This window comes from Amycolatopsis benzoatilytica AK 16/65 (assembly GCF_000383915.1).
GTDB lineage: Bacteria > Actinomycetota > Actinomycetes > Mycobacteriales > Pseudonocardiaceae > Amycolatopsis > Amycolatopsis benzoatilytica.
The window spans coordinates 5400219-5456619 of the sequence record NZ_KB912942.1; the positions used below are offsets into that span (position 1 = coordinate 5400219).

Sequence of the window (56401 nt, forward strand, 5' to 3'; positions counted from 1 at the left end):
TCGGACTCCTTGACCAAGGACGTCAGCGCGTTCAACGTGTTGTCGTCCAGGTGCCCGAGCACCTCGTCGACCTGGATCGGCCGCTGCGAGTGGCTCGCCGGGAGCGTCCCGTCCTGCGGGATTTCCTTCCCCGGCGGCCCGCCGGGGTCGATTTCGACGTACATCTCGTTGAGCGGGCTCTTCGGACGCAGCACCGTGCGCGCGTTGTCGTACACCTTGTACCGCGGGTCGATCGAGAGGGTGAGCAGCGCCTTGCCGTCGTCCGAGACGGACGCCGAGTCGATCTGGCCGACCTTCACGCCGGCGATCCGGACCTCCTGGCCGTTGCCCGGGCTGACCGCGGGAGCGTTGTCGAACTCCGCCTTCATGACGAACCTGTCCTGCCACGGCCAGGTCGTGGTCCCCGCGCCCTGCTGACTGACGATGTAGCCCCCGACCGCCAGTCCGAGCGCCACCAGCGCCACCAGCGTGAGCACGTTCCGGCCGAGCTTCGGCTCGCTGCGGACGCGTTCCCAGGTCTTCTTGATCCGGCCTCGCTCGCGGGTCATCGCCCCTCCTGCTGCTGTCCGAGCCTCATGAGGTTGCCGAAGAGCTGTTCGAGGCTGATCGGAAGCCCGCCGACGCTGCCGGGGCCGACGCCGGGTTCGAACGCGATCGACGCGCCGTTGCCGTCGGTCATCGACGACGCCCTGTCCACATTGGACAGCATGTATCCGAGTTCCTGGTAGAGCGGCCGGTCACCGGAAGTGCCGGCGTACGGTCCCGTTCCGAGGTAAGGCGAGAGGATCGTGGACTTGATCGGGCCGTTCACCCGGTCGAGCACCGGTCCGCGCACGTCGTCGAGCACCGTGGTCAGGCCCTGCGCGGCCGGCACGAGGTCACGGACGACGGGTCTGGCGTCGGCCAGCAGGTTCTTCAGGTCGTTCACCAGCGGACGTGCCTTCGCCAGCACCGGATCGGCGTGCCGCAGGGCCGTGTCGAGCTCGCGGGCCACCGGACGGGCCGGATCGGCGACGTCCTTGATCTTGGCCAGCGTGCCGTCCAGCCGGGACAACCCGGCATTCGTCGAGTCCAGCGCAGCCGGAAGGCCGGCGACCGTATCGGACAAGTCCGCTGCGCGTTCCCCCAGCACGGTGCTGACCTTGCCGAGGTTCTGGACGATCGAGTCGAGCTGCCCCGGCTCCTTCGTCAGCACCGAGGAAGCCGACTCGAGTCCGCTCACCACGTCGGCGAGGTCTTGCCGGGGCCGGGTGCCCTGGGCGGCGCGGAGGACGTCGCCGGCCGGGTCCAGCGTGCCCGGCGCGTCGGCGAGCAACTGATCGATCGCCGCGCGGCCTTCGTCGTCCAGCGTGGCGTCCAGCCGCCCGACCGTCTTCTGCAGTGAGGCCAAGGTGTTCGGCGACAGTGCGCCGACGACCTTGCCGAGCTCGACCGGTACCTGGGTGCGCTCCTTCGGGATTTCGCCCGCCGGAGTGCCCTTCTCCCCGCCGGGAACGAGATCGACGTAGTACCTGCCGCCCAGCACGGTGGCCGCCCGGATCACCGCCGAGGGCGCCGTGCGCAGCTTGGCGGGCACGTCGTCGTCGACCTTCACCGTGACGTCGGCGGAGCCGTCCCGCGCCTCCTGGACGTCCACCACCTTGCCGATCGGGACGCCGGCGACCTTGACCTCCGTGGCGAAGGGCTGGAGCCGGTAGTCGCGCGCGAAGTTGATGGTCAGCTCCGTGCCCGGCCGCAACGTGGTGAGGATCCGGTCCTTGTTGAACAGGGCGACGCCCGCGACGAGCGCCACGACGACGAACGCCGCGCCCAGTTTGAACAGCGAGCCCTTGCCCTTCGGCCGCCGCCAATTCTTGATACCCAAAGCCATCATCCTCACCTCGGCCCCAGCAGAGAGCTCTTCTTGTCCCGCGGTGCCTGTCCCGGTTCGGGATAGGCGTTGCGCGCGGCGACCGGGTCCTTGATCGCGCTCAAGGCACCGGACAGGGACTCGGTGTTGAACAGCGGGTAGATGCGCAGCCAGTGACCCGCCGCGTCACCCTGGCTGAGCGCGTTGGCCGCGTAGGAGAACCACGACGCGATCTCCGGCGAGTACGGCGCGAGGATCTCGAGCGGCACGTGCGCCGAGCCCACGGCCGAGCGCACGGCCGGCGCGAGCGGCCGCGCGTCGGAGAAAGTCTGTGCCAGCGCTCCGACCGCCGAATCGGCCGGCCCGGCGACGCCCGGCACCTTGTCGAGCGGCGCGACGCCCTCGCGCAACACGCCGCGGACGTCCGGGGTCGCCTTGCCCAGCGCGTCCGCGCCCGGCTTCAGCGACGACATCGCCGCCTGGGCATCCGCGAGCGGTGCCTGCAACGACTGCAGTGCCCCACGCACCTTTCCCAGCGTGTCCGGCGCCCTCTCCACGACATCCGCCAGCGGCTTTCCGCCATCGACGCCGACCGAGTCCAGCGTGGTCTTGAGCTGCCCGACCAACGCCGAGATCTCCTGCTGGTGCTGGGTGAAGCGGCCGCTGAGACTGTCCAGCGCACGCAGCGTCCCGGTCAGGTCCTGCCCGTTGTTCGTGGCCAATGCGCTGGCCACCGTGCCGAGATCCGGCAGTTCCGCGGGCAAGGAGCCCAGCGCGTCGCGGAGATCCTGCTGGTGCCCGACGACGCCGCCGCCGGTCTCGCGCAGTGTTTCCTGCAGCGCCTTCCGCGTCGGCTCGTCGAAGACGGCCAGCACATCGGAAAGCTCCTGCGCTCCCTCGGTCTTCGCCGACGGGATGACCTCGTCCTCGCCGAGCACGCCCGCGTCGGGGGTTCCCGGCGTGAAGTCGACATACTTCTGGCCTAGCGCCGATCGCGCGCCGACCGATGCGGTCACGGCTTTGGAATTGCGGTAAATCGGCTTGTCGCCGTCGAACTTCAGCTCGACGACGGCCTGGTTGCCGACCAGGTTGATGTCGCCCACCTGCCCGACCCGCACCCCGCCGATGCGGATGTCGTCGCCGCTGCGCAGGGCGCCGACATCGCCGAACGCGGCCTTCACGACCGTCGTCGGCTTGCCCGGCAGGCCGTCGCTCGCGGTGATCGCGATACCGACCGAGGCCACGAAGAGGGCCAGGACGACGAGCCCGAGGAACCGGGACCTCCTCCTCCGGCCGGCTGTGCTCGCCATCACTGACCTCCACCGATGAGGAACTGCAGAGCGCCGCTTTCCTGCTGCTGGCTGAGCCCGGTCACGCCGCCGTCGGACTGCGGTCCGGGGGCCAGCAGACCACCGAGCACCCCGCCCGAGCCGGTGAGCCCGGGCAGGCTCGGCAGCGGCAGGGGCGGCGCTCCCTGAGCCGGCGTGCCCGTGCCCGGAGCAGGCCCCTGCCGCGGAGGGGTGGGCGCTCCGTTCGGCGCGCCGAATCCGGGCACCAAGCCGGTCAGCAGGTCCGGGTTGACCACGAGCATCGCCCGGAAGTAGTGGGAAACCCCGTCGCCGCCGTTGGTGGTCAGAGCCCAGTTGCGGACGAAATTCAGCACGTTCCCGAAGTTGTTCGTCAGGTCGGTGACGACCGGGCGGGCGGAGCCGACAGTGGTCCGCAGGTCCGGGCCGGCGGCCTTGAGCTGGTCGACCACCGGGCGAGCCGCGTCGAGCAGGCCTTGCGCCTTGTCCAGGACCGGCTTCGCGCTCGCCAGCGCCGGGTCGAGCGACTCGGAGAATTTCTTGAGCTCGTCGCTGATGGCGCTCAGGTTGTCCGTGGTCGGCCTGATCGACTGCAGGACGGGCGTCGTGGCCTGCGCGGTACCAGCCAGCTGCCCGAGCGTTTTCCGGGCCGCGGAAAGGGTGTCTGGCAGCTGGCTGAGGGTCGACTCGAGCGCGGCACGGTTCTTGGCGGTGGCTTCGGTCGCGGTCTGCGCGGACGAAAGGAGACCGTCGAGGGTCGCCCCGTTGTCCACGGCCAGCGCCTGCGCCACCGGTTCGACCTTCTCGACCACGCTGGTGAGCAGGCCGTTCTGTTCCTTGAGAACCTTCGCCAGCCCGTCGGTGTCGTTCATGGACGACTCGAGCGCCCGGATGGTCGCGTCGGCATTCCGGCCGTTCCCCCGCATGCCTTCGCCGAGCACGGTCACCAAGGCCGCCAGCGACCGCCCGGTGGGGTCGTCGATGGTGTTGAGAACCTGGTCGAGATCGGTGTAGACGCTGGTCTGCCGCACCGGCAGGACGTCGCCGTCCTGGAGCACGGGCGCTGAGGGCGTCCCGCGGTCCAGGTCGAGGTACCGCTCGCCGAGGATGCTGAGCGGTTTCAGTGTGACCTTGGCGTCGGTGTGCACCGGCAGCGCCGCACGGTCCAGGCTGAGCGCCACCGCGGCGTGCTTGTCGCTGTCCACCGTCATGGCGGCGACCTGGCCGACGTCGACGCCGTCGACCTTCACCTCGTTGCCCGGGATCAGCGGGCTGGCGTCGGTGAACTTGGCGACGATAGTGATCTCGCCGGGTTGTCCTTTGTCGTTCGCGCCCGCGGCACCGGCGGTCACGCCGACGCACGCGACGACGACCACGGCCAGACCGCGAAGCCGGTAAGACGCCGGACGGGACGGCCGGCGCGGCCGGGAGCTGTGATTGCTCATCGGATCCCACTCCCGAATGCGTCGGTCCAGGGCTGGCCGACTGGCGATCCTGGCAACGGGGTCTGGTCTCTGCTGAAGCCCGGCGGCACGATGCCCGGATTGACGTTCACGCTCGACGCCCCGGCCTGTATGTAGACGCGGCCGTAGTGGCCGTTGGCGTCGTAGTTGCCGGTCGCCGAACCCCAGTTGGACAGCAGGCCCACCGCTTCCGGCGTGAACGGGCGCAGGAAGCTCAATGCGGGCATCAGGCCGCTCACGGCCGAGTTCAGGCCGGGGGCCGTCGCGTGCGCGGCGTCCAGCAGTCCCGGCGTGTAGTTCAGCAGGATCTGCGCGTCGGCCAGGGCCGGCCGCAACTCGGCGACCAGCGGCCGCAGGTCGGTCAGCACCGGCCGGAGGTTCCGGCTCACGTCCGGCAGCTTCGCCGTCGCCGGTTCGAGATCCTTGAGCAGCGGCACCGCCTGCCCGACCGCGTCGGGCACGTCGCCCAAGGTCTTGCCCGCGGTTCGCAGGGTGCCGGGCAGCTTCTTGAGCGCCGAGGCGAGCGCCTCGTGCTGCTGCGCGGTGAGCGACGTCGCCTTCGACAGCTGGTCGACCACCGTGCGCAGGTCGGCCTCACGACCGGCGAGGGTTCCGACCATGGTGTCGAGCTGAGTGACCATCTGTTTGATGGCCGGCCCGTCGCTGCCGAGTCCTCGCAGCACTTCACCGAGCGCTTGGACGGCGGGGCCGGCCGAGCGCACCGTCTGGTTCACGTTGGTCTCGTTGCCGTTGACCGTGCTGTCGAGCCGGTTGATCAACGAGCTGAGCTTGGCCCGGGTCGGCGGATCCAGAGCGTTCAGCACCTGGTCGAACTCCATCGGCACCGGCATGTCGCCCTTGATCATCCCGTGGTCGGGGATCTCCGCGTTGCCGCTCGGTCCGTCGGTGATGTTCACCATCCGCTCGCCGAGCGCCGCCTTCCACTCGATCCGCACCTGCGCGCCGTCGTGGAGGGGAACGTGGTCGCCCTCGAGCGCGAGCACCAGCTTCGCCTTGCCGCCCTCGACCGAGATGTCGGACACCTTGCCGACTTCAAAACCGTTGACCTGCACGGTTCCCCCGGAGACCACGTTCGTCGCGGAGTCGAGGAGCACGCCGACCTCGTAGTCGCCGCTTCTCATCGCGGCGACGGCAGCGACCCCGACGCCCAGTGCCGCCACCGCGAGGACGCCGACTGTGAACACACGTTTCATGAGTCAGTCCATCCCCAGCGGGCCCGCGGATTCGCCGGCCAGGAATTGCCGTACGAACGGGTCCTCGGACGCGAACGCCTCCTCGGCTTCGCCGTAGTGCACGACCTGCCCTTGCCAAATGAGGCCGACGTAGTCGCTGACCTTGCGCGCGGTGCGGATGTCGTGCGTGACGAGCAGGTAGGTGCCCTTGTGCTCGCGGTGCATGTCCAGGATGAGGTCGTTCAGCAGGCTGGTGCGGACGGGATCCAGACCGGAGTCGGGCTCGTCGAACAACACGATGTCCGGGTTGAGCACGAGCGCCCGCGCGAACCCGGCGCGCTTGCGCATGCCTCCCGACACCTCGTTCGGGAGTTTCGTGATCGACCGCTCCAAGCCGACTTCCGTCAGCCGGGTCATCACGATGTGCTCGATCTCCGCCTCGCTCATGTCGGTGTGCTTGCGCAGCGGGAAAGCAGTGTTGTCGTAGATGTTCATGGAGCCGAACAAGGCGCCGTCCTGGAACAGGACACCGAAGCGCTTGCGGAGGTCGTAGCGCTCCTGCTCGGTGATCTTCCACAGGTCCTGGCCGAAGACGACGATCTCGCCCTCGTCGGGCTCCAGCAGCCCGACGAGGTGCTTCAGGAGCACGCTCTTGCCGGTGCCCGACGGCCCGAGCACCGTCGTGATGGCGTCGTCGACGAAGTTGATGTTCATGCCGCGCATGACGTGGAAGTTCCCGAATGCCTTCGAGACGTTGCGCACTTCCATCGAGTGCGTCCGGTCGGCAGGGCCGGCCATGAGGTGGCCGCTGCGGGTATGGATCCGCGTGGGTGTGTCGGCGGTGTTCGAAGTGGACACAGATTACTCCTGGCGGGGCGAAGGGGCAGCGGGCCGGTCAGTTGGCGATCGGTGCATTCGGCGCCAGACCCCAGAAGAGCTGGGTCCCCAATACACCGATGATATGTATCAGCACCATGTTCAGCATCATCGACTTCGCCGTACTTCGTCCCACGCCGACGGATCCACCACTGGCGTTGTAGCCGTAATAACATCCGACGAAAATGATCGCCGTTCCCATGGCCATCACCTTGCACAGGGAGAAGAACAGGTCCTGCGGATTCTGGTAGAGCCAGAAAATGAAATTGTAGCCACCGGGGGAAACCCCGCCGAGCATCTTCACCGTCGTGAGGAACTCCCCGATGTACATGATTCCGAGGCCCACCACGTAGAGGAACGGCATCGCGATCCAGGCCGCGACGATGCGACTGCCGACCAGGTAGCTCCTCGACTTGACGCCCATCACCTCCATCGCGTCGATCTCGTCGGAGATGCGCATCGAGCCGATCTCGGCGACCAGACCGCAGCCGACTTTCGCCGCGAAGATGTAGCCCCACATGTACGGTGCCATCTCGCGGATCGCGCACCAGGCGTTGAAGATCCCGGAATAGAGAGGGACGCCGATCTGCTTGAGCGTGTAGTTGCCTTCGAGGCCGCACTCGTACCCGATCACGAATTGCATGAGCCAGATGACGAGCCCGCTGGACAGCACGAGCACGCCGCACTGGTGGAAAACTTCGGTGGCATAGTGCCGAAGATCGGGCAACGCACGGATCGTCCGGCCGGAAAACCTTGCGATGTCGCCGCCGGTTTCGACCGCGGACTTGACCGAAGTCGCCATGCCTTTGAACGAAATCTCGATGTCCGCGGGCTTCGGCGCACCGGGCAGCTTCTTTTCGCCGACTCCGCCGTTCTGCGCAGCTCGGGTCACGGTGTCTTCTCCCCGCCTCGTCACTTGTAGATCTGCATCTCGGGGTTGAGACCGAGCATGATCGCGGTGAAGACCGCGTTGAAAATCCAGATCGCGGCGAACGCGATCACCACGGCCTGGTTGACGGCCCGGCCCACTCCGATCGGCCCGCCGCCGGTCTGCAAGCCCTTGTAGCAGCAGACGACGCCGATGATCAGCCCGAAGATCGACGTCTTGAGCACGCTCGCCCAGATGTCGGTCGTTGTCGCGTTGTCGAAGAAGCTGCCGAAGAACGCGCTGCTGTTCGCCTTGAGGATCGGCACGGCGGCGATGTATCCGCCCACCACACCGAAAGCCAGTGCCAGCAGGTCCATCAGCCCGGTGATCAACGTCATCGCGATCACCCGCGGCACGATGAGCGTCCGGATCGGATCGACGCCCAGGACCTCCATCGCGTCGATCTCTTCCCGGATCCGGCGGGCTCCGAGGTCCGCGGTGATCGCCGTGCCCATCACGCCGGCCACGACCATCGCGTTGATCCAGGGCGCGAACTCGCGGACGCTCGCCATGATGAAGAACGAGCCAAGCCGTTCGGGGATCCCGAAGAGGGAAAAGATGTTCCCGCCCTGCAGCCCGGGAGCCCCGAGGCCGAAGGCCGTGGTCGAGATGATCATCGGGAGCCAGCACAGCTTGAGCGTCTGGAACATCTGCTCGCGAACTTCGCCCCAGTAGCCAAAAGGGTGCCGGATGGCGGAGTACAGCACGTCGCCCATCAGCCGCACCATTTCGCCGGCCTGCTCCAGCGGACGCGCGACCGCGGAGCCCAGGCCGGACCGCCGGATCGCCTTGCGCCGCTCCCGGCCTTTCGGCCTCGGCGGTGCCGCTGCGTGCGTCGTCATCGGGTGCACTCCTTGGTGGTCTTCGAGTCAGTTCTGGGTGGCGGGGCTCATCTGAGGAACGAGGCTCACGCGATTCCGCCACGCCGCGATCGCCGTACGTCGTGCGAGAGGCACGGAAACCGTTGCTATCACTGCTAATTCCGGGCCTTCCGCGGGCCGCTCATGCGTCCGCGGAGGAAACCGACCGCGGTGCCGACCACCACCGCCGTAGCCGCAGTCAGGCCGATTTGGAGAGGATCGCGGCCGGCCGGTACGAGCAGGGACACCGGAAGGGCAAGCAGGTAACTGCACAGCGCGGCGACCGCACCGTGCGTCGCGGGCGAGCTGGCCGTGCCAATTCGCTTCGAGGCAACAAAAAACGCCGCCACCGCGACGAGCGGAAGCCACGCGTAACCCAGGAGCGGCACCCAAGCCATAGCCAGCGGCTGGGCGAGCCCGCCGATGAGGAGAACGCTGAACCCGGCCGAAGCACCCCGGACCGCGACGGGCGCGTCGATTCGGTCCGCCCAGGACAGCCGGGCCGGACCGGCGGCGTTGTCGCCAGGACGCGTCATGGGGATCCCACCTTTCACTGGTTGCCCCGATCAGCACGAGGTGCCGTCCGACGCGTTAGGTCGCGAAGGGGATTCGAGTTGCGAACCCGCGGAAGGCGATCCGGTCGCGGGGTGGTGACCGTGGACGCGGAGCATCCGACAGCGATGTGCAGTGAGCGTCCACGACGGGCGGAGGGCGACCGGGTTCCGATGGCTGAGCCCAGCATCAGAAGCTCGCCGGCGCTACGCCGGGCACGGGTTCCCGGCGTCGCCGGCTTCCGGGGTTCGACAATGAACACTGCGGAAGTATGTCCGGCCGACACTGGGCCATATGGGCCAATGCTGGCACCTGAGGGCCAACGTCGGACGGCCGCTGGGCGGCAGCCGCGGCAGCCGCGGCAGCCGCTTTGGACGGCTATTCCGCCTGGTACTCCAGTCGCGGTTCGCGTTGGTCCTGGTTCCTGGGTGGCTGCCACTGGCGGTGGCGGCGCTGGTCGCGGTGTTGACCACGTCTGCGCCACCTCGGGCAGCGGGCCGGGGTGCGACCTCGAGAACGAAGCGGCTGAGCAGACCGGCCCTCGCCGGCACCGGGCATCGCCGACGGCACCGCCTGGCAGGCCACCGCACGGCCGGGAACCGGACCGGCCACCGTCTACGCGGTCCCGCGACGGACACCTCTACCGCCCGCACGCGGCACCGTGACCCCGAGTCACCAGCCCGCTGCCACACCCCGCACCACAAAACCGTCCCCACTCAGCGGTGGCCTGCCTCTGTCGACCGCAGAAGCAGGCCAACGCCGAAATGCGACCGCTTGCCGGGTTTCCTTTTTGCCCGGCTGATTCCTGAGCCCGTCTGGTAACGATTCCCGGGTTCCGGCGATAGCGGGGTGAACGGATACCCGGTGGAGGTCTGCGGTGGGATGGATTCGTGGTGCGGCGAGCGCGGGAACGGTCTGTGTCTTGCTCACGTGCGTGCTGGCCGGGACACCGGCCGCCGCGTCAGGCAGCCCGGCGGCGGCGAGCGCGCCGAGGGCGAGCACCGCTAGCGCGCCGGCGCATCCGGGCGCTGACTACATGGGGTCCACGATCGGCGCGGATCCGGGCACCACGCAGAGAACCGCGCCGCGGGCAGCCACGGCCTCGGGCGTGACCACGCCGGGCATGGACGTCTCCCATTATCAGGGCGCAGTGGACTGGGGCGCGGCGGCCGGCAACGGCGCGAAGTTCGCGTATATGAAGGCCACCGAAAGCACGACCTACGTGGACCCGCAGTTCACCGCCAACTACGCCGGCTCCGCGAACGCCGGAATCCTGCGCGGTGCCTACCACTTCGGGCTGCCCGACACCTCCTCCGGCGCCGCGCAGGCACAGTTCTTCCTCAGCCACGGCGGCGGCTGGGTCGCCGACGGCAAAACCCTGCCGCCCGTGCTGGACATCGAGTACAACCCCTACAGCACCGCGGACTGGGCGGGCTGGTGCTACAACATGACCCCGGCCCAAATCTCGTCGTGGATCTCCGACTTCACCACCACGATCCACGATCGCACCAACCGGTGGCCGGTCGTCTACACCACCAACGGCTGGTGGAACCACTGCACCGGCAACAACCCCAACTTCGCCAACGATCCACTGTGGATCGCCGGCACCGTCACGATGCCGGCCAGCTGGACCGACTACACCTTCGACCAGACCTCGAACTCCGGCACGTTCCCGGGCGACCAGGACGTCTTCAACGGCAGCGGCACCGACCTGCAGACCTTGGCCACCGGCACCGAGCCGGACAAGATCGCCGAGCACTACAACGCACTCGGCGGCCCGGCGTCCTACCTCGGCAGCCCGACCGGCGACCGGTACCCGGCCGCGAGCGGATGGGCCCAGGACTACCAGTACGGCATCATCGGCTACTACCCGCCGAGCGGCGCCTACGCGGTGCACGGCGCGATCTGGCAGCACTACCAGCAGCTCGGCGGCCCCAGCGGCGTCCTCGGCCTGCCGATCACCGACGAGACCGGAACGCCCGACGGCGTCGGGCGGTACAACCACTTCTCCAACGGTGCGTCGATCTACTCCACCGCGTCGACCGGGGCGCAATCCATCCGCGGCGCCATCCGGCAGAAGTGGGCCGCGCTGGGCTGGGAACGCGGCTTGGGCTACCCCACCACCGACGAATCCGGCACCCCCGACGGCATCGGCCGCTACAACCACTTCAACGGAGCCCAAGGCGCCTCCATCTACTGGACCCCCGCCACCGGCGCCCAATCCATCCACGGCGCGATCCGCACGAAATGGGCGTCACTGGGCTGGGAACGCGGCCTGGGCTACCCCACCACCGACGAATCCGGCACCCCCGACGGCATCGGCCGCTACAACCACTTCAACGGAGCCCAAGGCGCCTCCATCTACTGGACCCCCGCCACCGGCGCCCAATCCATCCACGGCGCGATCCGCACGAAATGGGCGTCGCTCGGCTGGGAGCGAAGCGGCCTGGCCTACCCGACAAGCGATGAGTTCGCCGTCACCGGCGGCCGCCGCAACACCTTCCAGCACGGGACCATCACCTGGTTCAGCGCCGACTCCACCACCCAGGTCGCCTACAGCTGAACCGCCACGGCGGCGGACAACAGCGATCACTCCCCAGGCAGTCCGCCGAAGGGCAAGCCGGAACGTGGTCGGCACTAGGTACAGTGGCGCGCGTTGTCCCGTACCAGGAGGGTTTCGCATGGCTGCTGTCCAAACGGACGCGGCGTCGGCGGCACCGCGGCCGAGTCGGGGAGCACGCCGGCTCCCGGTCATGCTGGTGTCGGTTGTGCTGGTCGGCGCGTTCCTGGCCGGCGCGTGGGCGGCCTGGTTCTTCACCGTCGACGACGCGTTCATCAGCTTCCGGTACTCGGCGAACTTGGCCGCGGGGCACGGCCCGGTCTGGAACCTGCACAGTCCGCCGGTGGAAGGGTTCACGAACTTCGCGTGGGTCGTGTGGGGCGCGCTCGGCTCGGTACTCGGGATCGCGCTGCCGCTGTTCACTAAGGTGACGTCGCTCGTGCTGGGCTTGGCGACGCTGGCGATGCTCATCCGCGAGGGGCACCGGCGGGGCGGGATGCCGGGCCTGCTGGTCGCGGCCGGTGCGTACGTGGTGTTCCTGCCGACTTACTTCCACCTCACCAGCGGCCTCGAAACCGCGGCGTTCGCGGCGGTGCTGCTCCGGGTTGTCGTGCTCGGCCTGCGGACAGTCGAGGGGACGCGGGTAAGGGCGTGGGAGCCGCCGGCGCTGCTGGTCCTGCTGGGCATGATCCGGCCGGAAGGCGCGCTTGCCGCGCTGCCGGTCGTGCTGTGGTGGCTGGTGCGGCAGCACGGGAAGGCCCAGTGGGCCTGGACCGGTGCCGCGGCCGTCCTCGGCACCGGATACTTCGTCTGGCGCTGGCAGTTCTACGGCCAGTTGCTGCCGAACACGTTCTACGTCAAATTCGGGAATCTGGCGCACGGCCTGATCTGGACCAAACACACCACTCTGCTGCTGCTTCCGTTGCTGCTGCTGACGCTGTCGCTGCTGCTGCGGCGAACCACGCGCGCGGCGGGCGCGCTGCTCGTCCTGACCGTCGCGGTCACTTATGTGACCTACGCGGTGTCCGGGCCGACGATGGACTATGTCGACCGGTTCGCCGATCACGCGGTGCCGGTGTTGTGCCTGGCCAGCGGAATCGCCGTCGGCACGCTCGGCAGTCGCGTCCTCGGCTCGATTCTCGGCGCGGTCGCTGTCGGCTGGTCCGCGTGGGCCGGTGCGACCGCACCGGACCTGCCGGCGATCGTGAACTACGGCCCGGATCTGCAACGTGCGCACGTCGCGATCGGCCAAGGGCTCGCCCAGTCGGATGTCCCGCCCGCCGCCCGCACGCTCGCGGTCACCGACGCCGGCGCGATCCCGTACTTCAGCGGCTGGGAAGCGATCGACTACCTCGGGCTCAACGACCGCGCCATCGCGCACGGCGCGAATCCCACCGACGTCGTCGTCCAGGCGCGTCCGACCGTCATCGTGGTGACCGCAGGCGAACCGACGCCGACCGCGGGCCGCTATGGATTCGACCTGGCACGCGGGACCGCGGGCTACGTCAAAGTCGATGCCGTGCTGATGCGCGAAGGCTACTGGCAGGTCGTGTACGCACTGCCCCAGTACGCGAACACCGTCAGCACCCACGTCCGCGCCGCCGTAGAACAAGCCGCGAGCGCCAACGACCCCGGCCAGCCGCAGGACACCATCAGCCGCTGGCTCGATCGGCTCCGCCGCCAACTCCCCCTCTGACCGCGGCCCGCGACGACCTCGGGCTCGGCCAAGCCCGAGACTTCCGGCAGGCCACCCGCGGGACCGTCATCGTCGGCGTCGCGGCGCTCCCCGATGCTCATGACGAGCGCCGTCACCGCACCCGCGGCCGGGCCTCGGGATCAGGATGACGTGGTCGTGACGAGTCCGTGGAGCAGGGCGTCGACGATGCGGGCGGGCAGGTCCGGTTCGAGCGGCTCGCGGGTGAGCACGATTCTGAAGTGCAGTGGCGCGACGAGCAGCTCGAGCACGAAGCGGGGGTCGGCGGTGTCCGGCAGCTCTCCCCGCTGGATCGCCCGCGCGGCGATCTGGCCGGAGTGGGCGTAGCGGGCGTTCCAGTACTGGTCGCGCAGTCGCCGGGTGGCCGGGTCATCGCCGGCCGAGGCCAGCGTTCGATCGAGGGCGTTGCCAGCGGGCGAGGTCAGGTATTTGGCGAGCGCGGTGGCGTAGGCGATCAGATCGCCCCGCAACGTCCCGCTGTCGGGCACCGGAAGCTGTTCGGCGGCATCGGTGAGGAGAGCGTCGATGATGAGGTTCTCGCGGGTGCCCCACCGTCGGAAGATCGACGTCTCATTCACCTGCGCCCGCCGGGCCACCTCGGACACCGTCAGGCCGGTCAGCCCCTGGTCTTGCAGGAGCTGGTTGGTGGCTTCGAGGACAGCGGCGCGCACGCGCGCCGCCCGTCCGCCAGGCCGACGCCGGACGTCCGCATCACTCACGGGACAGCACTCTAATACAAGTCTTCTTGCTTTAGTGCGGGCGAGTCGCCATACTCCTGAAGCAAGCAGACTGGCTTTAAGGGCGACCGACGGATGCTGGCGACCCGGACGACGTGGTCGCCGCGGCGGCCCCCGGACTCGGCCCGCCCGCCCCTCCGACAGGAGTACTGAGATGCGCATCGAACGGGACATCGAGGTCCCCACCCGCACCGGCTCGCCGATCCTGGCCGACGTGTTCCTGCCCGACGACGACGGCGTGTTTCCCGTGCTGGCGTCGATCAGCCCGTACGGCAAGGACGTGCACTGGCCGGACCGCTACCCGCTCTACGAACTCGTGCCGCACAACGAGCACATGGTGTGGGAGACCCCGGATCCCGAGTGGTGGACGGCCCGCGGCTACGCGGTGCTGCGCGCCGACACCCGGGGCACCGGCAAGTCGCCGGGCCGGATGGACCTGATGAGCTCGAGTGATTCCGAGGACTTCTACGACGTCGTCGAATGGGCAGCCGGACAGTCGTGGTCCAACGGCAAGGTGGCCTCCAGCGGCATCTCGTGGCTCGCGATCATGGGCTGGCGGGTGGCGGAGCTCCAGCCACCGCACCTCGCCGCGATCGTGGCCTGGGAAGGCGCGACCGACTTCTACCGCGACTTCATCTACCAAGGCGGCCTGTACGCCCACGGCTTCGTCGAGTTCTGGTGGAACCGTCAGATCACCCCCCAGCGCAACAACGACGACGGCGACGACTGGCGCGAGGTGCTTCCGCAGCATCCGGTGCTCGACGACTACCACCGAGCGCACATCGTCGATCTCGACCGCGTCAGGGTGCCCGTGCTGTCGGCCGGAAACTGGGGTGCCCTGCATGTGCACCTGCGCGGCAACATCGAAGGCTGGGCCCGCGCGGCGTCACGGGACAAGTGGCTCGTGGTGCACACCGGCACCCATATCGATCCCTACTACGCCGAGTGGGCGCTGGATCTGCAGCTGCGCTTCCTCGACCGTTTCCTCAAAGATCAGCCCGACCGCATGGACGGCGTGGCCCCGGTGCGACTGGCGATCCGGCACGGGCGCGAGATCGAATGGCGAGACGCCGCGGACTTCCCGCTCCCGCAGACCAAGTGGCGCGAGCTTCACCTCGGCGACCGCGTCCTCGACTGGGACCCGCCCGAGGACGCCACGACGGTGGCCTATCCCGCCAGCTTCGACACCGCCCCAGCGTCCGAACCGCTCGAGCTGACCGGTCCGGTCGCGCTGCGGCTGTGGCTGAGCGCCGACCAGGACGACCTCGACGTCTTCGCGCGAGTGCAGCACATCGGCACCGATGGCGAGCCGATCCCGGGTGTCGGCCCGCAAGGCGACGCGGTCCCGATGGCCATGGGCTGGCTCAAGGCTTCCCACCGCGAGACCGACCCCGAGCGGTCGCTGCCGCACCGGCCGTGGCACCCCCACGCCCGCGAGATCGCCCTCGTGCCCGGCGAGCCGACCCTGCTCGAGGTCGAGATCTGGCCCACCAGCATCACCCTCGCGCCGGGCGAGCGGCTGCGCCTGGAATTGGTCGTCGGGGACAGCGACCTCGGCTTCCTGACCCACGACCACCCCGATCTACGCCGCCCGGCGACCACCGCCGCCATCCACGTCGGCGGCGACCACGCCTCCCACCTGCTCGTCCCCGTCATCCCGCGATAGCGCCCCACTGCCGCCCCGTGCCGGCCTCTCCCGAAAAGGAATCGCCCATGCGACGACTCGTGGACATCTCGGTCCCGCTGCAGAGCGGAATCGCCTCCGACCCACCCGGCCACCGGCCCTCGATCACCTACATCGACCACCAGCAGTCAGTCCCGGACATGCTCCGCTTCTTCCCGGGCGCGACGGCCGCGGACCTGCCCGACGGCGAGGGCTGGGCGATCGAGCGGATCGAGGCCACCACCCACACCGGCACCCACCTCGACGCCCCCTATCACTACGCGTCCACTATGGACGGAGGCCGCCCGGCCATCACGATCGACGAGGTCCCCCTGCACTGGTGCTTCCAGAATGGGGTCAAGCTCGACTTCCGCCACCTCCCCGACGGCCACGTCGTCACCCCCGCCGACATCGACACCGAGCTCGACCGGATCGGCCACCAGCTGCGCCCGCTCGACATCGTGCTGGTCAACACCCGCGCCGGCACCCGCTACGGCCAGGACGACTACGTCGCCTCCGGCTGCGGAGTCGGCCGCGCCGCCACCCTGCACGTGCTCGAACAAGGAGTGCGGGTGACCGGCACCGACGCCTGGAGCTGGGACGCCCCGTTCTCGTTCACCGCCGAGCGCTACGCCCGCGACCACGACGCCTCCGTCATCTGGGAGGGCCACCGGGCAGGCCGCGAGATCGGCTACTGCCACCTCGAGAAGCTGCACAACCTGGAGAGCCTCCCGGCATACGGCTTTCAGGTTGCCTGCTTCCCGGTCAAGATCCACGCGGCGTCGGCAGGCTGGACCCGCGCGGTGGCGATCTTCGACGAGGAGACGGCATGAGAATCGGTTCCTTGCTCGTCGACGGTGTGCCGCGCTACGGCGTCATCGACGGCGATCGCATCGATCTGCTTCCCGAGACCGCAGACGTCTTCGAAGTGCTCGCCGCCGGGCAAGCCGTAGCGGCAGGCGAACGGTCGGCCTGGGACGAAACCGCCTCGATCGCCGTCCCGGTGCCGATCGCCAGCATCCGCGACTTCATCACCTTCGAACAGCACACGGCCGGCTCGCTCCGCGCGATCACCGGGAACAGCGACGTCCCGGACGCGTGGTACGAAGCGCCCGCTTTCTACTTCACCAACCCGCATGCGGCGATCGGCTCCGGCGCACCGGTCCCGATGCCGCCCGGATGCGAAGTGCTGGACTTCGAACTCGAAGTCGCGGTCGTGATCGGCACCGCGGGTTTCAACCTGTCCGCGGCCGAGGCGGTGAACCACATCGCCGGGTTCACCATTCTCAACGACTGGTCCGCCCGCGACCTGCAGAGCCGGGAAATGCGCGTCGGTCTCGGGCCGGCCAAGGGCAAGGACACCGCCACCACCCTCGGCCCAGTGCTCGTCACCCCCGACGAACTCGCCCACTACGAAAGCGATGGCCGGTACGACCTCGCCATGGAGGTCTTCGTCAACGACGCCCGCATCGGCGGCGACACACTCGCGAACATGGCCTGGACCTTCGCCGAGCTGATCGCCTACGCCAGCCGCGGCACCTGGGTCCGGCCCGGCGACGTGCTCGGCTCCGGCACCTGCGGCAGCGGCTGCCTCGCCGAACTGTGGGGATGGCACGGCGAGCGGCAACCACCGCCACTGCGCATCGGCGACACCGTCCGCATGACCGTGCAAGGGATCGGCACCATCCACAACACCGTGATCGCCGGGCCGCCTCTGCACGACGTTCCGCCCGCTCGCCGCTCACGCTGAAGGCGAAACCTCCACGACCGTCGATTCTCGTGCGAGCATCCCGGATCGCGTGCCGCACCGGAGCACCGGTCCATGCAATGTCCGGATAAGAGACCTGTCTTGCGTGACGAATCGCCCGACCTGGAGGCGGTGACGCAAACCCACGCAGTTCGCCAGGTCCGGGGGCCGACGATCCCGGCCAGCGGCACCTGAAGTCCACAAAGGACTCATTGTGACCTCGACAGCGAACGCCCTGGCGAGCGGTCAGGCCCCGCCCTTCGACGCTGCGCAGTGCGTGGAAACGCTCACTGCGTGGGTGCGCACGCCCGCCCCGGCTGCCGACGCCGAAGTTCTCCGCGCCAGGACCGCGGCCACCTACTTCGGCTACTGCACCGTCCGGACCGCTGTCGTCAGTGCATGACGGGCCCGCCGCTCGGTGAGCAGCGGTACGAAGTCACGAATCCGAGCGTCCTCGAAGGCGCGGTAGCTCTCATCCACCACATCATGGATGTGGTCGGCACTGTGGACAGTGCCGAACTTCGCGGTCAGCCGCTGGACGACGAGCCGGATTTCGAGGAGCTCGCGAAGGGAGGGGTGAGTGGACATGCTTTCGTCTCCTTCGGCGAAAGTCCTCTCGGTCTCGCCTCCGAAGGTAACCGCCGCGTGCCGCTGCGCCCAGGGGCCAATGTCCCCGCGCCGTAGGCACTTCGTCCCCGTCGCGACGCGAGACCCGGCGATCCTCGTCCGACCCGGTGCCTCCCGACGGATCGGCACCCGCGAACCGCGGGTGCTGGTAGACGCCGCCTGGGCGAAAGACGCCCAGCGGATCGAAAACGCGGCGAAGGAGCTTCGGTGTCACCGCCGGTCCGTCCGCCGCGATGCCCGGGCTCGAGACGCCGTCAAGGGAACTTTGAGGGAATCTGAGTCCCTCAATGTTCCCTTCACGGCACCCGGGCAATGCCCGAAGTCGTTGTTCACTCCGCGCCGGAGCCCGGCGACGGCTCGAGAATCACGACCGCGGTCTGGCCGGGCCGGCGCGCCGCGTAGGCGTCGAGATTCTTGTCCAGCTCGCGCCACCGAGCCCAGAGCCGCTCTCGCTCCTCGCCGTCGGCCGCTCGGCCCCGGATGCGGTGCTGGCCGTCGACCAGCGTCACGGTCGCTTCGGGACGGGCCTGCAGGTTCAGCCACCACGCCGGCTCGGGCCCGGCCCAGCCGTTCATCGCGAGTGTGACCAGATCCGGGCCGTCACGGAAGTAGGCGAGGATCACGCCGCGCTCCTGGCCAGTCCGCCGGCCCACGGTTGTCAGCCGCATGGTGCCCCACCGGTCCGGCTTCGGCGGCCATAACCCGGCCCGGCCCCGCGTGAGGCGATACAGAGCGCGGTGCCCCTTCCACGCCAAGCGGATGAACCACCGTGGCGGAAGCGGCGCAGATCGCGTGCGTTCGTCGGACATCGCACCTCCGATGCTCTCGATCGGCCGACCGTAGGTCCGCGCCGGACCCGCGTCGTAGGGCCGCTGGTCCAGAGACACCGGGCCGACAGTCCATCGCGCGACGGTCACGTACCTCCGCGCCCCGGCGAGAGTGCGTTCGAAACCCAGCCCTGCGTACCGACGCTTGCGCCGGGCCCTGGCCAAGCGGTCCTGGCTGCGCCCGGTCGCCGTCACTGTCTTCGGCGGCGTCGACCCGCCCGGACGCACGAATCGGCACCGACGGGACCTGCGGAACTGGGACGCGATCCGGCGCTGGGCCCGGCAGATGCCGGAGCGGTCCTGACGACGTTTGCCCGTCGTCGCGGTCCTCAGCGGTTCCTGGGTACCGCGGGTCGCGCGGCGGAGCTGAACCGGGCGGCGCGCCGGTGGGTCCGGTATCCCTCCACACGAGCTCGCCGGACCGGCGTCGCGGGAAGGGTGCGGAAGAACCAGCGCTTGGCCAGTTCGACCAGAACCACGTACCCGCTGATCATCAGCACGAGCACGAAGAAGAACAGGCCAGGCAGCGGAGCGAAGCCGAGCTCGCCGGCGAGCGGCGTGGCGGGCAGCACCGCACCGGCAGCCACCACGGCGAGCGTCGCGGTGAGCAGAGGCACGCTGGGCCGGCTGCGGTAGAACGGGCTGCGCCGGGTCCGGATCACGAACAGCACCAGGGTCTGGGTGGCCAGCGACTCGACGAACCAGCCGGTCCGGAACAGCACCGGGCCGGCGTGGAAGACCTGCAGCATCACGGCGAAGGTGACGAAGTCGAACAACGAGCTGACCGGCCCGAACACCAGCATGAACCGGCGGATCAGGCCGATGTCCCAGCGCGAGGGCCGCTCCAGTTGTTCGGCATCGACGGTGTCGGTGGGGATCGCGAGCTGGCTGGTGTCGTAGAGCAGGTTGTTGAGCAGGATCTGCGAAGGCAGCATCGGCAGGAACGACAGGAACGCCGAGGCGCCCGCGGCGCTGAACATGTTGCCGAAGTTGCTCGACGTGCCCATCAGGACGTACTTGATCGTGTTGGCGAAGACGCGCCGCCCTTCGACGACTCCGTCGGCGAGCACTTGCAGGTCCTTCTCCAGCAGGACCACGTCGGCCGCGTCCTTGGCCACGTCGGTGCCGGAGTCCACCGAGATGCCCACGTCCGCCGCGTGCAGCGCCAGAGCGTCGTTGACCCCGTCGCCGAGGAAGGCCACGTCGACCTCGGCGGCGCGCTGGGCCCGCACAATCCGTGCCTTCTGCTCCGGGTCCACCCGCGCGAACACCGTGGTTCCCGGGAGCCGCTCGGCGAGGTCCGCGTCGCTGAGACGGTCGAGGTCGGCACCGGTGAGGACGTCGCCCGGGGGCAGGCCGAGATCCGCGCACACGCGAGCGGCGACCGACGGGTTGTCGCCCGTGATGACCTTGACGGTCACGCCGAGGCCGGCCAGCCTGCGCAGCGCGGTGCGCGCGCTTGCCTTCGGCGGATCCGAGAACACCAGGAACCCGCACAGCGTCAGGTCGCGCTCGTCGCTCGGTTCGAGCGGCGGCGGACCGGTTGCCGAACGGGTGGCCACGGCGACGACCCGGTGTCCGGCCGCGAACTCGGTTTCCAGCACGGCCGCGGCGGCCTTCGGCGCACCGGGACACCGCTCCAGCACCGCCTCCGGTGCGCCCTTGGTGACAAGAATCCGCGCACCGGCCGGGGTGTCGACGAGCACCGAGGTGAGCCGGCGCCGATGGTCGAACGGCAGCACAGCCAGCCGTTCGTATCGCTCGACAGCGTCTCGGGAGGCACCGGGACTCTGCCACAGGGCAGCGTCCAGCGGGTTGCCGTCCACTGCCTCGTCCGAGCAGACCAAGCCGAGCAGCAGAACGTCGTCGTTCGCGCTGCCGTCCGGACCGAGCGCGCGCATGAATTCGATCCGGCCTTCGGTCAGCGTGCCGGTCTTGTCGGTGAAGAGCACTTCGGTGTCGCCGAGGTCTTCGATGCACAACAGCCGTTTCACCAGCACCTTGCGCCGGGCCAGCTGCCGCGAGCCCGCTGCCAGGCTGGTGGACACGACCGCCGGCAACAGCTGCGGCGAGATGCCCACCGCGATCGCCAGCGAGAACAGCAGCGCGTCGAGGAGCGGGCGGTCCAGCACCAGGTTCACCACGAAGATCCCGCCCGTGAGCACCGCCGCGACCTGCACGAGCAGCCCCGAAAACCGGCGCAACCCGACCTGGAACTCTGTCTCCGGGTGGTGCGCGCCGAGGCTGAGCGCGATCCGTCCGAACTCCGCCGCCGCCCCGGTCGCGACGACCACGCCCCGCCCGGCGCCCGCGGTGACCACCGTGCCCATCAACGCGCAGCCGGACAGCTGAGCAACCGGGCTGCCGGACGGCACCGGTTCGACCGACTTCCCCACCGGGAGAGCTTCTCCGGTCAGCACAGACTCGTCGCACTGCACGCCGGTCGCGGAGATCAGCCGGATGTCGGCCGGGACCACCTCGCCCAGCCGCAGCTCGACGACATCCCCGGGCACCAGTTCGACCACGTCGACCGACTCCGCCTCGCCTCCGCGGAGCACGGTGACCCGGTGGGTGATCTGGTCGTGCAGGGCCTGAGCCGAGCGTTCCGCGCGGTACTCGTTGAAGAAACCCAGGCCCACCGAGACGGCCAAGATCACCCCGATGATGACCGCGTCGGTTCGCTCGCCCAGGAAGAACGACGCGATCGCGGTGACCGCGAGCAGGACCAGCAACGGCGACCGCAGCTGACGCATCAGCACCGGCAACGCATGTGCGCCGTGCGAACGGACCGCGTTGGGGCCGAACCGTTCCCGTCGCGCCTGGTACTCCACAGTGGACAAGCCGCCGGCAGTACCGCCGAGTGCTTGCAGCACCTGCTCGGTCGGCAACGCGCCCGCTTCACGGACGCCCATCATCCGCGGCGGTTCGGGAGCGGTCGCAGCCGACGGGGCAGTCTGCTTCATGATTCCGCATCGTGTCGGCGGCCACGCGACCGGCACTAGGGACCAATGACCCTCAGCCCGGGACCATCGATCCATCCCGTTACCGGACGGGACAGGGCCCCGCGATCTGTCCGCTTTACGGCGGAACTGCCGTGAAGGGGCCCTTGCCGGACTCAGATTCCCGCAAGGAGCCCTTCCCGGAACTGGTCGCGGTGCCTACCGGCAGGCAGGGCCGCGCAGCGGGAACACGCATTCTCTTTTGCGAGAGCCGGACCGGAATCACGTGAGCGGCACCCGGACCACGGCCGGCGTGGTCGGCTGCGGGGACCCAGCGGCGGGTTCGGTGGTGATGCCGATGCGGTCCACGTCCGCCGGCAGGGCCGCGGTGACCGCGCCGGAACCAGTGGGCAGCAATCCGGCCGACTGCGCGCCGCGGCGGCCGATGAACCACACCTGGTAGGTGTGCCCCGCCGCCGGCATCGGGAGCGCCTGCGCGGTGACGACGGCTTCGCCGTGTTGCCGGGAAAAACTGACCACCACGGCCCCGCCGGCGGTGGCGGTCGCGCGGATCGAGGTCATGTCCGGTGCGGGCCCGGCGATCTGCGTCGTCGGCTCCGGGCTCGACCGGAAAGCGCCGATACCGATCCCTCCGAAGAGGACCGCGACCGCGGCGGCGACTGCCGCGAGTGCGATCGTCGCTCGTTTGCGCCACGGCCGCCGGTGCGGCGGCTCGACTGCCGCCGGCGGCGGAAGTTGCCTCGTCGCGGCGACCTCGGTGAGGACCCGGCTGCGCAGCCGGGACGTGGCGGCAACGGTCGTTGCGAGTCCGATCTTCGCCGCGGTCGCGTGGAACTCGTCGACTTCGCCTGCGCAGACCGGACATTCGGCCAGATGCCGGGCGAACGCGGCCCGTTCGAGGTCAGTGACCGCGTCGAGGGCGTACGCGCCGGTCAGGGTGTGGACGTCGGCGGTGGTCATCGGGTCGCTCCCAACGCGTCCCGCAGGCGGATCATGCCGTCGCGCATACGGGTTTTGACGGTGCCGACGGCGACGCCGAGCTTCTCGGCGACCTCGCGGCAGGTGAGGCCGTGGTAGTAGGCGAGCAGGATCGATTCCCGCTGCAGTTCGGTCAGCGCGGACATCGCCGCGCGGACCTGCAATTGGTCCGCTGTGGACAGTGCGGTCTCGACGACGTCGTCGTAGGGCTGGCGCACGTCGAGCAGGTCCACGCGGTCCTCGCGGTCGCGGGCGGACTGCTCGGAGCGGACCCGGTCGACGGCGCGGCGGTGCGCGATGGTCAGCGCCCAGGTCATGACTTTCGCGCGGGCCGGGTCGAACTGCGCGGCCTTGCGCCAGATCTCGAGCAGGACCTCTTGGGCGACCTCTTCGGCGTAGCTGCGAGAGCGCAGTACCTGCAGCACAGTGCCGAAGATCGGACCGGCGAGCTGGTCGTGAAGAGCGGAAAACGCTTGTTCGTCGCCCAGCGCGACGCGCCGGAGGAGGTCCTCGGGAGTCGGCGCCGCGTCGGCGGCGCTGTCGAGCGGTGGACGAAGAGCGGTCAGTGTGGCGCGCGCTGCGGCCATGGCGAGTCCTTCCCGGCGGAACCGAGCCTGGGCCCGCGGCGGAGTGCGCTGTGGGCAAGCTGTTGCCGGTGATTCGCCAGCCGGGTCGGCGCGTATTGGTCCGGATCTCCGAACCGTGTCGATCATCACCTGTTCGAGCTACCGCTGGTGTCGCCGGGACAACCGGACCCATACCGTCGCGGCGCGGGTCCGAACCACAGATATGGCCGCAACCAAGCAGACTCTCCCGTCCGAGGACTCCGCCCCGCCACAGCGAACGCGGCTGCGGTTCTTCGCGGCCGCGTTCACCGGCGTCCTAGCGCTCGCCGCGGCGCTGGCGGCCGGCCACCTGGTCGCGGGGTTCATCAATGTCAACGCCTCCCCCTACCTCGCGGTGGGCAACGGCGCCATCGACCTCACCCCGGTCCAGCTGAAGGACTTCGCCGTCCGCACGTTCGGCACCTACGACAAACTGGTCCTGCTGAGCAGCATGGCCGTGGTCCTGGTGGCCGTCGCGGCGCTGGCGGGTGTCCTTTCGCGACGGTCCGCACGTCCCGGCATCGCGCTCATCGCCCTGTTCGGCCTGGTCGGCGCCTTCGCCGTCTTCGAGCGGCCGGACCTGACCGCGGTGGCGCTCCTCGCGCCGATCGCCAGCCTGGTCGTGGGCGTCGCCGTCTTCCTGCTGCTGCACCGAATCGCACCGAGAGGGTGGCGAGACCCGGAATCCGGCGACAAGTCCGGCACGTCGCGGCGGGCGTTCCTGCTAGGCGGTGCCGGGGTCGTCGTCGGCGCCGGCGCGGCCGGGCTGGGCGGCCAGCTGATCAGCTCGTCCCGCGATGCCACTGCCTCCCGCGAAGCGGTCGGCAAGCTCATCCCCGCGCGGACCGCGCCGGCGATCCCCGCCGACGCGGATTTCGCGAAACTGGGCACGCCGCCGTTCCTGACCCCGAATGGCAAGTTCTATCGGGTGGACACGGCATTGTCGGTGCCGCAGGTGCGGACCGAGGACTGGAGCTTGCGCCTGCACGGCATGGTCGACCGGGAGATCCGCTACAGCTACCGCGACATCCGCAACCGGCCCCTGGTCGAACGCACCGTCACTATGACGTGCGTGTCCAACGAGGTCGGCGGCGACTACGTCTCTACGTCGAACTTCATCGGGGTCGACCTCGCCGACCTGCTCGCCGAAGCCGGCGTCAAACCCGGTGCCGAGCAGCTCTACTGCACCAGCGTCGACGGCTGGACCTCGGGCACCCCGGTCGCCGCCGCACAAGACCGCGGCCGCGGCGCGATGCTCGCGATCGGGATGAACGGCGAACCACTGCCGCTGGAGCACGGGTTCCCGGCTCGGCTGGTCACCCCCGGCCTGTACGGGTACGTCTCGGCGACGAAATGGGTGGTCGACATCGAAGTCACGACGTGGGCGGCGCGCCAGGCCTATTGGCTCAAACGGGGCTGGGCGCGGGAGGCCCCGATCAAGACCGAGTCGCGCATCGATTCCCACCGCGGGTTCGCCAACGTGGCCAAGGGAAAGGTACGAGTCGCAGGCGTGGCGTGGGCGCAGCACACCGGGATCGAGAAGGTCGAGGTTCGCGTCGACCAGGGACCGTGGCAGGAAGCCATGCTCTCGCAGGAGGTCAACCCGAACACGTGGCGGATGTGGTGGGCCGAGGTCGACCTGCCGTCCGGGGTGCACCAGGTGTTCTGCCGCGCCACGGACAAGTCCGGCTACACCCAGACCGACCAGCGCGCCGGCACCGTCCCCGACGGCGCGACCGGCTGGCACAACGTCACCTTCACCGCCGCCTGAAAAATTTCTTTCCGATCGACCAAACCGGTTTCCCCCGGGCACCGAATCACCAGCAACAAGAGGTTCTCGCCGAGTCGGCAGCCTCAGCCGCGCAAAACAATGGGAGTGAATTTCCGTGACCAAGCTTCGTATTGCTGGCATCGGCCTGACCGCGGCCGCCGCGCTGACCCTGACCGCGTGCGGCAGCAGCGACACCGCCTCCTCGGGCAACTCCGGCAGCTCGATGGCCCCCTCGTCGATGGCCGCGCCTTCCTCCAGCATGGCTAGCGGTTCCGGCGACGGCGTGACCACCAACGCCGATGTTTTCGGTCCGGCCTGCTCCCAGCTGCCGCAGGGTTCCGCGCCCGGGTCGCTGGACTCGATGGGCCCGATGCCGGTCGCCTCGGCCGCGTCGACCAACCCGCTGCTGACCAAGCTGGTCGCCGCGGTCAAGGCCACGAACCTGGTCGACACGCTCAACAGCCAGCCCGGCATCACCGTGTTCGCGCCGGCCGACCCGGCCTTCGCCGCCCTCGGTGACGCGAAGTTCAAGGAACTGGCCGGAAAGCCGGACCAGCTGGCCCCGATCCTGCAGTACCACGTCGTCGGCAAGCGCTACGACGCCAAGGGCCTCGCCGCCGCGGGCACGCTCAACTCGCTCAACGCCAGCGGTGGTCCGCTGAAGATCGAAGGCTCGGGCGAGAACATGACCGTCAACGGCGCCAAGATCCTCTGCGGCAACATCCCCACCAAGAACGCCACCGTCTTCGTGATCGACAAGGTCCTCACCCCGGGCACCAACAAGAACTGACCTCAGCAACCGGGCCGCCGACGGACGGCCCGGACCCCGGACGGCCGTTCCGGCTCCACCCGCCACCCTGGAGCCGGAACGGCCGTCTTTCTTTGCCCGATACTGAATTCCGTGAGGGACAGCCGCGGTAACCGGTACGCAAGGTGAAGTCCGTGAAGGGCCCCTTGAGGGAATCCAAGTCCGGCAAGGGACCCCTCGCGGACATCAACCAGAGCCACCGGCTCTCCACACGGGACACCCAAAGCCGTGAAGGGCCCCTTCAGGGAACCCAAGTCCCGCAAGGGACCCGCTGCAACGGGTTACGGCTCGTCGACCGGAATCTGCACGTGCTCGCGGAATTCCAGCGGGACGCGGCGCACGGCAGGCACGGCTACCCCGAGGCCAGCATGTTCGACCAGCCCGAACTGGAAGCGCTCCTGCGCGCGGGCCTCACCCGGCACCCCGCGGTCACGATGCGCGGCGGCGTGGAGGTCGCCTCGCTAGCCCCGGAAGCAGGCGGCGTGCGGGTCGCGTTCACCGATTCGGCCGGCCGGCCGGACTCGGTGCTCGCGCAGTACGTGTTCGGCTGCGACGGAGCGAACAGCTTGACCCGCACCGCGGTCGGCGCCGTCATGCGCGACCTCGGGTTCACTCAGCGCTGGCTGGTCGTCGACCTCCGCACCGACGCCGAACTCGGCGTCTGGGAAGGGGTGTACCAGGTCTCCGACCCGGCCCGCGCCGCCACCTACATGCGGATCGGGCAGAACCGCTACCGCTGGGAATTCCAGCTGGCCGAAGGCGAAACGGCCGACGACTACCGCGCGGCGGCCGCGCTGCTCCCGTTGATCAAGCCGTGGACCGGGGACGTACTGGCCGACGATTTCGAGATCGTCCGCGTCGCCGAATACACCTTCCGCGCCCAGGTCGCCGACCGCTGGCGGGACCGGCGGGTCTTCCTCCTCGGCGACGCCGCCCATCTCACCCCTCCGTTCATCGGCCAGGGCATGGGCGCCGGGATGCGCGACGCGATGAACCTCGCGTGGAAGCTCGCCGGCGTGCTTGACGGGACGCTCAGCGAAACCGTTCTCGACAGCTACGAAACAGAGCGCAAACCCCACGCCACCGCCATGATCCGGCTCGCCAAGCTGATGGGTGCCGCGATGACCGAAGGCGGTGAATTCGGTGGCCTGCTCCGTCGCGTCGCCGCACCCCGCCTGCACCTCGTACCTGGGCTGCGCAGACGCGTGCTCGCAACCGAAACCCCCGCCCTCCGCCGTTCCGCGCTGGTGGCGCGCCCGCGCCTGAGGCGTTCCCTGGCCGGACGGCAATGCCCCAACGCACCGGTTGACGGCCGTCGACGCCTCGACGAGGTGACAGCCGGCCGGTTCGCCGTCATCTGCGCCGCCGAGCCGTCGCCCGCGCAGCGAGCGGACATCGAAAAGCGCGGAGCCGTGCTCGTGGTGGCCCGGCCGAGGAGCCCGCTCTACCGCTGGCTGCGCCGTGGCTTCGCGTACGCCGCAGTGATCCGTCCCGACGCGACGGTGCACAGCGCCGGCCGCGACCTGGACGCTCTCTGCGCGGCGATACCTCCGTACCGCACAAGGGAATACCCGGCAAACCTGGGCTGAAGGCGGGTCGCGACGGCGCGGCCGCACCGGTCGACGGCGCACGGAAACCGACGATCGGCCGGAAGGACCACCTCGTCGGAGCAATTCACGCGACGCGGATCACGGACGATCGCGCTTTCCGGCGGGTGCCGCCTACGGCGGCCGCCGTTCGAGAGCGGGTCAGCGGGTGCGGTCGCGCTTCTCGCCGCAAGCGGCTTCTTCGACGGCGGGCACCGGCCACTTGTCCTCGAGCCGGCCCAGCTTCCACACCGCGATCGCGACGGCCCAGCCGAGAGCGAACACTCCGACGATGCCGAACCCCATCCGGTTCACGTCCAGTTCGGCGACCCAGTCCCAGAGCCCGCCGGTCAGCCCGAGCTTTTCGGCCAGTACCGAAAGCAGCTCGACGGTGCCGATGAGCAGCGCGACCGCGACGGACAGTCCGGTGAGCGTGAGGTTGTAGTAGACCTTGCGCAGCGGCTGCGACAGCGCCCAGCCGTAGGCGAAGTTCATGAACGACCCGTCGATCGTGTCGAGCAGCGACATGCCCGCCGCGAACAGGACAGGCAGGCACATCACCGCGTACCACGGGAGGCCGGCACCCACGCTGGTGCCCGCCAAGACCAGCAGGGCGATTTCGCTGACCGTGTCGAAGCCGAGCCCGAACAGGATGCCGACCGGGTAGATCTGCCACGGCGCGGAGATCGCGCGCATCGTCCGGCGCAGAATCCGGTTGAGGAAGCCGCGGTTGTCCAAATGCGTGTCGAGCGCGGCTTCGTCGTACTCGCCGCGGCGCATCCGGCGGAAGACGCGCACGATCCCGGCGAGCACGACCAGGTTGACGATTCCGAGCAGCCACAGAAACCCGCCGGACACGACGGTTCCGATCAGCCCGCCGTACTGCCGCAGCCGGGATCCGTCGTCGGTCAGTTCGATTCCCAGCGTCCGGATCCCGGACGCGAGCAGAATCGTCAGTACCACCACGACGGTGGAATGCCCGAGCGAGAACCAGAATCCCACCGAGAGCGGACGCTTGCCCTCGGCGATCAGCTTGCGCGTGGTGTTGTCGATCGCGGCGATGTGGTCGGCGTCGAAGGCGTGCCGCAGCCCGAGCAGGTAGGCGGTCAGCCCGGTGCCGGCTCCGAAAACGCCCGCCCCGATCCGGTAATGGCCGGGAACGACCAGCAGGAGAAGCACGCCCCAGCCGACCACATGCAGCAGGACGATGAAGGCAGCCATCCCGCCGACGTGCGCGCGTTCGCGACGAGACAACGCCCGGCGCGTCGCCGGGCGAGCATTCGCGATCGAACTCATCAGGCACCACCTCGGTTCCCGGGCATCCGGTCGCCCGCTGGATGTTCCGGCGGCGGCTCCCCCGCCGCCGTATCGAATCACCGCACCGCCGGAGCCCGTTCCTCCGCCGGGTCTCGACGATAGGTCCGGCCGGAGCCGCGGCTCGCCGTGCTTCCGGTCGCGGCGGAACTGCCCGGATGGACAGGTGCGCGAGCCTTTCGCCTGCGGTAGGTGCGGCGGACGGACCGGACGCACTCGGGAACGCGGCGCGGGTGCGGCGGATTCCCGCACACCGCTTTCCGAGGCCGCGGCCGCGCACCTGACCGATCGGGCAGGCCGGCCCCGTCCGATCGTGCCGAGCCATGGTGCCAGTCGGCCGGGATCGGTCCGCAGCGGGTTCCCGGACCGCGCCGCGGCGCCTAGCTTTCGGAGGTCCGTGCTCCCTCCGGAGCAGCCGCCCGCCGCACGCACGTCCGCCGGACGTGCGGAGAGGACCAGTGCGATCATGCAGGTCGATGAGCTGTTGAAACCGTTCCCCATCAAGGAGTTCCACCCGTTCCCGCGGGCGCTGCTCGGCCCCGGCTCGCACGAGCTGATCGGGCCGGAAGCCCTCAAGATGGGTTTCAAGAAGGTGCTGGTCATGACGTCCGGCCTGCGCGGGACGGACATCGTGCACAAGATCGTGGAGTCGATGAAGTACCACGGTCTCGAGGTCGTCGTGTACGACCAGGTGGAGTCGAATCCCAAGGACTACAACGTCATGGACGCCGTGACGCTGTACCAGGAGAACAAGTGCGATTCGTTCGTCTCGATCGGCGGCGGTTCCTCGCACGACGCCTGCAAGGGCGCGCGCATCTCGGTCGCGCACGACGGACGCAACGTCAACGACTTCGAGGGCTTCAACAAGTCCGAGAACCCGAAGAACCCGCCGCACATCGCGGTTTCCACCACCGCGGGCACCGGTTCCGAGACGTCCTGGGCCTACGTCATCACCGACACCACCACCGACCCGGACAACCCGCACAAGTACGTGGCGTTCGACGACGCGTCCGTGACCACGCTGGCGATCGACGACCCGGTCCTCTACTACGACTGCCCGATCGACTACACCGCGCAGTGCGGTTTCGACGTGCTGGCGCACGCCTCCGAGCCGTATGTGTCCCGGCTGAACTTCGAGCCGTCGCTGGGCAACGCGCTGCACGCGATCAAGCTGACCGGCCAGAACCTGCGTGCCGCCGTGTGGAACGGCCAGGATCTGGCCGGTCGCGAAGGGATGATGTACGCCCAGTACATCGCCGCGCAGGCGTTCAACTCCGGCGGGCTGGGGATCATCCACTCGATCTCGCACGCGGTCAGCGCCTTCTACGACACTCACCACGGCCTGAACAACGCGATCGCGCTGCCGCGGGTGTGGGCGTTCAACATGCCGGCGGCGTACAAGCGGTTCGCCGACATCGCCGAGGCACTCGGCGTCGACACCTACGGCAAGACCGACGTGCAGGCCGCTGACGCCGCGCTGGCGGCGGCGATCCGGCTGCTGCGCGACGTGGGCATCCCGGAGAAGTTCACCGACGTCACCGCGGACTCCTACTCGAAGAACCGGCTGGGCCAGGGCCCGACCAAATACTACGAGCGGGCGAAGGTGATCAAGGGCGACGACACCGACGTCGACCGCATCACCAACCACGTCCTCGGCGACGCGTGCACTCCCGGCAATGCGAAGGAGTGCACCTTCGACACGGTCCGTCCGGTCGTCGACCACTGCCTCAACGGCGACCTCGACGACCTGCTCGGCTGATCCCGCGCGGCGGGGCCCTGCTCCGGCCCCGCCGCGCTTCCTCCCGACTTCGACGCACCGGAGGCGACGTGCCCACCGCAACCCCTGACCACGCTCGGTTCGGCTCGATCGAAGAGGTGGCCGACCGGTTCGCCGGCGCCGGCTACATCGCGGACCGCCGGCTGGCCGCCACCGTCTACCTGATGTCCGCATTGGACAAACCGGTGCTGCTGGAGGGCCCGGCCGGCGTCGGCAAGACCGAGCTGGCCAAGACGCTGGCCACCGTCACCGGCCGCCGGCTGCTGCGGCTGCAGTGCTACGAGGGGCAGGACGAGACGAAAGCCCTGTACGAGTGGGACTACGGCAAGCAGCTGCTCTACATCCAGATGCTGCGCGAGAAGATCGGCGACGTGATCGCCGACGCGCCGGATCTGGCCAGTGCGATCGCCCGGATCGACGCGCAGGACAGCGTGTTCTTCTCCGACCACTTCCTCGCGCCGCGGCCGCTGCTGGAGGCGGTGCGCGGCGAGGAACCGGCGGTCCTGTTGATCGACGAGGTGGACCGGGCGGACGAAGCGCTGGAGGCGGTGCTGCTGGAATGCCTCGCGGAGTACCAGGTGTCGGTGCCGGAGATCGGCACCTACACCGCGAAGGTCCCGCCGCTCGTGGTGCTCACCTCCAACAACACGCGTGACCTCTCCGCCGCGTTGAAGCGGCGTTGCCTGCACCTGTTCCTCGACTACCCGGATGCCGAACGCGAGCTGGAGATCCTGCGTTCGAAGAAGACCGGGCTGCCCGACGCGGCCGCGCACACCCTCGTCGAGGTGGTGCGGAAGCTCCGCGGGCTGCGGCTGCGCAAGAGCCCGAGCATCTCCGAAACGATCGACTGGGCCCGCACGCTGGCCGTGCTCGGCGTCGAGGAGCTTTCGCCGGAAATCCTCGCCGAGACCGCGAACGTGGTGCTGAAGTACGAACGCGACCTCGGCCGCGCGCTGCGGGTGCTGCCGGACCTGGTCGACCCGAACCGGGAACTGCCCGCCGAACTGCCGCACAGCCACGGCCACGGTCATGGCCACGGCCATGGGCACGGCCACGAACACGGGCACCAGCACGACGGTCATGCGCACGACGAGGACGACGGAGGCCGCGCTGCGCGGCTGGCCAAGGATCAGCCTGGCCGCCACGACGAGAACTACTACGGTTCTCCGGGCGCCGGCCCGGCCCAGCGGTCCAGCGGCGGCCAGGGCGGACGCGCGTTCGAGGCGTTCACCCGCCGGCGTCCGGTCTGAGGCGGCGGCGGTGGAGAACAGTCTGCACCGGTTCGTGCGCCTGCTGCGCCTGTTCGGCTTGCGGATGTCGGTTTCCGAGGCGACCGACGCGATGCGCGCGGCCGCCCAGGCCGGGGTTCTCGCCGAGCGCGCCACGCTGCGGGAGGCGTTGCGGCTGACGCTGATCAAAGACCAGCGGGACGACGAATTGTTCGAGGAAGCGTTCGACGCCTACTTCTCGTTGCGGGAGATCGAGCGGCTGCGCGAGGAAACCGGGCACGGGCACGGCCACGACGATCTGTCCGACACCGGGGAACTCGAAACCTTCACCGTGTCGGCGGAGCCCTCCGAGACGCCCGAACAGGGGCACAGTCACGGCAAGCCCGCCGACATCCGGGACTATTTCGACCAGCAGGACCTGGCCCAGCAGTACAACCTGCACCAGGAAGCGAACAAAATCGACCTGGCCGCGATGACCGACGAGATCGTGCTTTCGAAGGACAGCGCGTCCGGCGGCGCGGCTGCGCCGAGCGTCCAGCTGGAGACGTCGTCGCTGCACAACGCGGGCGTGCCCGGCAAACTCGCGCCCGCTACCGGGCACCGGCTCGACGTCGAGCTGACCGTGGCACAGGAGAACGCCCTCCTCGGCTGGCTGAACGACGCGGAGGAAGACGGCGAGCAGCTGCCGCCGGGGCTGGCCGGTGTGCTGGAGAACCTTCCGGAGCTGTTGCGGCGGCATCTGGAGAAGCTGGCCGAACTCGCCGAGGCGGCGGTGGAAACGCGGGTGGTGGAGGCGGCCCGGGCCGAGCGGGTCGACGAACGCGAGCGCGCGCAGCTGGAAGAGTCGTTGCGGCGCTTGGCACACACCCTGCGCGGCGCGCTGACCAGCCGCAAACGCAACACTCTGCGCGGCCGGGTGCATCCGGCCCGCACGATGCGGCGGAACATGCGCTACGACGGCGTGCCGTTCCGCCCGGTAACGGTTACCCGGGCCGAGGACAAGCCCCGGTTGTTGGTGCTGGCTGACGTTTCGCTGTCGGTGCGCGCCACCGCCCGGTTCACCCTGCACCTGGTGCACGGCCTGCAGTCGCTCTTCGGCCAGGTGCGGACGTTCGCGTTCGTCGACGAGCCGGCCGAGATCACCGAGCTGTTCGCCGAACACCCGCTCGAACGGGCGCTGGGCCTGGTTTTCGACGGATTGCCCGCGGGCGGCCTGCTGGACGTCGACGCGAACTCCGACTACGGGCGCGCGTTCGAGCAGCTGGTCGAAGAGCACAGTGCGGCGCTGAACCGGCGCACCACGCTGCTGGTGCTCGGGGACGGCCGCGGCAACGGCAACGACCCGAAGATCGAGGTGTTCGAGGAAATCACCCGGCGGGTGCGGCAAACCCTGTGGCTGACGCCGGAGCCGCGGTATTCGTGGCGGCTCGGCGGATGCGATTTGCCCGCGTACGCGGAGTTCTGCGACCACGTGCAGGTGGTCGCGGACCTGGCCGGCCTCGACCGGGCGGCGTTCCGGCTGACCGAGGACGTGCTGGCATGACGACGACCGCGCCGAGCACCGCTGGCCGCTACCTCGATCCGCTCGCCCCCGTGCTGCCCGGGACGTACTTCGCGCGGCCGCTCACCGTGGTCCGGGACACCACCGGGCAGGACGGCCCCGAACCGTTGGTCCGGACCGAGCACTTCAGCCTGCACAAGGACGGCCGCCGGGTGGAGCTGCGCCACCGGCTGCGGCCGGAGCGGCTCGACAACGACCTGGCCGGCCTGCTGGCCGACGAGCTCTTCGCGCCCGGCTGGCTGTCCGGCGCGGAGGTCTTCGAGCACGCGTTCACCGGTGTCGTTAAGTCCACTGTGGACGACCCGGTGCGGGCGTGGCTGAGGTTCTACGACAACACCCTCGACCGGATTCGCGCGTGCCTGCGCGAGCCGGCGGCCGCGCCCGGACGCTCGGTGATCGCCGGGTTCGCGCCGGTTTACGAACACGCGCTGCGTCTCACCCCGCCCGGCCGGGTACTGGATCTCGGCTCCTGCTTCGGTTTCTTCGCTTTGCTGCTGGCCGAACGCGGCCGCAACGAGGTGGTCGCCTCGGATGTGTCGGCAGGCGCCATGCAACTGCTGGAGGCAGTCGCGGCCCGGCGGAGGCTCCCGCTGGAGACGCTCGTGTGCGACGCGGCCCGGCTGCCGTTGCCGGACTCCTCGGCGGACACCGTGACGTTGCTGCACCTGCTGGAGCACTTGGACGCCGACGCCGGGGAAGAGGTCGTGCGCGAAGCGGTGCGGCTGGCGCGCGGCCCGGTGGTGATCGCGGTGCCGTTCGAGGAGGAGCCCGCCGAAGCCTACGGACACGTCCGGGTCTTCGACCTGCCCGCGCTGCACGAGCTCGGCGCCCGCTCGGGCCGCCGGTTCAGCGTGCACGAGCACCACGGCGGCTGGCTCGTCCTGCATCCCCGTTGACTGCCGCGCAACGGTGCGCGGCGCACTAAGGAGGAAGTCTCGTTTGGTGCGGTTGACCGGGCGGGCGGACTCGTCCGTGAGGGGCCCCCTGCGGGAATCCAAGTCCCTCAAGGGGCCCTTCACGGACATCCGTGCGGCATCTCGGCACCCCAGCCAACTGAGACGCGACCTAAGGAGGAAGTGATGACTGCAGCGGAAATCGACGTCCCCGTTTCGCACGCGGCCGCCGAACCGGACCCGGTGCCCTCGCCGCTCGGCGGAGATCCGGCCCTGATCGGGGTGCCGACCTTCCTCGTCGGCTCGATCGCGCTCGGGCTCACGCTGGTCGGCTTCGTCCCGGCCGCCGCCGTCGGCGCGCCGCTGGCGATCATCCTCGTCGCCACCGGGATCGGCCAGCTGGTGGCGGCGGTGTGGGCGGCGGCGCTCGGGCAGAACGCGGTCGCCGGCATCTTCGGCGTCTTCTCCGGATTCTGGCTCAGCTACGCGGTGCTGGTCTTCGGCTTGCTGCACGGCTGGTTCGCGCTGCCGGCCGCGGACGTCACGGCGACGCAGGAGCTCTTCCTGGTCTCGTGGCTGGTCACCATCGTCCTGCTCACCCTCGCCACGCTCCGGCTGCCGCTGGCGTTCACGCTGCTGTTCGCGCTCGTCGACGTGGCGCTCGCGCTGGTGCTGACCGCGACGGCGCAGGGCTCGGCGTCGTTGCAGACCGCGGGCGGTGCCGGAGTGTTCGCGTTCGTCGCAGTCGGCGTCTACCTGTTCTTCCACGTCGCTTCGCTGGCCACCGGAGGAAAGGGGCTCCCGCTCGGCCGTCCGCTGGTCGGCTGAACCCGGTCCGGCCGGTCCGTCGCGTGGCGCCTTCCGCGGCGGGCCGGCCGTTTCAGATCACGCCCGCCTTGCTGGCTTCGTAGACCGCTTCCGCCCGGCTGCTGGCGTCGAGCTTGCGCATGATGTTGCGGACGTGGAACTTCACCGTGGTTTCGGAGATGTACAGCTTGCCGCCGATGACGCGGTTGCTCAGCCCGCCCGCGAGCAGCCGCAGCACGCTCAGCTCGCGGTCGGTGAACGACGGCCGTTCCCTGCTCATCCGCATCGAGCGCACCATCGCCGCCGCGGACCGCGAATCGAAAGCGCTTTCGTTGCGCGCCACCGCGCGGATCGAGCGCAGCAGCTCGGTGGTGTCCACGTCCTTGACCACGTAGCCGCGTGCGCCGTGGTGGACCACGTCGACCACCAGCGCGTCGTCGAGGAACGTGGTCAGCACGAGCACGCCCAGGTCCGGATAACGCCGGGTGAGCCGGGCGCACAGGTCCAGCCCTTCGGTGTCCGCGCCGGTGGACAGCTTGAGGTCGAGCAGCACGATCGACGGCCGGACGGACTCGATCACCGCCAGCGCCTCGTCCACCGCGCCTGCCTCGCCGACCACCTGCAGGTCGGTTTCGCGCTCCAGCAGCGAGCGCAGGCCCTGCCGGACGATCGCGTGGTCGTCCACCAGCACGATCCGCACCGGGCCGGCGGGCGCGGTCTGTTCAGCCGTCATCGGTCACCTCCCATTCCGCCGGCACCGGCAGCGGCACCCGCACCTGCAGGCGGATCCCGCCCATCCGGGAGCGGCGGATGGTCAGTTCCCCGCCCAGTTCCTCCGCTCTGGCCAGCATGTTCGCCAGGCCGCGGTGCCTCCCGGACAGGTCCGCCGCTTTCGTCAGCCGCAGCGCCCGGCGGATCTGCGCGGGATCGCCGTCGCCGTCGTCGGACACGCTGATCACCACGGCCGAGCCGTCCGGCCGGTACTGCAGCCGCACCAGCGCGCGACCGGCTTTGCCGTGCGCGGCCGCGTTGAACAGCGCCTCGCCCGCCATCCGCACGATCGACTGTTCCGCGCGCGGCGGCAGCGCCACCGGACTGCCCGCGACCCGCACCTGGACCGACAACTCGGTCAATCCGTGCACAGTGGACAGCCGTTCCAGCAGAACCGGCAACGGCCCGGGGGTTTCGCCGGAAGTGTGGTGCAACGCGTAGATCGACGCGCGCAGCCGCTCGACCGCCTGCCGGGTCAGGTCCTTGGCGGGTGCGAGCTGCTCGGCGATCTCCGCGGCGCGGCCGCCCAGCGCGGCCAGCTCGGCCCGGCACACCTCGATCGTCATGCCCGCGCCCAGCACGGACTGCGTCACGCTGTCGTGCAGTTCACGGGCGATCCGGTGCCGTTCGTCGTCGAGCACCTGCCGCTGCATGACCTCGACCAGACGTTCTTGCGTGTGCGCCAGTTCGGCGCTGCGCGCGGCGAGGTCGCGGGCTTGGCGCTCGGCGGCCTCGGACAGTCGTTCGGTGCGCCCGCGCAGCTGGGCGGCGGCATGGAACAGGAACGAGTTGTGCAGCGCGACCGCGGCCTGGTTGCCCAGCACCCGCAGGATGGCGACGTCGGTGGCGGCCACCTCCAGCCCTGGCGCCGGCCGGGCGACGATCCCGCCGACCGGCTCGTCGTCCAGCGTCATCGTCGCGCGGACCAGCCCGTCCCGGTGCGGCCACGTGTCGAGCTCCCACGGCCGGGTCCGCAGCACGTCGAGGTGTTCGAGGACCTCGTCGGGGACCTCCGCCCGGTCGTCGACGATCGTCCCGCCGATGTTCAGCACGAACCTCGGCCGGGCCGCGCGCAACGCACCGTCGGCGACCGCGAGCAGCAGCCAGTCCGCCTGCAGGTGCTCCGACGCCGCCCGGAGCACCGCTTCGACCAGCGCGCGCGGCCCCTCCGCGGTGCGCACCAGCGCGCGGGAGATGCCGTCGAGCGCTTCGACCGCCCGCGAAACCCGTTCGGTCGAGCGGATGTATTCCGGGTAGAACGACCGCTTGCCGGACCGCACCCCGGTCAGGACGCCCAGGTCGGCCGCGGCTCGCTCGGGATCGTTCACAGCGCCGCCCGGAACAGCGCCTCGATGTCTTCCACCCGGGCCTGTCTCGGGTTGGTGGCCAGGCACGCGTCCTTCATCGTGGTGCGGGCGAGCGTGGCGATCTTGTCCTCGGTGACGCCGAGCCCGGCCAGGCCGCGCGGCACGCCGACCTCGTCGGCGAGCTGGCGGGCGCGGTCGGCGAGCTGGTGCGCGGCTTCGAGCCCGGGCAGGCCAGCGGTGTCGATGCCGGCGGCCGCGGCGAGCGGAACGAACCGCTCCGGCTCGCGCGCGGCGTTGAACCGGATCACGTGCGGCAGCAGCACCCCGTTGACCACCCCGTGCGGTGCGTCGAGCAGGCCGCCCACCTGATGGCTCATCGCGTGGGTGGCGCCGAGGATCGCGTTGGTGAAGGCCATCCCGGCCTCCAGCGAACCCTGCGCCATCGCCATCCGGGCCTCGGCTTCGCGCGGTTTGAGCTGGGTGCGCAGCAGGTTGTGGGTGATCAGGCCGACCGCCTGCAGCGCGTGGTTGTCGGTGAGCGGGTTGTGCGCCTTGGAGACGAACGCCTCGATGCCGTGGGTCAGCGCGTCGAGGCCGGTCGCCGCGTTGAGCAGGTCCGGCATCGTGGTGAGCAGCCGCGGGTCGATCACCGAGATCTCCGGCACCAGCGTCCGGCTGATGATGGTGATCTTCACGTGCTGGCTGGTGTCGGTGACGACGGCGAACTGCGACACGTCCGCGCCGGTGCCCGAGGTCGAGGGCACCATGACCGTGGGCGGGATCGGGTGCACGACCTTGTCCACGCCCTCGTAGCCGAGGATGCGCCCGCCGTTGCCGGACAGGATCGCCACGCCCTTCGCCGCGTCGATGCAGGACCCGCCGCCGAGGCCGACGATCACGTCGCTGCCGCTTTCGCGGTAGTGCTCGAAGGCGCTCTGGATCTCGTGGTCCTTGGGGTTGGGCGTGACGCCGTGCCAGACGACCGGCTGCAGCCCGGCCAGCCGCAGGTGCCCGATCGCCTCGTCGACCCAGCCCGCCTCGATCAGCCCGGGATCGGTGACCAGGAACGGCCGGCGCGCGCCGACCCGCAGCGTGCAGTGGCCGAGCTCGGCCAGCGAACCGGGGCCGAACACGATTTCCGGGGCGTGGAACTTCGCCAGCTGCCCGGGTTCGCGCGCGGTGTGCGCGCCGACGATCTGGGGACCGGTCAGCTCTTCCGGCTGGCCGGCGGACCGCCGGTCCTCGCCCGCCCCGTGTTCCATGGTGTTCGCACGGCCTTCCGCGAGTCGGAGCATCGGGACCTCCCGACCTGCTGAGGAACGTGATGCGGGCACGAGCGTAACCCCTCCTCCGCCGAACGGAGGACTCTCCAGGGTAAGCGCTCGCCGACGGCCCTTACCCCTCCTTCGCGGCCGTTCGCACCTGCCCGATCGGACAGGTGCGAACGGTGCGGCGGCTTGCGAGGATGGATGACCGGCACGCAAGACGACGACGTCGGGATGTCAATGCACGAACTCGATTCGCTTCGACGACGCAGGATCGATCTCGAACAGCAGTGGGCGGAGGTAGTGCCCCGGCTGCGGCAGGCTGCGCCCCGCGCGGAGGCCGGTGACCTCCTGCTCCGCCACGAGGTCACCGAATCGTGGATCAGGTCGTTGCCGACTGTCGACCCGGCGACCGACCGCGCGCCGGTCACCGACGGCGGCGTCGTCCGGCCGCGCTGGACCGGGTCGCCGCTGCGCGAGCCGGTGGAGCGCGTGGCGGACGAGCTGCGGACTGTCGCCGACGACGCCGGCTTCATCGCCGCGGTCACCGACGAGACCGGCACGATCCTGTGGACCTGCGGCGGCCGGGTGATGCGCCGGCGGGCCGAGCAGGTCAACTTCGCCCCCGGCGGGCGATGGGACGAAACGGCGATGGGCACGAACGCGCTGTCGCTCGCGTTGCGCACCGGACGGCCGAGCGCGGTCTTCTCGGCGGAGCACCTGGTGGCCGCGCTGCACGGCTGGGTCTGCTACTGCGCGCCCATCCGAGACGCGCGCGGCCAGGTGCTCGGCGTCCTCGACCTGTCGAGCACCTGGGACCGTTCGCATCCGCTGGCGATGTCGACGGTCCGGTCGCTGGTCTCGGCCATCGAATCCGGGCTGCCCGCGGTGTCGTCCGCCGGACTGCGGGTGTCGGCGCTGGGGGTGGCCGCCGCGGTCCGGGACGGGGTGGCGCTGAACCTGCGTCCGAGGCAGCTGGAGATCCTGACGCTGCTGGCGCTGCAGCCGGAGGGGTTCACCCTCGACGCGCTGCGGGAAGCGCTGTACGGCGACCGGATGGTCACCACGACGACGGTGCGGGCGGAGGCGTCGCACCTGCGCAACGCTCTCGGCGGCATCCTCACCGCCCGGCGCTACGCCTCGACCGTGCCGATCGAGTGCGACGCCGTGGACGTGCTGGCGGCGTTGGAGCGCCGGGACTTGGACGCGGCCGTGCGGCTGTACCGCGGCCCGTTGCTGCCGCAGTCGGAGGCACCCGGCATCGTGCGCTGGCGGGACCACCTCGAAGTCACCATGCGCGAAGCGGTGCTGACCAGCGACGCGCCGGAGCACGCGCTGGCCTACGGCGAGCGTGCCTGGTACGACGCGGAAATCCACGAGCACGCACTCGGTTCGCTGGCCCGCACCGACGCTCGCCGGGCGATCGCCGCCGGCCGGCTCGCGGTCGCCCGGCAGGAGTGACTCCGGGTCCCAACTCCGTGCCAACCTTCCGGGCGGATCGTGAGCCTCGTCACGGTGACGCGACGAGGAAGGGGACACGGTGGAAGGACAATCCGGGCCGGTCGTCCGGGTGCGGATCACCCGGGCCGCCGAGGACCTGATCCTGCGGCTGCGCCAGCGGCACGGCCCGCTGATGGTCCAGCAGACCGGCGGCCTCGGCGACGGAACCGAGCCGATGTGTCATCCGCACAGCGAATTCCGGCTGGGCCGCTCCGACGTGCTGATCGGCGAACTGGCCGGCGGCACGCCCTTCTGGATGAGCGCCGACCAGTACGAGCACTGGCGGCACAACGACCTGACTGTCGATGTCGTGCCCGGTCGTGGAAACGCATTCTCCCTCGAAGCCCCCGAAGGAGTCCGGTTTCAGGTCCGGTCGAGAGTGCTGCCGGACGCGGGCGGGCGAGTCGGGTCGTGACGCCTGTTCGTGCCGGGTTGACGACCGGCCCCCCGGCACGGCCATGCCACTCAGTCGACCGGCGTGACCTCCGCCATCTCCGACCAGGCCTCCCCTTCCAGGTTCTGGTAGTTGATCTGGGGCTTCGCCGCGACGACCGTCGCCATGAACGGGAAGAATTCCTGTGCGTGCGCGGTCGCGACGTGCGCGTCGCCAGCCGCGCTGTCAGCGAAGACCTCGACGATGACGAACGCGTTCTCGTCGCCGCCGTTCTGGTAGTAGTCGAAGGAGACGTTGCCCGGCTCGCTGCGCACGGCGGCGGTGTACTGCTCGATGCCGGCCAGCCATTCGGCTCGCTTCTCGGGACGGATCTGTGCCTTGAGAACGATCAGGATCATGACTGGAGTATTGCAGCCACAGACGGGTCCTGCTGTCCTCCGCTTGCGCGCATCCGGCTCGGTTCCCCGCGCGAAAACCCGGGATCCCTTCTGCTCCGCCAGCTATCGGGCACTCGCTCCGTCCTGGAGAAGAACTCGTCCACGACGTCGCCCGCTCCGGCCGCATATATCGCTGGCGTATCGGAAACCGGATACGCGCTGGCAACACCCGGCTGTCTTGACTGGCAGCCATGACGGGGATCACGCTCTACGGCTGCGGGCCGGACGAGGCCGGACTGGCCCTGGCGGCCGCGCCCCGGCTCGGGGTGCGGCCAACGATCACGGCGGACCCGATTTCGGTCGCCACGGTGGAGCTGGCCAGCGGAAACCGGTGCGTCAGCGTCGGGCACAAAACGCCGGTCAGCAACGCGGTCCTGCGCGAACTGAGCCGTGTCGGCGTCCGCTACCTCTCCACCCGCAGCATCGGCTACAACCATCTCGACCTGCGGTACGCGGAAAGCGTCGGGCTCTCGGTCGGCAATGTCGCCTACTCGCCGGACAGCGTCGCCGACTACGCCGTGATGTTGATGCTGATGTCGTTGCGCAGCATGAAATCCGTCGTGTCCCGCGCGGACGCGCGGGACTACCGGCTGAGCGAGCTGCCCGGTAAAGAGCTGCGCGATCTCACCGTCGGCGTGGTCGGGACCGGACGCATCGGTGCCGCGGTGATCGACCGGCTGCGCGGGTTCGGCTGCCGGATCCTGGCCTATGACCTCCGCCAAGGCACCGCCGCCGAGTACGTCCCGCTGGACGAGCTGTTCCGCCGCAGCGACCTCGTGACGCTGCATGCGCCGCTCACCGCGGACACCCGGCATCTCCTTGACCGGCAACGGATCGCACGGCTGCGGCCCGGCGCGTTCGTGGTCAACACCGGGCGCGGCGGACTTGTCGACACGGAGGCACTGCTGGAAGCGCTGGAAGCCGACCGGCTGGGCGGTGCCGCGCTGGACGTCGTCGAGGGCGAAGAGGGGACCTTCTACGCCGATTGCCGGGACCAGCCCGATGAAAACCCGATCCTGGCCCGGCTGCGGAAGCTGCCGAACGTGCTGATCAGCCCGCACACCGCCTACTACACCGACCGAGCGTTGCGCGACGCGGTGGAAAACAGCCTTCTCAACTGCCTGGAATTCGAAAAGGGAATGAGCGCATGAGCAAAATCAAGATCGGCGTCCTGTTCGGCGGCAGCTCGGAGGAGCACCCGGTCTCGGTCAAGTCCGCGCGGGAAGTCGCGAAGCACCTCGACCTCGCGAACTACGAGCCGTTCTGGATCGGGATCACGCAAGACGGCGAATGGCGGCTCTGCGACGGCCCGTCGTGGGCGGACGCCCGTCCGGCCGCGCTGGCGCCAGGCGGTCGGCTGCTCGTCCTGGACGAGGGCAAGTACGAGGCGATCCCGCTGGACGTGGTGCTGCCGGTACTGCACGGCAAGCTCGGCGAGGACGGCGCGATCCAGGGCCTGCTGGAGCTGTCCGGCCTCCCCTACGCCGGCTGCGACGTGCCGAGTTCCGCGCTGTGCATGGACAAATCGCTCGCCTACCTGGTGGTCCGCGCCGCGGGCATCGCGACGCCGAACTTCTGGATCGGCACCGCGGACGTCGATCAGCTGCCCTATCCCGTGTTCGTCAAGCCGGCCCGGTCCGGTTCGTCGTTCGGCGTCACCAAAGTGAGCGGCCCGGAAGAGCTGGCGGCGGCGGTGGCGGAAGCCGCGCAGTACGACGCGAAGATCCTCGTCGAAGAAGCGGTCGAGGGCAGCGAGGTCGGCTGCGCGGTGCTCGGTAACGGCGCGGACCTGATCGTCGGCGAACCGGACCGGATCCACCTGTCGCACGGCTTTTTCAAGATCCACCAGGAGGACGCCCCGGAAACCGGCTCCGAGAACTCGGTGATCACTGTTCCCGCCGACATTTCCGCCGAGGCGCGCGAGCGCGTCCAGCAGACCGCGCGAGCGATCTACCGTGCGCTGGGCTGCCGAGGGCTTGCCCGGGTCGACCTGTTCCTGCTGGCCGACGGCACGGTGATGCTCAACGAGGTGAACACTTTCCCGGGCCTGACCTCCTACAGCCGCTACCCGCGGATGATGGCCGCCGCGGGGATGCCGATGTCCGAGGTGCTGGACCGGCTGGTGGCGCTGGCGCTGGAGACGCGATGAAGAACGACTTCGTCTTTCTCGACGAGGCCGCGCCCGGAATCCGCTGGGACGCCAAGTACGCCACCTGGGACAACTTCACCGGGAAGCCGGTCGAGGGCTACCTGACCAACCGGATCGTCGGTACGAAAGCGTTGTGCGCGGGGCTGGAGAGAGCGCAGGAGAAGGCCGCGACGCTCGGCTTCGGCCTGCTGCTCTGGGACGGCTACCGCCCGCAGCGCGCGGTGGACAGCTTCCTGCGGTGGTCGCGGCAGCCGGAGGACGGCCGCACGAAACTGCGGCACTATCCGAACATCAGCAAGACCGAGATGTTCGAACGCGGCTATGTCGCGGCGAAATCGGGCCACAGCCGGGGCAGCACGGTCGACCTGACGCTGTATCGGCTGTCCACCGGCGAACTGCTCCCGATGGGCGGCGGTCACGACCTGATGGATTCCGTCTCGCACCACGACGCGCCGGAGGTCACCCCGGCGCAGGCGGAGAACCGGCGGCAGCTGCGCTCGATCATGGAAGACTGCGGCTTCGCCGCGTACCAGTACGAATGGTGGCACTACACCTTGCGCGACGAGCCCTTTCCGGACACCTACTTCGATTTCGTCGCGTAGGCGATGGAAAACCCAGCACCTCGGGTGGTGATCGCGGGCGGCCACTCGGCCGGGCACATCGAACCCGCGATGAACTTCGCCGATGCCCTGCGCGAGCTGGCCCCCGCCGCCGAGATCACCGCGCTCGGGACCGTGCGCGGCCTGGACACGACCCTCATCCCGGCCCGCGGCTACCCGCTGGAACTCATCCCGCCCGTCCCGCTGCCGCGCGCGCTGAACCGGGCCCTCCTGCACCTGCCCGTCGACTTGCGCGATTCCGTGCGCGCGGCCGGGGCAGTGCTCGACCGGGTGCGCGCGGACATCGTGGTGGGCTTCGGCGGCTACGTCGCCGCACCCGCGTACCTCGCCGCGCGGCGGCGGGGCATCCCGATCGTGGTGCACGAGGCGAACATCCGGGCGGGCGCGGCGAATCAACTGGCCGCCCGGATGACGCCGCACGTCTACACCGCTTCGCCGGCAGTGCGGTTGCGGGGCACCCCGATCGGGATCCCGCTGCGGCCGGCGATCGCCGCCCTCGACCGGTCCGCCCTGCGAGACGAGGCTCGCCGCCGGTTCGGGCTCCGGCCGGACGGCCCGGTCCTCCTCGTCACCGGCGGTTCGCAAGGCGCGCAGACGATCAACGCGGCGGTCGCCGCCACTGCGTTCCAGGCCGCCGGTGTGCAGGTCTTGCACATCACCGGACGGCGACACGCCGTCGCGGCTCCCGACGGCGACCCGCCGTACGTGGTGGTCCCGTATGTCGGCGAAATGCATTACGCCTACGCCGCCGCGGACTTCGTTCTTTGCCGTTCCGGGGCGATGACCTGCGCCGAACTGGCCGCCGTCGGGCTGCCTGCCGCGTTCGTCCCGCTTCCCGACCGACGTGGCGAACAGCGGCTGAACGCGGTGGCCGCCGTCGCGTCCGGCGCGGCCCGGGTCGTCGCCGACGCGGTTCTCTCCCCCGCTTGGCTCGAATCGGAACTGCTGCCCGTCCTCACCGATCCCGTCCGCCTCGCCGCGATGGCCGCCCGCGCCGCCGGCACCGGAACCCCGGACGCCGCCGCGAAGCTCGCCCGCCACGTCCTGGCCGCGATCAGCGAACGGCGGGCAACTGCACGGTGACCCGGAGCCCGCCCGCCGTGCGCGGATCCAGCGTCAGCACCCCGTCGTGCGCCTGCGCGATGCTTTTCACGATCGCCAGCCCGAGCCCGACCCCGGCGTGGTCCCGGCGAATCCGCTCGGTCCCGCGCTGGAACGGTTCGGTCAGCGTCGACACCAGCTGAGCGCTGACCGGCTCCCCGGTGTTCTCGACCACGAGCACCCCGGCCGCGAACCGGACCGCGGTGCGCAGCTCGACGGTGCCCCCGCCAGGCAGGTTGTGGACGATCGCGTTGTGCAGCAGGTTCGTCGTCATCTGCAGGAGCAAGGAGCGCGAACCGATCACCGACGTGATGTCCCCGGCCGTCTCGATGGTCACCCCGTGCTTCTCGGCGAGCGGCAGCAGCGTCTCGGCCGCTTCCTCGGCCACTAGCGACAAATCGACTGACTCACGTGGGAAGGAACGCTGCTCGGCGCGGCTGAGCAGCAACAGCGCCTCGGTGAGCTCGATCGCGCGGGCGTTGACCGTCCGGAGCCGGTCGTCCAGCTCTCCGCCCTCACGCTCCGGGTCTTCACGGGCGACGTCGAGCAGGCTCTTGGTGATCGCCAGCGGAGTGCGCAGCTCGTGCGAAGCGTTCGCGGCGAACCTGCGCTGCTCCGCGACCTGCGCTTCGAGCCGGGCGAGCATCGCGTCGAAGCTGTCGGCGAGCTCGCGGAGCTCGTCCTCCCGCCCTTCCAGCTCGATCCGGTGCGACAGCGACCCGGTCGCCGCTTTCCGGGTCGCCGCGGTGATCCGGGTCAGCGGGGACAACATGCGGCCGGCCAGGAACCATCCGCCGACCAGGCCGAAGATCAGCAGAAGGCCCATCACGAGCGCCGCGTACGGCGCGAACGAGCGCAGCAGCCACGGCCCCGAAGGCGAAATCAGGATGGTCATCGTGCGCAGCGCCAGTTCCTGATAGTTCACCAGGAACACCGCCACCGCGGTGAGCAGCAGCACCCCCGCCACCATGACGAAACCGGCGTAGCTCAGGGTCAGTTTGAGCCGGACGCTCATCCCGCTTCGCCTAGCCACGCGCGTCTCCGGCGTCGATGCGGTAGCCGACCCCGGCGACGGTCGCGATCAGCCATGGCTCGCCGAGCCGTTTCCGCAGTGCCGAGACGGTGATCCGGACGGCGTTGGTGAACGGGTCAGCATTCTCGTCCCAGGCCCGCTCCAGCAGCTCCTCGGCGCTGACCACGCCGCCCTCCGCGCCGACCAGTACTTCCAGCACGGCGAACTGCTTGCGGGTGAGCGCGACGTACCGGCCGTCCCGGTAGACCTCGCGGCGGAACGGGTCCAGCCGCAGGCCGGCGATCTCCCGCACCGGCGGCCGGCTGTGCGCCCGCCTGCGATCCAGCGCGCGCAGCCGGACCACGAGCTCGCGCAGTTCGAACGGCTTGGTGAGGTAGTCGTCGGCACCGAGTTCGAACCCGGAGACCTTGTCGTCGAGCCGGTCCGCGGCGGTCAGCATCAGGATCGGCAGGCCGCTGCCGGACGCGACCACGTGCCCGGCGATCTCGTCGCCGGACGGGCCCGGGATGTCCCGGTCCAGCACCGCGATGTCGTAGCTGTTGACGCGCAGCATCTCCAGCGCGGTGTCTCCGTCGCCGGCCAGGTCGGCGGCGATCGCTTCCAGCCGCAGCCCGTCCCGGATCGCCTCGGCCAGATAGGGCTCGTCCTCGACGATCAGCACGCGCATGTCCTCGAACCTACGCGTCGGCGGGTATCGCTGGCATATCCGAAACCGCGTACGCGCTGGCAACGCCGGCTTGCCTTCACTGCTTCGCATGACCCGCAGCGAAGCAGCCACCACGACCGCCACCGCACTCGGCGAGGCCGATGGCGCGATCCCGCCCGGCACGACAGTCTTCTCGAACGTTCCGGCGGTGGCGAATCTCGACCCTCGTTTCCGCGTCGCGCTGCAGGAGGCGGCGAAGGACGCCGTGGCGGACGGGGTCGAGTTCCGGGTGAACAGCGGCTGGCGATCCCCGGCCTACCAGAATCATCTGCGCCGCAAGGCGATCGCCAAGTACGGCTCCGAGGAGGAAGCCGCTCGGTGGGTGGCCACCGCGGACAAATCCGCGCACGTGCGCGGGCAGGCGATCGACCTCGGACCGGCTGCCGCGCAGGCGTGGCTTTCGCGGCACGGCGCCCGGTACGGGTTGTGCCAGATCTATCGCAACGAACCCTGGCATTACGAACTGCGCCCCGAGGCGATCGAGCACGGCTGCCCGCCGATGTACGCCGACCCGTCCGAGGATCCGCGCCTGAACTGACCCATATTCTAGTGCTAGAATATGGCCGTGTCCCTCACCGACGCCGAGCTGACCGTGCTGGGCCTGCTCGTCGAGCAGCCTCGGCACGGGTACGAGCTGGAGCAAGTGATCGAACAACGCGGCATCCGCTCTTGGACCGCACTCGGTTTCTCGTCCATCTACTACTTGCTCGACAAGCTCGCGAAGCGCGGCCTGATCGAAGCAGTCGGCGCACCGCGGTCCGGAAAGTCGCGCGCCACCTTCCAGGCGACCGAGTCCGGCCGAACCCAGTGCGCGGACGCCACCCGCGAAGCGCTCGCGGCGCTTACCCCGGTCCGCGCACGCGTGCTCATCGCGATGGCCAACAGCCCGGGCTTGCCGGACGCAGACGTCACGGCCGGCCTCACCACGCGGCTCGCCGCGTTGCGCGAACAGATCGCCGAAGTCCAGGCGACCCGTTCCGCACAGGAGCCGCTTCCCGCGGCCGCCGCGGCGATTTTCGACTACAGCGAGGCCATGCTCACCGCCGACCTCGCTTGGACCGAAGGCGTGCTCACCCAGGAGACAACATTGGAGAAATACGACGTCAAGAAGGCCCACCGGGCGCTGTACGCGCCTCCGAAGGACGAGTTCTCCGTCGTCGACGTGCCTGCGCTCCAATACCTGGCCGTCGACGGCCATGGCGACCCGAACACCGCGCCGGAGTACGTGAACGCGGTCGAAGCGCTGTACGGAGTGGCGTACGCGGTGAAGTTCGCCTGCAAGAAGACACTCGGCCAAGACAGCGTTGTCGGGCCGCTGGAAGGACTGTGGCGCGCGAAGGACCCGTCAGTGTTCCTCACCCGACGCAAAGAAGAGTGGGACTGGACCATGATGATCAGCCAGCCGGACTGGGTGACCGCGGAGATGGTCCAGCGCGCCGTCGAGAGCGTCGCGAAGAAAAAGGACAACGCGGCACTCGCCAAACTGCGGCTGCGCACGCTCGAAGAGGGGAAGAGCGTCCAGATCCTCCATGTCGGCTCGTACGACGACGAGGCGCCGACGCTGGACCGGCTGCACCGCGAGTATCTGCCGAGCCACCAGCTCACGTTCAACGGCGATCATCACGAGATCTACCTGAGCGACCCGCGGCGCACCGCGCCGGAGAAGCTCAAGACCGTCCTGCGGCAGCCGGTGAAGGACGCCTGACGCAGAAAGCGCGGCAACTGCCAGGCAGTTGCCGCGCTTCCCGAGCCGTCCGCCGCTTACTGGCAGGCTTCGCAGTCCGGATCGTCGATCCGGCAGGCTGCGCCGTCGGTGAGCGGGAAGTCGAAGTCCTCGAGCTGAGGCACGACCGGGGCGGCTTCTTCTGGCGTGGTGGGAGCAGACATACCGGTTGTAGCGCAACCGGCGCCGAGACATTCCGTGACGCCCGCCACAGTCCGGTTGCCCAGGTCAGGCCACCCAGCCGGGCAGAATCTTGGCCCCGTCAGCGCTCGCGCACGCCGGAACCGCGCCGGTCCAGTGCACCCGGGTGGTCGCCGGCGCGCACACGATCGCGGCCAGCCCGTCGGTGGTGCGGATTTGCCGCGGCACGTCCGCGGGCATGATCACAGTGTCGCCCGCCGCCACGGTCGAAGTTTCGCCGTCGAGCGTGATGTGCGCGCCGCCGTCGAGAACCGTCCACACCTGCTCGGCGTCGAACGCGTGCACCGGCCCGGCCGCGCCGGGGTCCATGTCGACCCGCCACACCGCCTGCTGGCTGCCGCCTTGCGTCGCCGAGGCGAAGGTGGTCATCACCGCGTTCGGGGTTTCCGTCCGGCGGGCTTCGGCGGTCCGGATCACAGTCATCTGGGGTTCCTCCAGTAAGATAGACAATCGAGTTGTCCATATAGTCAACGAGGTTGTCTATCATGTCAAGTGATCCGCCCGGATTCGAGCTGCCGCTGCGCCTGCTGTTCGGATTCCGCAGCCTGATCGACGATCTGCATGCCGAGCTCGCGAAGCAGGGGCACGCCGGACTTCGGCCGATGTACGGGTTCGTCTTCCAGGCGATCGGCCGCCACGGCACGACGGCGGTCGAGCTCGGGCACACGCTCGGAGTGTCCAAACAGGCCGCCGGCAAGACGATCGACACACTGGAACGGCTCGGTTACGTCTACCGCGAACGCGACCCCGGCGACGGCCGGCGGATGCTGGTGCGGCTGACCGATCACGGAATCGACTGCCTGGCGAAGTCGGCGCGGATCTTCGATCAGCTGCGCGCGCAGTGGGCGGAACAACTGGGCGCACAGCGGCTTCGCGCCCTGGAAGAGGACCTGCGGAAGGTCGCTTCACCGGGCTCGGCGCGGCTGGATGTGCCCGGCTGGTTCTCCGGTCAATGACACTTGACGCCGTGCCGGACGAACAGTTGGATCTCTCCATGCAGCGAAGACTTCTGGCGGCGTCGGCGATCGCCGTCGGCGGCGCGGCGATCGCCGTGACGGCAGCTCTGGCGGCCAGCAGCGGCCCAGCGAATCCCCCGATACCGCAAGCACATTCAGCGATCAGCTCGACCCCGCCCGCTCCCCCGGCGTCCGTTGCACATCCTTCGTCGGCCGCGCCCGTGCCCTCACCTGCGCCCGCCGTGCCGGTGGTCGACGCGCCTCCGGTACACCACGCCAGTCCAACGCCCCGAACAGCGCATTCGACGCGTTCGACGCGTTCGGGATACGCGCCGAGCGACGCCGTCCGCTACCGCGTCTACCAAGAGCCGCTCAACCCGCGGCCGCAAGGACAACAGGCCAGCGCCTGCTGCCAGCCCGGCACGAAGTCTCCCGCCACCGGCGCGTCCGACTCGCCGATCACCACCCCGACCCCGCTGCCGAATCCGGCGGTCCACCAGCCCTAGTCAGCCACGATGAGTGTCCAGCGCCAAGGTCCGCCGATCGGTCCTCAGCGAAGGCTCATCGGCGGAACCGTCGCGCCGCGCAACGCGAGCGCGTCGATCGTCTCCGGCCGGTACCGCAGCCCCGGCAGCCGTTCCGTCATCGTCTCCAGCGGGTTCTCCCGGTCCGTCCCGAAGAAGAACGCCCACTCGTGCTCCGCGGAACCGAAGTAAACCGGTGCCGGGAACACCTTCTCGAACCGCCGCCAGCACTTCACCAAAGTCGAGTTCCGCCACAACGTGGGGCAGCCGCCCTGGTAGGCCACCACCCCGCCAGACGTCAGCAGCGACCGGCAGGACGCCAAGAATTCCGTCCCGTACAAGCGGTTGTGCTGCGCATCGAGGTCGTCCTGCTCGTCCGGCAGGTCGACCACCACGATGTCGTACTTCTCGCCGCACCTGCGCACGTATTCCCACCCGTCGGCGTACCGCACCCGGACCGGCCCCTCGCCGCGCTCCGCTCGTGCCAGCTCGTCCGGCGAATAGCCGTAGGGAAGGTGCTCCGCGCACAACCGGACCGCTTCCGCGTCGATGTCCACGTGGTCCACCGAAGCCCCGGCCGCCGCCGCGATCTGCGACGCGACGCCTTCGCTGGAACCGACGATCAGCACCCGGTCCACAGTGGACGCCAGCAGCAACGCCGGGACCAGCAGCGCTTCGTGGTACACCAGCTGACTGAACTCGGTGCTCTGCCGCTCGTCGTCGCAGAACAGCGAAACCCCTTGCGCGGTGGTCCCGATCACCAGATGCTGGTATTCGGTCCGGGTGTCGGCCAGCACGTCCGAGACGTGCCACCGCCGGGTCACGCCCTGCCCGACCGGTTCCTCGATGTTCACTTGCCGTCCTGTCCTCTGTGGATAGTGGTGATCCGGGAAACGCCCGCACCGAGCTGGTCCCGCAGCAGCTGCACGGCCAGCTCCGGATCCGCTCGCCGTCCGCAGGTGAACACGTCGACGAACACCGACCCGTTCTCCGGGTACGTGTGGATCGACGCGTGCGACTCCGAAAGCAGCGCCACCACGGTCACTCCGTGCGGCTCGAACTGTTTGAACGTCAGGTCGCACACCGTCGCGCCGGCCTTGTCCAGCGCCCGTTCCAGGCTCTCGCACAACAACGCCGGATCGTCCAGGACGTCAGCCGCGACCCCGGAGAACTCCGCCAGCACATGCCGTCCGGCGAACTCCCCGACGTCTCCGGCGTCCCCGCCGACGAAGTACGTCCGCAGCGGCGGAAATCCGTTGAACGACACCGAAGAGTAGCTCTGCGTGTACGCTCCGGCATCGAGAAGGTCGACGTGATCCCCGCCCCGCAGCGCCAACGGCAGCCGGTAGGGGGTGCGCTGGTAGAGCACGTCGTCTCCGTCGCAGGTCGGCCCCGCCACCACGACCGGTCCGTCCGGCCCGCCGTCGTGTGCGGTCACCAGCCGGTACGCGATCGCCTCGTTCTCCGTCTCGGCAAGCCCGCTGTAGCGGCCGATGTCGAGGTACACCCAGCGCCGTTCGTCGTCGGCTGCCTTGCGGGATACCAGCACGACCTCGCTGCGGATCATCCCCGCCGACGCCACCACCGCCCGCCCCGGTTCGAACGACAACGCCGGTGCCACCGCGAAATGCCGCGCGACCGACTCCCGAACGGCCGTCGCGTACTCGCTCCACGGCGGCGCGTCGCTCACATAGCCGACCGGGAATCCGCCGCCGATGTTCAACCCCCGCAACGACACTCCGTGCTCCGCCACGGCCCGGGAGATGCGCGCCGCCGCCGCGATCCCGATGTCCCACGCCGCCGGGTCGAGATGCTGCGACCCGACGTGGAACGCCACCCCTTCCGGATCGAGCCCGAGCTCCGCCGCCTGGACGAGCAACTCGACCGCCATCTCCGGCGCACAGCCGAACTTGCGCCCGAACGGCGTCAACGCCCCCGGACTGTCCACGAGAATCCGGCAGGAGACCGTCGATCCCGGCGCATGCTCGGCGATGTTCCGCAGATCTTCCGCACTGTCAAAGGCAAAACGCCGGACTCCGACCCGGTGTGCGTACGCGATGTCACGAGCTTTCTTGATCGTGTTGCCGTAGGAAAGCGCCTCCGGCGCCACTCCTTGCCCGAGGCAAAGCTCGATCTCTTCCCACCCGGCGACGTCGAACCCGGCCCCCGCCTGGCGCACCGCGCGGATCACCTCCGGCGCCGGATTGGCCTTGACCGCGTAGTACATCCGGGCTTCCGGAAGCACCCGCTGAAGCCGTTCGCAGTTCTCCCGCACCGTGTCCAGATCGACCACGAGACACGGCGTCGGCGGATCCCGGTCGTCGAGAAACGCCCGACACCGCTGCTGAGCTTCAGTCACGACGCCGAAGTATAGGTTGCCCGGTGCGGTTCTTCACCCGTTCAGCAGCTCCCCGAGCCGTCGCCGCGCGAACTCCACGAACGCACCGCTGTCCATCACCCGGCACTCCGCCGCCCCGATCCGCCCGATCCGCACCTCGCCCGCCGCCTCGAACTCCGCCCCGACCTGAGGGAAAAACCGCCCGTTGTCGTCTCCGACGTCACCGGTCCGCACCCACACTCGCTCGCCGTCCACGAGGTAAGGAAACCGCCGCACCTTCCGCCGGTGATGCGGCACCAGCGACTCCGCGTAGTGCAGGAACGAGTTCCGGTTGTGCCCGACCCCGATCAACACGATCTGCGCGCCGTGCCGGTGCATCCAGTCGAACGGAGACCCCACTCCGACCGCGTACCCGAGCGGTTGCTGCGCGGTCACCTCAGCCGCCCGCTTCCCCACCGCGGCAACAGACGCCTGCGGATGCCGGCTGCGAAACCGCCCCTGCCAACCCAGAACCGCGTTGGGAACCGCTCCCATCGCAGTGGGGAAATCCGGATGGAATAACGGAACCCGATCCCGGGCCGCGTCCACCGCGGAATCGCCCGCCCCGCCGTGCAACGGAAACGGGTCAGCGATCTCCCCGGTAAACGCCGGAACCACCAGCGTCCCGTCCGTGCCCACCGCCCGCAACACACCGCGCACCACCGCCGCTGCGCCGCCGGCAACCTCCCCCAAGGCAGACAACGACGAATGCACGATCACCACGCCGCCTTCCACCACCCCCAACCGCCGCAACCCGTCACCCACCTGGGCAGCATCCACCACCACGAACCCCCATCCGCTCAACCGACGCGGCAACCCTATCCGGTCCGTGAAGGGCCCCTTGCGGGAATTGGATTCCCTCAAGGGGCCCTTCACGGACTACCCCAGCAAACCCCAGAAAGTCCTCAACAGCCCTACCAGGCAACCGGCAATCTCCGCACCCCGTAGATGTTCTGCAGCTCCGACCGCAAGACCACTTCCCCGTCCACCCGCAACCCGGGGAACCGCCGCAACAGCTCCGGCAGCGCCACCGTCATCTCCACCCGAGCCAGCTGCTGCCCCAGGCACTGATGCACCCCGTGCCCGAACGCGACATGCCCCACCGCGTCCCGCCGCACGTCCAGCTCGTCCGGCCGGGGGAACCGCCGAGGATCCCGATTGGCTCCCAGCACCGAAACCACCACCGATTCCCCGGCCCGGATCACCTCCCCGCCGACCTCGACATCTTCCAGCGCCGCCCGCACTCCGGTGTGCGCGATCGACAGGTACCGCATCAGTTCCTCAACCGCCCCGCCAGCAGCCGCCGGATCGTCCCGGACCACCGCCAGCTGAGCCGGATGAGAAAGCAGCGCGTACGTCCCCAACGCGATCATGTTGGCGGTGGTGTCCAGCCCGGCAGCGAGCAGGAACGTGCCCAGCCCGGCCAATTCCTCGTCCGTCAAATCGCTGCCGGTCAGATCGCTCAGCAGATCGTCGGTCGGCGAAGCCCGCTTCGTCAGCACCAGCTCCCCGACGTACTCCTGCAGCGCGCCGTAGGCGTTCATCCGGTCCGTCTCCGGCAGATCCACGTCGCTGATCGCCGCGCTGTTGGCCTGGAACGATTCCCGATCCGCATACGGCACTCCCAGCAGCTCGCAGATCATCACCGCCGGCACCGGATGCGCGTACGCTTCGACCAGGTCGACGCCCGGCCCGGCCGCTTCCATCGCGTCCAGATGCTCGGCCGCCACCTCGGCGACGCGGTCCGACAGCAATCGCATCCGCCGCACGGTGAACTTCCCGGTCAGCAGCTTCCGGAAGCGGGTGTGCTCCGGCGCGTCGATCCCGGTCAGGTCCCCGACCGGAGCCGGCGGCAGCTGTTCGACGTGCTCCATCCCGGGAAGCGGAAAGTGCGACAGCTCGTACCGGTTGCTGAACCGCTGGTCCGCCGCCACCGCCCGCACTTCCGGGTAACCGGTGACCAGCCACCCGAGATGCCCGTCCGGGAACTTCATCCGCACCACCGGGGCCTCGTCGCGCAGCTCGCTCAACGCGGCGGGCGGATCGAACGGACAGCCCGGCGGCCGGCCCAGCGGAACTCCGTCCACCACCTTTTCGTGACTCATTTCATGCCCCCTCAGTGCGAGTATTCGCGATTGAAAAGCTTCTTGGACCAGAAGTAGCCGCCGAGACCCATCACCGCGCACCAGCCGAGCGCGAGCCACCAGTTGTTGCCCAGCGGCTCGTCGAGCAGGAGTCCGCGCAGCGTGTTGATGATCGGCGAGAACGGCTGGTACTCGGCGAACCACCGCAGCCCGGCGGGCATCGAATCGGTCGGCACGAACCCGCTGCCGAGGAAAGGCAGCAGCAGCAACGGCATCGGCGTGTTGCTGGCCGATTCGACGCTCTTGCTGACCTGTCCCAGCGCGACGCACAGCCACACCAGCGCGAGCGCCACCACCACGAGGAACCCGATCGCGGCGAGCCAGGACCCGAAGTCCGCCGCCGGCCGGAACCCGACCAGCAACGCCACCCCGGTGACCACCACCAGCCCGAACAACGCTTGCAGCACACTGCCGAGCACGTGCCCGGTCAGTACCGAAACCCGGGCGATGTGCATGGTCCGGAACCGGGCGATGACTCCTTCGGTCAGGTCCATCGCCACCGAGATCGCCGTTCCCTGCACGGTGGCGGTGATCGTCATCAGCAGAATCGTCGGAGCGACGAAGTTGGCGTATTCCGCTCTGCCGCCGCCCGCGCCGCCCAGCCCGGCGCCCAGTGTCCCGCCGAAGACGTAGACGAACAGCAGCAGGAACACCACCGGCATCCCGACGAGCATGATCGTCATCGACGGATACCGCAGCATGTGCCGCAGGTTGCGGCGCAGCATGGTCATCGAATCGCGGACCGGATAGAACCGCTGGTCCGGTCCGGCAAGGGTGGCAGTACTCATCGGGTGGCCGCCTTTTCGTCGGTCGAGGTGCCGGTCAGGGCGAGGAAGACGTCGTCGAGATCGGGGGTGTGCACGGAAAGCTCGTCGACCTGCACGGAAAGCTCGTCGAGCCGGTCGATCAGGGACTTGAGCGACTGCAGGCTGCCGTCGCTCGGCACGCGCAGCACGAGCGCGTCGTTCTCGCGCGACGCCTCCCGCAGTCCGCGGCTGGCCTGGAGGAGCTCTGCCTCCTCGCCGAACTTCAGCTGGACGTGCCCGCCGGGGATCTGCCGCTTGAGTTCGTCCGCGGTGCCTTCGGCGACCAGCCGGCCCTGTTCCAGCACCGCGATCCGGTCGGCCAGCTCATCGGCCTCGTCGAGGTATTGCGTGGTCAGGAAAATCGTGACGCCGCCGGCCACCAGCTCTCGGACGATCTGCCACATCGCGCGCCGGCTGCGCGGGTCCAGCCCGGTGGTCGGCTCGTCCAGGAAGATCACCTGCGGGCTGCCGACCAGAGTCATCGCCAGGTCGAGCCGGCGGCGCATCCCGCCGGAGTAGGTCGAAGCCGGCTTCTTCGCCGCCTCGACCAGATCGAACTGTTCGAGCAGCTGCCCGGTGCGGGCGCGCCGCGCGGTCTTGCCGAGATGGTGCAGATCCGCCATCAGCAGCAGGTTTTCCTCGCCGCTGAGCAGACTGTCGACCGCGGAGAACTGGCCGGTGACGCCGATCGAGGCGCGCACCCCATCCGGCTGGCGGGCGACGTCGAAGCCGGCCACCCGCGCTTCGCCGGAGTCGGCGTTGATCAAAGTGGACAGGATCTTCACGGTAGTGGTCTTGCCCGCGCCGTTGGCGCCGAGCAGCGAGAACACCGTGCCGCGGGCGACCGAGAGGTCCACGCCGTCGAGCACGACCTTGTCGCCATAGGACTTGCGCAGTCCGGTGGCCGCGATCGCGGGCCGGGAACCGTTGGTGTGCATGGTTTTTCTCCCCAGTATTCGCTGGTCAGGAACGGTGGACGAGGATGCCGCCGAACGAAGTGTGCGCGCGCACCTCGACGGTCTCGCCCGCGTCGGACGGCTTGGCGGATGCCGTCATCTCGTTGCGCACGTGGCCGAAGCCGGTCTTCACGTCGAGCCAGGCCGCGGTGCCTTCCGCGATGCCGATTTCCAGGTCTCCCATCGCGGTTTCGAGAGTCGCCGCGCCCCGGACGATCTCGCGGAGGCGGATCGCCCCG

53 protein-coding genes and 1 pseudogene (2 of these 54 only partly in view) are annotated in these 56401 nt (G+C 69.5%); 22 read left to right on the forward strand and 32 right to left on the reverse strand.

Features of this window, described 5'->3' with window-relative positions; all coding sequences use genetic code 11:
* The 9 genes from AMYBE_RS0124805 to AMYBE_RS0124845 form a co-directional block, all read right to left on the reverse strand.
* Nucleotides 1-548 carry the start of an MlaD family protein gene (locus AMYBE_RS0124805; protein WP_020662091.1) on the reverse strand. Its footprint begins 718 nt before the window's first position, so the window shows 548 of its 1266 coding nt (coding positions 1-548); its start codon is at nt 546-548; its stop codon lies off the left edge, out of view.
* Nucleotides 545-1870, reverse strand: a complete 1326-nt coding sequence (locus AMYBE_RS0124810; protein WP_020662092.1) for an MlaD family protein — start codon at nt 1868-1870, stop codon at nt 545-547. Before AMYBE_RS0124810 ends, AMYBE_RS0124805 begins: the two co-directional genes overlap by 4 nt.
* Nucleotides 1871-1875: 5 nt before the next feature.
* Nucleotides 1876-3159 carry an MlaD family protein gene (locus AMYBE_RS0124815; RefSeq protein WP_020662093.1) on the reverse strand — a complete coding sequence of 428 codons (1284 nt, stop codon included), beginning with the start codon at nt 3157-3159 and terminating at the stop codon, nt 1876-1878.
* Nucleotides 3159-4601: an MlaD family protein gene (locus AMYBE_RS0124820; protein WP_020662094.1), complete on the reverse strand. Its 1443-nt coding sequence runs from the start codon at nt 4599-4601 to the stop codon at nt 3159-3161. Before AMYBE_RS0124820 ends, AMYBE_RS0124815 begins: the two co-directional genes overlap by 1 nt.
* Nucleotides 4598-5833, reverse strand: coding sequence for an MlaD family protein (locus tag AMYBE_RS0124825; protein WP_020662095.1), 1236 nt, complete (start codon nt 5831-5833; stop codon nt 4598-4600). The genes AMYBE_RS0124820 and AMYBE_RS0124825 overlap by 4 nt, the downstream gene beginning before the upstream one ends.
* A gap of 3 nt (nt 5834-5836) precedes the next feature.
* Complete coding sequence (locus tag AMYBE_RS0124830) at nt 5837-6610, reverse strand: ABC transporter ATP-binding protein (protein ID WP_051124995.1); 774 nt, start codon at nt 6608-6610, stop codon at nt 5837-5839.
* A gap of 97 nt (nt 6611-6707) precedes the next feature.
* The gene (locus AMYBE_RS0124835; RefSeq protein ID WP_020662097.1) at nt 6708-7580 is read right to left on the reverse strand and encodes an ABC transporter permease; all 873 of its coding nucleotides are present in this window, start codon (nt 7578-7580) and stop codon (nt 6708-6710) included.
* 20 nt (nt 7581-7600) lie between these two features.
* The gene (locus tag AMYBE_RS0124840) at nt 7601-8458 is read right to left on the reverse strand and encodes an MlaE family ABC transporter permease (protein ID WP_020662098.1); all 858 of its coding nucleotides are present in this window, start codon (nt 8456-8458) and stop codon (nt 7601-7603) included.
* A 134-nt stretch (nt 8459-8592) separates the two neighbouring features.
* Nucleotides 8593-9012: a hypothetical protein gene (locus tag AMYBE_RS0124845; RefSeq protein WP_020662099.1), complete on the reverse strand. Its 420-nt coding sequence runs from the start codon at nt 9010-9012 to the stop codon at nt 8593-8595.
* A gap of 1052 nt (nt 9013-10064) precedes the next feature.
* Between AMYBE_RS0124845 and AMYBE_RS0124850 the strand changes: the two genes are divergently transcribed.
* A complete protein-coding gene (locus tag AMYBE_RS0124850) occupies nt 10065-11591 on the forward strand; it encodes a GH25 family lysozyme (protein WP_020662100.1) in 1527 nt (508 codons plus the stop codon).
* Nucleotides 11592-11709: 118 nt separating this feature from the next.
* Nucleotides 11710-13284, forward strand: a complete 1575-nt coding sequence (locus AMYBE_RS0124855; RefSeq protein ID WP_027927973.1) for a hypothetical protein — start codon at nt 11710-11712, stop codon at nt 13282-13284.
* 140 nt (nt 13285-13424) lie between these two features.
* Here AMYBE_RS0124855 and AMYBE_RS0124860 read toward each other — a convergent pair whose 3' ends face one another.
* On the reverse strand, nt 13425-14021 hold the full coding sequence (locus AMYBE_RS0124860; RefSeq protein WP_027927974.1) for a TetR/AcrR family transcriptional regulator: 597 nt from the start codon (nt 14019-14021) through the stop codon (nt 13425-13427).
* Nucleotides 14022-14193: 172 nt separating this feature from the next.
* Between AMYBE_RS0124860 and AMYBE_RS0124865 the strand changes: the two genes are divergently transcribed.
* From AMYBE_RS0124865 to AMYBE_RS0124875, 3 genes are read left to right on the forward strand one after another with little or no spacing between them, the layout of a single operon-like run.
* Nucleotides 14194-15705, forward strand: coding sequence for a CocE/NonD family hydrolase (locus AMYBE_RS0124865; RefSeq protein ID WP_020662103.1), 1512 nt, complete (start codon nt 14194-14196; stop codon nt 15703-15705).
* Between the two features lie 47 nt (nt 15706-15752).
* Nucleotides 15753-16535, forward strand: a complete 783-nt coding sequence (locus AMYBE_RS0124870) for a cyclase family protein (protein WP_020662104.1) — start codon at nt 15753-15755, stop codon at nt 16533-16535.
* On the forward strand, nt 16532-17452 hold the full coding sequence (locus AMYBE_RS0124875) for a fumarylacetoacetate hydrolase family protein (protein WP_020662105.1): 921 nt from the start codon (nt 16532-16534) through the stop codon (nt 17450-17452). Before AMYBE_RS0124870 ends, AMYBE_RS0124875 begins: the two co-directional genes overlap by 4 nt.
* Before the next feature lie 363 nt (nt 17453-17815).
* Here AMYBE_RS0124875 and AMYBE_RS0124880 read toward each other — a convergent pair whose 3' ends face one another.
* From AMYBE_RS0124880 to sigK, 5 genes are all read right to left on the reverse strand, one after another.
* A complete protein-coding gene (locus AMYBE_RS0124880) occupies nt 17816-18037 on the reverse strand; it encodes a three-helix bundle dimerization domain-containing protein (RefSeq protein ID WP_020662106.1) in 222 nt (73 codons plus the stop codon).
* A 368-nt stretch (nt 18038-18405) separates the two neighbouring features.
* A complete protein-coding gene (locus tag AMYBE_RS0124885) occupies nt 18406-18744 on the reverse strand; it encodes a nitroreductase family deazaflavin-dependent oxidoreductase (protein ID WP_342663899.1) in 339 nt (112 codons plus the stop codon).
* Nucleotides 18745-19232: 488 nt separating this feature from the next.
* The gene (mgtA, locus tag AMYBE_RS0124895) at nt 19233-21866 is read right to left on the reverse strand and encodes a magnesium-translocating P-type ATPase (protein ID WP_020662109.1); all 2634 of its coding nucleotides are present in this window, start codon (nt 21864-21866) and stop codon (nt 19233-19235) included.
* A gap of 258 nt (nt 21867-22124) precedes the next feature.
* Complete coding sequence (locus AMYBE_RS0124900; protein ID WP_020662110.1) at nt 22125-22823, reverse strand: anti-sigma factor; 699 nt, start codon at nt 22821-22823, stop codon at nt 22125-22127.
* Complete coding sequence (gene sigK / locus AMYBE_RS0124905; protein ID WP_020662111.1) at nt 22820-23428, reverse strand: ECF RNA polymerase sigma factor SigK; 609 nt, start codon at nt 23426-23428, stop codon at nt 22820-22822. The genes AMYBE_RS0124900 and sigK overlap by 4 nt, the downstream gene beginning before the upstream one ends.
* Before the next feature lie 202 nt (nt 23429-23630).
* Between sigK and AMYBE_RS0124910 the strand changes: the two genes are divergently transcribed.
* From AMYBE_RS0124910 to AMYBE_RS42300, 3 genes are all read left to right on the forward strand, one after another.
* Nucleotides 23631-25217: a molybdopterin-dependent oxidoreductase gene (locus AMYBE_RS0124910; RefSeq protein WP_020662112.1), complete on the forward strand. Its 1587-nt coding sequence runs from the start codon at nt 23631-23633 to the stop codon at nt 25215-25217.
* A gap of 115 nt (nt 25218-25332) precedes the next feature.
* Nucleotides 25333-26007: a fasciclin domain-containing protein gene (locus AMYBE_RS0124915; protein ID WP_020662113.1), complete on the forward strand. Its 675-nt coding sequence runs from the start codon at nt 25333-25335 to the stop codon at nt 26005-26007.
* Between the two features lie 152 nt (nt 26008-26159).
* Nucleotides 26160-27614, forward strand: a complete 1455-nt coding sequence (locus AMYBE_RS42300) for a bifunctional 3-(3-hydroxy-phenyl)propionate/3-hydroxycinnamic acid hydroxylase (RefSeq protein WP_084470441.1) — start codon at nt 26160-26162, stop codon at nt 27612-27614.
* 159 nt (nt 27615-27773) lie between these two features.
* Here the strand turns inward: AMYBE_RS42300 and nicT are convergent, their stop codons facing one another.
* Nucleotides 27774-28907, reverse strand: a complete 1134-nt coding sequence (gene nicT, locus AMYBE_RS0124925; protein WP_020662115.1) for a Nickel transporter NicT — start codon at nt 28905-28907, stop codon at nt 27774-27776.
* Between the two features lie 484 nt (nt 28908-29391).
* Here nicT and mdo point away from each other — a divergent pair, with 484 nt between their 5' ends.
* The 5 genes from mdo to AMYBE_RS0124950 all read left to right on the forward strand — a co-directional run bounded on the left by mdo (nt 29392) and on the right by AMYBE_RS0124950 (nt 35213).
* Complete coding sequence (gene mdo, locus AMYBE_RS0124930; RefSeq protein WP_020662116.1) at nt 29392-30684, forward strand: NDMA-dependent methanol dehydrogenase; 1293 nt, start codon at nt 29392-29394, stop codon at nt 30682-30684.
* A gap of 68 nt (nt 30685-30752) precedes the next feature.
* Entirely contained in the window at nt 30753-31952 is a 1200-nt protein-coding gene (locus AMYBE_RS0124935) for an AAA family ATPase (RefSeq protein ID WP_020662117.1), read from the forward strand.
* A 10-nt stretch (nt 31953-31962) separates the two neighbouring features.
* Entirely contained in the window at nt 31963-33474 is a 1512-nt protein-coding gene (locus AMYBE_RS0124940) for a VWA domain-containing protein (protein ID WP_020662118.1), read from the forward strand.
* The gene (gene mftM / locus AMYBE_RS0124945) at nt 33471-34388 is read left to right on the forward strand and encodes a mycofactocin oligosaccharide methyltransferase MftM (RefSeq protein ID WP_020662119.1); all 918 of its coding nucleotides are present in this window, start codon (nt 33471-33473) and stop codon (nt 34386-34388) included. Before AMYBE_RS0124940 ends, mftM begins: the two co-directional genes overlap by 4 nt.
* 183 nt (nt 34389-34571) lie before the next feature.
* On the forward strand, nt 34572-35213 hold the full coding sequence (locus AMYBE_RS0124950; RefSeq protein WP_020662120.1) for a GPR1/FUN34/YaaH family transporter: 642 nt from the start codon (nt 34572-34574) through the stop codon (nt 35211-35213).
* A 52-nt stretch (nt 35214-35265) separates the two neighbouring features.
* On the opposite strand, the gene AMYBE_RS0124955 is transcribed toward AMYBE_RS0124950, so the two are convergent.
* Genes AMYBE_RS0124955 through AMYBE_RS0124965 form a run of 3 tightly spaced genes read right to left on the reverse strand, consistent with a single transcriptional unit; the run spans nt 35266 to nt 38565 of the window.
* A complete protein-coding gene (locus AMYBE_RS0124955; protein WP_020662121.1) occupies nt 35266-35925 on the reverse strand; it encodes a MadR family response regulator transcription factor in 660 nt (219 codons plus the stop codon).
* Nucleotides 35915-37291: a MadS family sensor histidine kinase gene (locus AMYBE_RS0124960; protein ID WP_020662122.1), complete on the reverse strand. Its 1377-nt coding sequence runs from the start codon at nt 37289-37291 to the stop codon at nt 35915-35917. Before AMYBE_RS0124960 ends, AMYBE_RS0124955 begins: the two co-directional genes overlap by 11 nt.
* Nucleotides 37288-38565 carry an iron-containing alcohol dehydrogenase gene (locus AMYBE_RS0124965; protein ID WP_020662123.1) on the reverse strand — a complete coding sequence of 426 codons (1278 nt, stop codon included), beginning with the start codon at nt 38563-38565 and terminating at the stop codon, nt 37288-37290. Before AMYBE_RS0124965 ends, AMYBE_RS0124960 begins: the two co-directional genes overlap by 4 nt.
* Before the next feature lie 174 nt (nt 38566-38739).
* Here AMYBE_RS0124965 and AMYBE_RS0124970 point away from each other — a divergent pair, with 174 nt between their 5' ends.
* Nucleotides 38740-39996 (forward strand): GAF domain-containing protein, encoded by a 1257-nt coding sequence (locus AMYBE_RS0124970; RefSeq protein ID WP_020662124.1) that lies wholly within the window; start codon nt 38740-38742, stop codon nt 39994-39996.
* Between the two features lie 79 nt (nt 39997-40075).
* A complete protein-coding gene (locus AMYBE_RS0124975; RefSeq protein ID WP_020662125.1) occupies nt 40076-40450 on the forward strand; it encodes a DUF779 domain-containing protein in 375 nt (124 codons plus the stop codon).
* A gap of 50 nt (nt 40451-40500) precedes the next feature.
* On the opposite strand, the gene AMYBE_RS0124980 is transcribed toward AMYBE_RS0124975, so the two are convergent.
* Nucleotides 40501-40827: a putative quinol monooxygenase gene (locus AMYBE_RS0124980; RefSeq protein ID WP_020662126.1), complete on the reverse strand. Its 327-nt coding sequence runs from the start codon at nt 40825-40827 to the stop codon at nt 40501-40503.
* A 230-nt stretch (nt 40828-41057) separates the two neighbouring features.
* Here AMYBE_RS0124980 and AMYBE_RS0124985 point away from each other — a divergent pair, with 230 nt between their 5' ends.
* The 4 genes from AMYBE_RS0124985 to AMYBE_RS0125000 are packed head-to-tail and all read left to right on the forward strand — an operon-like array spanning nt 41058 to nt 44718.
* Nucleotides 41058-42017, forward strand: coding sequence for a D-isomer specific 2-hydroxyacid dehydrogenase family protein (locus AMYBE_RS0124985; RefSeq protein ID WP_020662127.1), 960 nt, complete (start codon nt 41058-41060; stop codon nt 42015-42017).
* Nucleotides 42014-43015: a D-alanine--D-alanine ligase family protein gene (locus AMYBE_RS0124990; RefSeq protein ID WP_020662128.1), complete on the forward strand. Its 1002-nt coding sequence runs from the start codon at nt 42014-42016 to the stop codon at nt 43013-43015. The genes AMYBE_RS0124985 and AMYBE_RS0124990 overlap by 4 nt, the downstream gene beginning before the upstream one ends.
* Entirely contained in the window at nt 43012-43617 is a 606-nt protein-coding gene (gene vanX / locus AMYBE_RS0124995; protein WP_020662129.1) for a D-Ala-D-Ala dipeptidase VanX, read from the forward strand. Before AMYBE_RS0124990 ends, vanX begins: the two co-directional genes overlap by 4 nt.
* Nucleotides 43618-43620: 3 nt before the next feature.
* Nucleotides 43621-44718 (forward strand): UDP-N-acetylglucosamine--N-acetylmuramyl-(pentapeptide) pyrophosphoryl-undecaprenol N-acetylglucosamine transferase, encoded by a 1098-nt coding sequence (locus AMYBE_RS0125000; RefSeq protein ID WP_027927978.1) that lies wholly within the window; start codon nt 43621-43623, stop codon nt 44716-44718.
* On the opposite strand, the gene AMYBE_RS0125005 is transcribed toward AMYBE_RS0125000, so the two are convergent.
* Nucleotides 44690-45751: a sensor histidine kinase gene (locus tag AMYBE_RS0125005; protein WP_020662131.1), complete on the reverse strand. Its 1062-nt coding sequence runs from the start codon at nt 45749-45751 to the stop codon at nt 44690-44692. The genes AMYBE_RS0125000 and AMYBE_RS0125005 overlap by 29 nt on opposite strands.
* Before the next feature lie 10 nt (nt 45752-45761).
* Nucleotides 45762-46436 carry a response regulator transcription factor gene (locus tag AMYBE_RS0125010; protein ID WP_020662132.1) on the reverse strand — a complete coding sequence of 225 codons (675 nt, stop codon included), beginning with the start codon at nt 46434-46436 and terminating at the stop codon, nt 45762-45764.
* 88 nt (nt 46437-46524) lie between these two features.
* On the opposite strand from AMYBE_RS0125010, the gene AMYBE_RS0125015 reads away from it, so the two are divergent.
* Nucleotides 46525-47013, forward strand: coding sequence for a M15 family metallopeptidase (locus AMYBE_RS0125015; protein ID WP_020662133.1), 489 nt, complete (start codon nt 46525-46527; stop codon nt 47011-47013).
* A gap of 21 nt (nt 47014-47034) precedes the next feature.
* Nucleotides 47035-48180 carry a GyrI-like domain-containing protein gene (locus tag AMYBE_RS46805; protein ID WP_020662134.1) on the forward strand — a complete coding sequence of 382 codons (1146 nt, stop codon included), beginning with the start codon at nt 47035-47037 and terminating at the stop codon, nt 48178-48180.
* A gap of 56 nt (nt 48181-48236) precedes the next feature.
* Here the strand turns inward: AMYBE_RS46805 and AMYBE_RS46705 are convergent, their stop codons facing one another.
* Both AMYBE_RS46705 and AMYBE_RS0125030 read right to left on the reverse strand, forming a co-directional pair.
* Entirely contained in the window at nt 48237-48362 is a 126-nt protein-coding gene (locus tag AMYBE_RS46705; RefSeq protein ID WP_020662135.1) for a hypothetical protein, read from the reverse strand.
* Between the two features lie 64 nt (nt 48363-48426).
* The gene (locus AMYBE_RS0125030; protein WP_020662136.1) at nt 48427-48822 is read right to left on the reverse strand and encodes a cupin domain-containing protein; all 396 of its coding nucleotides are present in this window, start codon (nt 48820-48822) and stop codon (nt 48427-48429) included.
* 62 nt (nt 48823-48884) lie between these two features.
* Here AMYBE_RS0125030 and AMYBE_RS0125035 point away from each other — a divergent pair, with 62 nt between their 5' ends.
* Nucleotides 48885-49355 carry a MarR family winged helix-turn-helix transcriptional regulator gene (locus AMYBE_RS0125035; protein WP_020662137.1) on the forward strand — a complete coding sequence of 157 codons (471 nt, stop codon included), beginning with the start codon at nt 48885-48887 and terminating at the stop codon, nt 49353-49355.
* Between the two features lie 550 nt (nt 49356-49905).
* Here AMYBE_RS0125035 and AMYBE_RS0125040 read toward each other — a convergent pair.
* The 8 genes and pseudogenes from AMYBE_RS0125040 to AMYBE_RS0125070 all read right to left on the reverse strand — a co-directional run.
* Entirely contained in the window at nt 49906-50733 is an 828-nt protein-coding gene (locus tag AMYBE_RS0125040; protein WP_020662138.1) for a spermidine synthase, read from the reverse strand.
* The gene (gene speD, locus AMYBE_RS45855; protein WP_034289181.1) at nt 50730-51122 is read right to left on the reverse strand and encodes an adenosylmethionine decarboxylase; all 393 of its coding nucleotides are present in this window, start codon (nt 51120-51122) and stop codon (nt 50730-50732) included. Before speD ends, AMYBE_RS0125040 begins: the two co-directional genes overlap by 4 nt.
* A gap of 60 nt (nt 51123-51182) precedes the next feature.
* Nucleotides 51183-52238, reverse strand: a pseudogene (locus AMYBE_RS42310) (type III PLP-dependent enzyme); the annotation flags it as partial.
* A 33-nt stretch (nt 52239-52271) separates the two neighbouring features.
* Nucleotides 52272-53021, reverse strand: coding sequence for an AAC(3) family N-acetyltransferase (locus AMYBE_RS0125050; protein ID WP_211226852.1), 750 nt, complete (start codon nt 53019-53021; stop codon nt 52272-52274).
* A 149-nt stretch (nt 53022-53170) separates the two neighbouring features.
* Complete coding sequence (locus AMYBE_RS0125055) at nt 53171-54361, reverse strand: cytochrome P450 (protein ID WP_020662141.1); 1191 nt, start codon at nt 54359-54361, stop codon at nt 53171-53173.
* An 11-nt stretch (nt 54362-54372) separates the two neighbouring features.
* On the reverse strand, nt 54373-55188 hold the full coding sequence (locus AMYBE_RS0125060; protein WP_020662142.1) for an ABC transporter permease: 816 nt from the start codon (nt 55186-55188) through the stop codon (nt 54373-54375).
* Nucleotides 55185-56144, reverse strand: a complete 960-nt coding sequence (locus tag AMYBE_RS0125065; RefSeq protein WP_020662143.1) for a daunorubicin resistance protein DrrA family ABC transporter ATP-binding protein — start codon at nt 56142-56144, stop codon at nt 55185-55187. The genes AMYBE_RS0125060 and AMYBE_RS0125065 overlap by 4 nt, the downstream gene beginning before the upstream one ends.
* A gap of 25 nt (nt 56145-56169) precedes the next feature.
* Nucleotides 56170-56401, reverse strand: partial view of a DUF4097 family beta strand repeat-containing protein gene (locus AMYBE_RS0125070; RefSeq protein WP_020662144.1) — the final stretch only. The gene runs 614 nt beyond the window's last position; 232 of the gene's 846 nt are visible here — the last part of the coding sequence; its start codon lies off the right edge, out of view — the gene reads right to left on this strand; its stop codon occupies nt 56170-56172.

Coding starts and splice junctions, on each gene's coding strand:
- AMYBE_RS0124870 (WP_020662104.1), top strand. CDS start 15,753: ATGCGACGACTCGTGGACATCTCGGTCCCGCTGCAGAGCGGAATCGCC.
- AMYBE_RS0124880 (WP_020662106.1), bottom strand. CDS start 18,037: ATGTCCACTCACCCCTCCCTTCGCGAGCTCCTCGAAATCCGGCTCGTC.
- AMYBE_RS0125035 (WP_020662137.1), top strand. CDS start 48,885: ATGTCAAGTGATCCGCCCGGATTCGAGCTGCCGCTGCGCCTGCTGTTC.
- AMYBE_RS0125030 (WP_020662136.1), bottom strand. CDS start 48,822: ATGACTGTGATCCGGACCGCCGAAGCCCGCCGGACGGAAACCCCGAAC.
- AMYBE_RS0124850 (WP_020662100.1), top strand. CDS start 10,065: ATGGGGTCCACGATCGGCGCGGATCCGGGCACCACGCAGAGAACCGCG.
- vanX (WP_020662129.1), top strand. CDS start 43,012: ATGAAGAACGACTTCGTCTTTCTCGACGAGGCCGCGCCCGGAATCCGC.
- AMYBE_RS0124885 (WP_342663899.1), bottom strand. CDS start 18,744: ATGCGGCTGACAACCGTGGGCCGGCGGACTGGCCAGGAGCGCGGCGTG.
- AMYBE_RS0124965 (WP_020662123.1), bottom strand. CDS start 38,565: ATGCTCCGACTCGCGGAAGGCCGTGCGAACACCATGGAACACGGGGCG.
- AMYBE_RS0124840 (WP_020662098.1), bottom strand. CDS start 8,458: ATGACGACGCACGCAGCGGCACCGCCGAGGCCGAAAGGCCGGGAGCGG.
- AMYBE_RS0124990 (WP_020662128.1), top strand. CDS start 42,014: ATGAGCAAAATCAAGATCGGCGTCCTGTTCGGCGGCAGCTCGGAGGAG.
- AMYBE_RS0125005 (WP_020662131.1), bottom strand. CDS start 45,751: ATGAGCGTCCGGCTCAAACTGACCCTGAGCTACGCCGGTTTCGTCATG.
- AMYBE_RS46705 (WP_020662135.1), bottom strand. CDS start 48,362: ATGTCTGCTCCCACCACGCCAGAAGAAGCCGCCCCGGTCGTGCCTCAG.
- mgtA (WP_020662109.1), bottom strand. CDS start 21,866: ATGAAGCAGACTGCCCCGTCGGCTGCGACCGCTCCCGAACCGCCGCGG.
- AMYBE_RS0125010 (WP_020662132.1), bottom strand. CDS start 46,436: ATGCGCGTGCTGATCGTCGAGGACGAGCCCTATCTGGCCGAGGCGATC.
- AMYBE_RS0125015 (WP_020662133.1), top strand. CDS start 46,525: ATGACCCGCAGCGAAGCAGCCACCACGACCGCCACCGCACTCGGCGAG.
- AMYBE_RS0125000 (WP_027927978.1), top strand. CDS start 43,621: ATGGAAAACCCAGCACCTCGGGTGGTGATCGCGGGCGGCCACTCGGCC.
- AMYBE_RS0124845 (WP_020662099.1), bottom strand. CDS start 9,012: ATGACGCGTCCTGGCGACAACGCCGCCGGTCCGGCCCGGCTGTCCTGG.
- AMYBE_RS0124855 (WP_027927973.1), top strand. CDS start 11,710: ATGGCTGCTGTCCAAACGGACGCGGCGTCGGCGGCACCGCGGCCGAGT.
- AMYBE_RS0124980 (WP_020662126.1), bottom strand. CDS start 40,827: ATGATCCTGATCGTTCTCAAGGCACAGATCCGTCCCGAGAAGCGAGCC.
- nicT (WP_020662115.1), bottom strand. CDS start 28,907: ATGAGTTCGATCGCGAATGCTCGCCCGGCGACGCGCCGGGCGTTGTCT.
- AMYBE_RS46805 (WP_020662134.1), top strand. CDS start 47,035: ATGGCCGTGTCCCTCACCGACGCCGAGCTGACCGTGCTGGGCCTGCTC.
- mdo (WP_020662116.1), top strand. CDS start 29,392: ATGCAGGTCGATGAGCTGTTGAAACCGTTCCCCATCAAGGAGTTCCAC.
- AMYBE_RS0124910 (WP_020662112.1), top strand. CDS start 23,631: ATGGCCGCAACCAAGCAGACTCTCCCGTCCGAGGACTCCGCCCCGCCA.
- AMYBE_RS0124955 (WP_020662121.1), bottom strand. CDS start 35,925: ATGACGGCTGAACAGACCGCGCCCGCCGGCCCGGTGCGGATCGTGCTG.
- AMYBE_RS0124950 (WP_020662120.1), top strand. CDS start 34,572: ATGACTGCAGCGGAAATCGACGTCCCCGTTTCGCACGCGGCCGCCGAA.
- AMYBE_RS0124820 (WP_020662094.1), bottom strand. CDS start 4,601: ATGAGCAATCACAGCTCCCGGCCGCGCCGGCCGTCCCGTCCGGCGTCT.
- AMYBE_RS0124985 (WP_020662127.1), top strand. CDS start 41,058: ATGACGGGGATCACGCTCTACGGCTGCGGGCCGGACGAGGCCGGACTG.
- AMYBE_RS0124825 (WP_020662095.1), bottom strand. CDS start 5,833: ATGAAACGTGTGTTCACAGTCGGCGTCCTCGCGGTGGCGGCACTGGGC.
- AMYBE_RS0124810 (WP_020662092.1), bottom strand. CDS start 1,870: ATGGCTTTGGGTATCAAGAATTGGCGGCGGCCGAAGGGCAAGGGCTCG.
- AMYBE_RS0124875 (WP_020662105.1), top strand. CDS start 16,532: ATGAGAATCGGTTCCTTGCTCGTCGACGGTGTGCCGCGCTACGGCGTC.
- AMYBE_RS0125060 (WP_020662142.1), bottom strand. CDS start 55,188: ATGAGTACTGCCACCCTTGCCGGACCGGACCAGCGGTTCTATCCGGTC.
- AMYBE_RS0124865 (WP_020662103.1), top strand. CDS start 14,194: ATGCGCATCGAACGGGACATCGAGGTCCCCACCCGCACCGGCTCGCCG.
- AMYBE_RS0125055 (WP_020662141.1), bottom strand. CDS start 54,361: ATGAGTCACGAAAAGGTGGTGGACGGAGTTCCGCTGGGCCGGCCGCCG.
- AMYBE_RS0124815 (WP_020662093.1), bottom strand. CDS start 3,159: ATGGCGAGCACAGCCGGCCGGAGGAGGAGGTCCCGGTTCCTCGGGCTC.
- AMYBE_RS0124900 (WP_020662110.1), bottom strand. CDS start 22,823: ATGACCACCGCCGACGTCCACACCCTGACCGGCGCGTACGCCCTCGAC.
- AMYBE_RS0124830 (WP_051124995.1), bottom strand. CDS start 6,610: ATGGCCGGCCCTGCCGACCGGACGCACTCGATGGAAGTGCGCAACGTC.
- AMYBE_RS0124970 (WP_020662124.1), top strand. CDS start 38,740: ATGACCGGCACGCAAGACGACGACGTCGGGATGTCAATGCACGAACTC.
- sigK (WP_020662111.1), bottom strand. CDS start 23,428: ATGGCCGCAGCGCGCGCCACACTGACCGCTCTTCGTCCACCGCTCGAC.
- mftM (WP_020662119.1), top strand. CDS start 33,471: ATGACGACGACCGCGCCGAGCACCGCTGGCCGCTACCTCGATCCGCTC.
- AMYBE_RS0125065 (WP_020662143.1), bottom strand. CDS start 56,144: ATGCACACCAACGGTTCCCGGCCCGCGATCGCGGCCACCGGACTGCGC.